The organism is Mycobacterium sp. IDUB_37 (assembly GCF_055419245.1).
In genome coordinates this window covers 801,630-854,864 of the sequence record NZ_JBVAXG010000002.1, presented here as the reverse complement: position 1 = coordinate 854,864, position 53,235 = coordinate 801,630, and the positions used below count along the sequence as shown (strand labels likewise).

The following is a 53,235-nucleotide window of genomic DNA, read 5'->3' as shown; positions in this document are numbered from 1 at the left end:
TCGTGACCTTCGGGGTTGGATCCGCCGTCGGCCGGGCCCTCGCCCGCGGTGCCGTCGGCGCCGCCGTCGTGACCTTCGGGGTTGGATCCGCCGTCGGCCGGGCCCTCGCCCGCGGTGCCGTCGGCGCCGCCGTCGTGACCTTCAGGGTTCGATCCGCCGTCGGCAGGTCCCTCCCCGCCGTTACCTGCAGTGGTGATGTCCTCGTCGTCGAGTGCCATGGTGATCCCTCTCTTGTTGGTTCAGCCAAGACTGCCGTTCTAGGTTGTTTCCCCCGCATCGTGATGCCAAACGACCAATAACTGAGGGATAATTATGAGTATTCACTGCCAGTCCAGGCTGTGTCGCTGGTTGACGCCTTTTTGGTCGATTCGCGAGTCGCACAACAAGGCAGCACCGGCAATTCACCGAAGGCCGACAAGGGTTATCTTCAGCGTGAGGGTAAATGCCTGTGTTGCATAAGTTTTCGCTGACGCTAGGCTTCCTTCGTGGCCGATCATCCGTCGTCATATCTGGTGCTGGCATCCCAGCGCAGCGGCAGCACCTTGCTGGTCGAGTCGCTGCGCGCGACCGGCGTGGCCGGTGAGCCGCAGGAGTTCTTCCAATACCTGCCTAGCACCAGTCAGTCGCCTCAGCCAAGAGAATGGTTCGCCGGAGTCGAGGACGAGTCAATTCTGAGTCTGCTGGATCCGCTGGATGTGGGGAAGCCGGATCTCGCAACTCCGGAGATCTGGCGCGACTACATCCGCACAGTTGGACGGACCCCCAACGGCGTGTGGGGCGGCAAGCTGATGTGGAACCAGACACCACTGCTCTTGGACCGGGTCTCCGGCCTCGAGGAACGGTCCGGCGAGGGGTTGCTGGCCGGCATTCGCGACGTCGTCGGCGAAGATCCGTTGCTGATTCATATTCACCGGCCCGACGTGGTGTCCCAGGCGGTGTCGTTCTGGCGGGCCGTGCAGACCCGGGTATGGCGGGGAAGGCCGGATCCGGTCCGTGATGCGCGCGCCACCTATCACGCCGGTGCCATCGCGCATGTCGTTCGGATGCTGCAGGCCCAAGAGGTGGGCTGGAAGAACTGGTTCGCCGAAGAAGACGTGAAGCCGGTTGAGATTTCCTATCCGGTGTTGTGGCGCAACCTCACTGAGGTGGTGGGCGACATCCTCGAGCGGTTGGGGCTCGACCCGCGTCTGGCGCCCGAACCGGTGCTGCAGCGTCAAGCCGACAAGCGTTCCGACGACTGGGTGGACCGCTATCGAGCGGATGCCGAAAGTGAAGGACTACCAACATGATACGTGTCGGCGATGCAGACCGAAGCGATGAGGAGGAGCGGCACAAATGACCGCAGTGGAAGAAGCTCGGCACGTCGACGAATTGCGACTGCTGGAAGCCGAGGCGGTACACATTATCCGCGAAGTCGTCGCCGAACTGGAACGCCCCGTCCTGCTGTTCTCCGCGGGCAAAGACTCGATCGTGCTACTTCGTTTGGCAGAGAAGGCATTTCGCCCGATTCCGCTGCCGTTTCCGGTGATGCACGTCGACACCGGCCACAACTTCCCCGAGGTGATCGAATTCCGGGACCGCCGAGTCACCGGTGAGGGGCACAAGCTCATCGTCGCGTCGGTGCAGGAATCGATCGACAAGGGCCGCGTGCCCGACCCCGGCCCCAGCGCTTCGCGTAACCGGGCCCAAACCCGCACCCTGCTCGACGGACTGGAGGAAGGCGGCTTCGACGCGGCCTTCGGCGGCGCCCGACGCGACGAAGAACGCGCCCGCGCCAAGGAACGGATCCTGAGCTTCCGCGACGAGTTCGGCCAGTGGGATCCCCGTGCGCAGCGCCCAGAACCGTGGACGCTCTACAACGGCCGGATCAAAAAGGGTGAGCAGGTTCGGGTGTTCCCGCTCAGCAACTGGACCGAGCTCGACATCTGGCGCTACATCGAACTGGAAGACCTTGAGATACCGTCGATTTACTACGCCCACGAACGCGAAGTATTCGAACGTGACGGCATCCTGCTGGCCGTGTCGGAATACGCCACCCCGCACAACGGCGAGACGGCCAAGACCGAATGGGTGCGTTACCGCACTGTCGGCGACCTGACCATCACCGGGGCGGTCCGCTCCGAGGCCACCGACATCAGTGGCGTCATCACCGAAATCTCGGCGGCGACGGTGTCCGAACGCGGTGAGACCCGCGCCGACGACCGCACCTCGGCCGCTGCCATGGAAGACCGCAAGCGAGAAGGATACTTCTGATGACTGTCTCCGACCAGGCCGAGAAGGTCGAAAAGATCCTGCACCCCAAGGGTGTAACGCGTCAGTTGCTGCGCATCACCACCGCCGGTTCGGTCGACGACGGCAAGAGCACGCTGATCGGTCGCATCATGCACGACACCGACAGCCTGCCGCTGGACCACTTGGAAGCCGTGACCGACGACGAGGGCGTCGCCGACCTGGCAGCGCTTTCCGACGGCCTGCGCGCCGAGCGCGAGCAGGGCATCACCATCGACGTCGCGTACCGGTTCTTCTCCACCGAAACGCGCAGCTACATCCTGGCCGACACGCCCGGTCACGAGCGCTACACCCGCAACATGTTCACCGGCGCGTCCAACGCGCACGCGGCCATCCTCCTGGTGGACGCCAGTGCGGGCGTGCTGCGGCAGACGCGGCGGCACGCGCGGATCGCAAAACTGTTGGGCATCAAGCACTTTGTGGCTGCGGTGAACAAGATCGACCTCATCGACTTCGACCAGGGCAAGTTCAGCGAAGTGGAGGATCAGCTGGGCCAGGTGGCGGCACGCCTCGGCGACGTCGACATCGCGGTGATTCCGATCGCGGCCAAGCACGGCGACAACGTCGTGCATCGGTCCGACCGGACCCCGTGGTACGAGGGCAAGACCCTGCTCGAGTATCTGGAAACCATCGAATTGGCCGCACCCCACGCCGAAGCATCGCGGCTGCGCCTGCCGGTGCAGTGGGTCTCGCGTCCGACCGACGACCAGCGCCGCCGTTACACCGGGCGCCTTGCAGCGGGCACGCTCAGCGTCGGCGACTCGGTGATCTCGCTGCCCGCCGGCACCCGCTCGACAGTGACCGCGCTGGACACGCTCGACGACGATCGCACGACAGGCGTTGCGCCGCTTTCGGTCTCGATCGAGCTGGAGGACGACATCGACGTGGGCCGCGGCGATGTCTTCGTCAGCGGCGCCGAGGACGCCGTTCACCCGGTACTGGCCCGGGAACTCGACGCCACGGTGTGCTGGTTCAGTGACACCCCGTTGCGGGCCGGCGACCGACTGGCGCTCAAGCAGACCACCAAGACGGTGCGGGCCACCGTTCAGGAATTGCACTCGCGCCTGGACCCCGAGACTCTCGACGAACTGGACCAGCCAGTTGAGTTGACGCTCAACGATATTGGCACTGTGACGCTGCGAACCAGCTCCGTCGTCGTCGCCGATCCCTATGTTGAGAACCGGGACAGCGGCGCGTTCATCCTGATCGATGAGACCACCAACGACACCATCGGCGCGGGCACCGTCATCGAGGCCCGCGAGGTCAAGCCGGGCACCCACGCGCGCACCGACATTCGGTGGCACCCGTCCGCGCTGGACCGGGGTCACCGCTGGCAGGCGACCGGCCAGCCGGGCGCGACCATCTGGTTCACCGGCCTGCCCGCATCCGGCAAGTCGACGGTCGCGGTCGCCGTGGAGCGCGCACTGGTCGAGTCCGGACGGGTTGCCTACCTGCTCGACGGCGACAACCTGCGCCACGGCCTGTCCGACGACCTGGGCTTCTCGCCCGGCGACCGCACCGAAAACATCAGGCGGGTAGGGCATTTGACGCGCCTGCTGGCTGACGCCGGCGTGGTGGCGCTGGCGTCGTTGGTGTCGCCGCTGAAGTCGGACCGGGAAACCGCCCGCGAACTCAACGATGCCGCAAAGCTGCCGTTCATCGAGGTGCACATCGCCACCTCGTTGGCTGAGTGCGAAAAGCGGGACCCCAAGGGCCTTTACGCACGGGCACGCAAGGGCGAACTCAAGGGTCTGACCGGTGTCGACGCACCGTACGAGGCGCCGGAGAGCCCCGATCTCGTGCTCGACACCGCGGGCGCCGACATCGACGAACTCGCCGCCCAGGTCATCGCGCTGCTCGACGAGCGCAGCCCGCGTCCGGGGAACTAGATTCAGCGTTCCGGGGGGCCTGCGTGGCCGGCGATGCCGGAAATAGGGGTGCCGAAATCGACGAGCACCTCGGGCGTGCCACCGGTCAACGGGGTGCGCCAGATTCGTCCGCCGAGATCGGACACGTAGGCCACGCCGGCGTCGTCGTCGATTGCGAGTCCGATCGCTTCGCCGAAGCCCGCCGCGAGGATCTCCGGCCGACCGCCGACCGCGCCGGCGGCGGGGATCGGTGCACGGTTGAGGGTATTGCCGTTCGGCGGGGCGCCGCGGTCGGTCCAGTACAGCCGGTCACCCACTATCTCCAGGTCGATCGGCTCCGGAAGTCCGTCCCACAGCACTTCGATGTCGGCGCGGTCCGCGGCGCTCGGCGCCGACGGCAGCTCCAGACGGGCACGGAAGATACGGCCTCGGCCGCCCTTGGCGGGGCCCTTCTGCGTCCAGTAGAGGTGACCCCGCTCGTCGTCAACCGCAACGCCGACGCATTCGTCGAGGATCGGTTCGGATCCCGCCTTATTGATCACCAGGTCGGTTAGGCCGCTGCCGTCAGCGTCGATGCGGCTGATCTTGTAGCCTTCGCGGTCGCCCCAGTACAGGCGGCCGGCACGGTCGGCGGCGAGTTGCTTGCCGGTGGTGATGTCCCCGGGCGCGGTGAGGTCGACCGAACCGGTTCCGTCCAGACCGACGGCGTGCACTCCGCCATTGCGAACGGAATAGTCGAGGCTGGCCTCGCCGCTGCGGTTCGGATCCCTGGTGGCCGGACCCATGGTGGTCCAGTAGATCCGGTCGCCACGCAGCACGATCCCGTCGGGGAAGCTGCGCGGGGTGCCGGTGAAGACATCGGTGACCGATCGATCGGCCAGGTCGATGCGATAGATCACCGCGGTGAGGATTCCCAACGCGTAGATGGATTCGAACATCACGCCTCCCGCGTATTCCATAGGGGCCGCTGGGACCCGCGGGGCACCAGCGGGTAGGTGTAGTGCCCGGGGTCTGCGACATCTGAACTTGTTCGGTAATGCCCTGGTAGCGGCCGAGCCTGCCATCTTCACAATCGGTCGTCGGCGCGATCATGACCAGACGTCTGAACCAATGACCACACCGCTTCTAACGCACGTCGAATCCCCCAATGATTCGCCACAACATATATCTCACCGCGGGAGCTAGATTCACCACGAGCCAATAACTTGGGTCAGCAACCCCGACTGGGCACCATGGCTGCGTGAGCGAAAAGGATGAGCCACGCGGTTGGTATGGCCGGCTGGGCTCGGTTTCGGTCGACTGGTGGGCGACACTACTGGCCGGCGTGGTCGCCGCCCTGGCGGTCGCCGACATCCTTCCCAAGATTCCGTGGTGACGTCATGAGCACAGTCCGCGTCGAACCCGACCAGTTGGTCGACGATGAGCCGGCGTTCACCAGTAACCGCCCCCTGGACTACGTCCCCGGCGTACTGCTGCTGATCGCGGTGGGCGTGCTGGGCAAGTACGCGCAGATCTGGTGGAACGCGCTGGCCAAGAAGCAACACTGGACCGTGCCCGACATCGAATATGTGTTGTGGGCCATCGTGATCGGGTTGCTGATCACGAACACCATCGGCTTGCACCGGGTGTTTCGTCCCGGAGTGCAGACCTACGAATTCTGGCTCAAGATCGGCATCGTGTTGATGGGCTCCCGCTTTGTCCTCGGTGATATCGCAAAACTGGGCGGGGCCAGCCTGATTCAGATTCTGGTCGATATGGCGGTTGCGGGAGCGATCATTCTGGCCGCCGCCCACGCATTCGGGCTGTCCGGAAAGTTGGGTTCCCTGCTGGCCATCGGCACCTCGGTCTGCGGAGTTTCGGCCATCGTGGCGGCCAAAGGGGCAATCCGGGCACGCAACTCCGACGTCAGCTACGCCATCGCGGCCATCTTGGCCCTCGGCGCCGTGGCGCTGTTCGCACTACCACCACTTGGCCATGCAATCGGCCTCAGCGACAACGAATTCGGTTTGTGGGCAGGCCTTTCGGTGGACAACACCGCCGAGACCACCGCAACCGGCTACCTGTACTCCGATCACGCGGGCAAGATCGCCGTGCTGGTCAAGTCGACCCGCAACGCATTGATCGGATTCGTGGTGCTCGGGTTCGCGGTGTTCTGGGCCGCGCGCGGGCAGGCCGACGACATCGCCCCCGGCGCACGAGCCAAGGTCGCGTTCATCTGGGACAAATTCCCCAAGTTCGTGCTGGGTTTCCTCGCGGTGTCCGGGGTCGCGACCCTGGGCTGGCTCACCAAAGGACAGACCGCCAACCTCGCCAACGTGTCAAAATGGGCGTTCCTGCTGACCTTCGCCGGGGTCGGGCTCAACACCGATTTCCGTCAGATCGCGCGCACGGGTTGGCGCCCGCTGGTGGTTGCGGTCATTGGTCTAGTCGTGGTCGCGTCGGTCTCTCTGGGCCTGGTCCTGTTCACGTCCCGGGTATTGCATTGGGGCTTGGGCAGCTGACTCCTGCCGTCATCGGCTAAAGGACGTGGCTCGCGATCAGCTGTCCGATGGTCCGAATGTCAACCTGCCCTTTGAAATCCAGATGGACCCGGCCGAGGCCGGAGAACCAGAGTTGGAGTTCGGCATCGAGATCGAACCGCCCGGCGGTTTCGATGCTCCAGGCTTGAATCTTGCTGTACGGCAGCGACGAGTAGTCGCGCTTTTTCCCGGTCATGCCTTGGACATTCACCGTGATCAAGCGCTTGTTGGTAAATACGACCGAGTCGCGCATGCCTTTGAAGCTGAGGTAGACGCTTTCGCCCTCAACCAGAATCGGCGCCAGCTCAGCGGCGATTATTCGCGGGTCACTCGGCCCCAGTCTCGATAAGAGACCACCACTTTGAAAGTCGATCATTGCAGCAGCGTATCGACGATCAGGCCAATCGCGGTCACATTGATGCCCGCGAAGAGTCCGGCAGGTTTCACACGGTGAACACACCGTAACCAGATTTGTTTGTATTGCCTCCGGCCCAGCAAACGCGGTAGTAATTAGACAAACGTCAGCAAACGAAAGGCAAGCACATGTTCTCAGCTCGCTGGACAGCCAGACTGGCCGCTCCCGTCATGATTGGCGCCGCCGTGATGACCGGCACCGGCATCGCACTCGCCGACAGCACCGACGACGCATTCCTCGGTCAGATGCACAAGCTCGGGTTCACCTGGCCGGCCGGGGACGACTCCGACATCGTCTCAATGGGTCACCAGATCTGCGCCGACCGCAGCGCCGGCAAGACACCCGACCAGATCGCGACCGACATCCACACCACGTTGGGCGCCAAGGGCATCACCTTCGCCGACGTCACCTCCATGGTCAGTGCCGCGGAATCGACCTACTGCCCCGGATAAACGGCATTCGTTCGCGGGTCCGGGCCATCGGCGGCCACCAGCGCCGATCGATAAAGAAGACTGCAGCTATTATCTGGCGGACGATTCCGGTTCGTGCCATGCTCTGGGGCGAGTCGATAGCTCGATGATGACCTCCCGGGGGAACAGGCATGTCTTTTGTGATCGCCGCGCCAGACCTGATGGCGGCGGCCGCCACGAATCTGGCGGCCATCAATTCATCGCTCAGCGAGGCCCAGGTGGCCGCGGCGGCCCGGACTTCGGCACTGGCGCCCGCCGCAGCTGACGAGGTTTCCGCGGGTATTGCGCAACTGTTCGCCGCACACGCCCACGAGTACCAGGGCGTGGCCGGTCAGGCGGCCGCATTCCACGAGCAGTTCGTCAAGCAATTGGGTGTCGGTGCGACAAAGTATGCCGGCGCCGAAGCCGCAAACGCTGCCGCGATGGGAACGGCTGAACCGATCAGTGATATTGCCAGCACCGTTTTGGGCGTGGTATTCCTCCCGTTCACCTTATTCCAGCAGTTGCTGACACTGGCGATCAACACCTTCATAATCAAGCCCTTGTACCAAATCTTCATCGCCCCGATTATGGACGCGATCCTGAAGGCGATAATCGCGTCTCTTTTCACCACTTACCGGCCGAAGACCACCACCACCACCACGACCACGCCCCCTCCGTCGCCATAGGCCTACGAAGCGGCGGTTGCGCGGCTCTTCGACTTTGAAGCCGGCCCGGTGGTGGCGTAAATCTGCGCCAGGAACTGCTCGACGGCCACTGCGGCATGCGCCGCACGCGGCGACCCGAGGATGTCGAAACCATGCTGTGCGCAAGGCAACTCGGCGTAGACGACGGGCTGGCGACTGACCTCGCGCAATCGTTTTGTGAAGCTGCGCGCCTGCTCGACGGGGACCAACGAGTCATTGACGCCGTGCAGCACGAAGAACGGCGGCGCGTCCTCGGAGACATGGCTGATCGACGAGGCAAGCCGCAGCGGCTCGGCGATCTCCCCCCGGCTCAGCTTGAACACCCGCTTTGCCACCAACGGCACCATCAGCGGATGCATCGAGTCGTCGTCGCGGGTGAAGTCGTAGACACCGTAGAACGGCACGGCCGCCTGCACGCGGGTGTCCAGTTCTTCGAACCCGGGCTGGAACAGCGGGTCGTTGGGGGTGAGTGCGGCAAGTGATGACAGGTGTCCGCCTGCCGATCCGCCGGTGATCGCGATCCAGTCCGGGTCGCCGCCGTATTCGGCGATGTGCTCCTTGGCCCACGCGATCGCGCGCTTGACGTCGACGATGTGGTCGGGCCAGGTCGCGCGAGGGCTCAGCCGATAATTGACCGAAACACAGACCCAGCCCAGCTCGGCCAGGTGGCTCATCAACGGATGTCCTTGCCCCCGTTTGCTTCCCACCATCCAGGCGCCGCCGTGCACCTGCAACAGCACCGGCGCCTTACCCCCCCGATCGAGGTCCGGCCGCCGCCAGATGTCGAGGGAGTTGCGCGACCCGAACTCCCCATAGCTGATGTCGGAGTCGTGCGCATAGTCCCGCCAGATCCGCAGCATGCGTGCGGCGCCCGGTTTCTTCGCCGTGGCACCCTCTGGCGGCGGGCGCATCCACAAATCGCCCGACTCGGTTCGACGCTCGGTGCCCAGCCCGGCGTCCAGGGCCGCCTCCAGCGGTTCGTTCGCCGACTCGCCGACCCTGCGCAGACCGATCAGACCCACCCAGGACACCGCCGAAACCAACCAGCTGAACAAGCGCACCCGTCGGGACAGCCGAGGCGACACAGCAGCCAGTGCCACCGACTGAGCCGCGATCGACTGCACCGGAAATTCCGACGCGAACAGGCCGTAGCCGAACGCGTAACCGGCGCCGTAACCGCGCTTGCTCAACGGCCGGTAGCCGTTGGCGGTGAACACCAACCCCGCTAGAGACACGAATATGGCCGCAATTCGCTGCACAGCTGTCCTCCACTTCGGACGGTCACTACTTAACGAATCTAACTGTCCGGTTCAGGGCCCTTCGAAACCACCCGATCGAAACCACCCGATCAGCCGGTCTCCCCCGCCTCCCCCGCGCCGCCGGCATCGCGGGTCTCCTCGGGCTGGTCGACCACGTCATATGCGGGGTCGACCATCCACATGGGCCGGTTACCGCTCTGCCGAGCCTTGCCGGTGACTCGCAACACCTGCCCGGGCTGAATGTCGGAGCTGCCAGGTCCGGGACGGAACCTGATGCGGACGTCTCCACTGTCGTCGCCGATCACGATCCACCGGATGGTGCCCCGGCGTTTGGCGATGTCCTCGACTTCGCTCACCCGGCCCTCGATGGTCGCGCGCTGACCCGGAATCAGGGCCGCCACCTGAATCACCGTCGCCGAGCGGGCGGGGTGCTCGTAGGTCTCGACGTTCTGGTCCTCCGACTGCGAAACCCAAGCCTCCAGCTTGTCGATTTCGCGCCCGATCCGCTGCTCGAAACGGTCCGGGTAGGCATCTTTGATGCGAGATTGCACGTCGTAGGGCACGATCGTGGCCGCGGCATCCGGGATCAGGCTCACCGCCCGCGCGACCTTGTCCGCGGTGCGGTCGTGCAACAGTCGCCCGAGTAGCGGCGCATAAGTTCGACGCGGCAACAGCACCGTCACGTTGGTGTCCGGATGCTCCTCGCGCGCCGTCGCAACCAAAATCTGTGCGGCGCGGGTGATCCGCCGATCCGGACAGTCCACCACCCGCAGGCGGGTATCCAGATCGAATTGCTCCCAACGCTTTCGCAACTGCGCGGCATGAATCGCGTCCACCATGAAGTGCACCGCGATCAGCTCGTCGGCGCGCAGTCCCTTCCCGTACCGCAATGCCTCGATCACCGCGAGATCCACCGAGTTCACGAAGATGAAGACCCGGTGCCGCGCGTACTTCACCAACTCCGGCCGGTCGGTGCGGAACATCTCGAGAATGGCTGCCTCGGCACGGTATTCGCGGTTGAGCCGGATCAGCATGAAAACCAGCACCGGGAAGACGACGACCACCAGCCAAGCACCCTCGGTGAATTTCGCCACCGCGAAAATGCCGACGACGACGGTCGACAGGACGCCCGCGGACAGGTTGATCGCCAGCCGGTGCCGCCAGCCCGGTTCCCGGTGCGTCAGATGATGTTTGGTCATTCCGTACCCGGCCATCGAGAACCCGGTGAACACACCGATCGCATAGAACGGAACCAGCGCGTTGACCGAGCCTCCCGTCGTCACCAGAAGCACCACCGAGAGCGCGGCGAGCGCGATGATGCCGTTGGAGAAGACCAGGCGGTGACCACGTTTCATCAGTTGTCGCGGCAGGAAGCGGTCCTCGGCGACGAAACTGGCCAATGCCGGGAAGCCGTTGAAGCTGGTGTTGGCGCCGGTGAAAAGGATTGCCGCGGTTGATGCCTGAACCATGATGAAGAAGACGTTGCCGACGGCACCGTTGCCGAATACCGCGCGCCCGATCTGCGAAAGCACCGAGGGATATTCGCTCAGGTACGGCGTCGCGTGGGTGGCGTACGCCAGGTAGGCGACTCCGGCCAGCAGGAACCCGAGAATGGCGGCCATCGCGGTGAGTACGCGACGAGCGTTGCGGCCCTGCGGTTTTTGAAACACATCGACGGTGTTGGAGATCGCCTCCACACCCGTCAGCGACGAGCCGCCGTTGGCGAACGCGCGCAACAGCACCAGGACTGTCGCACCCATCACCAACCCGTTGTCCTGATGCACCAGCACGGTGCCGGCCAGGTGCTGCGAATCATAGGTGGGTAAGCCCCAAAAGATATGGCGCACAACCCCTACCACGATCGTCAGGGCGACCATCACGATGAACGCGTACGTTGCGGCGGCGAAAGGCTTTCCCGCTTCCCGCAATCCGCGCAGGTTCAGGTAGCAGATGAAAACGACCACACCGACGGTGATCTCCAGGCTGAACGGCCCCAGCACCGGCAGCGCGGACACCACGGCCACCGTCCCGGCGGCGGCCTGCACAGCCACCGTCACGACATAGTCGATGAGCAGCGCTGCGGCGGCGACCTGAGCGACTCGCGGCCCGAAGTTGTCCCGCGCGACGATGTAGGAACCCCCGGCCCGGGTGTAGGCCATCACCACCTGCCGGTAGGAAGCCGCCACCAACACCAGGATGAACAGGATGACCCCGGTGATCGGCAGCAGCAACGCAAACGCCGCCAGCCCCGCGTGGGGCAGCAACTCGATCAAAATCTGCTCGGGGCCGTACGCGGTCGAGGAGATGGCATCCGGCGACAACGCGCCCAGGGCGACCGGGTTCGACAATCGCTCGCCGGCCAGTTCCTCGGTGATCAGCGGCTTGCCCAGAAACACCCGCTTGAAGACGTCACCCATCGTCAGCGGGATGCGCAGCTTGCCGCCCGAATTGTCAGCCGAACTTGCCATGAGCACACCCTGCCCGTTGCTGTCGAGCAGACGCAAAATCGCACGAAAACCCTGAGATTTATGCGATTTTGCGTCTGCTCGCGGTGGAACTGCTCGACATAACTTAGCCCAGGCGCGCGGCGGCGGCGTCGATGCGCTCGTCGGTGGCGGTCAACGCAACCCGCACGTGCTGCCCGCCGCGGGGGCCGTAGAAATCGCCGGGCGCCACCAGGATTCCGCGTTCGGCCAGCCACGCGACGGTCTCGTGGCATCCCTGCCCGCGGCTGGCCCAGAGATACAGGCCGGCCTCCGAGTGCTCGACGGCGAAGCCCGCCGATTGCAGCGCGGGCAGCAGGACGGCGCGCCGCTGCGCATACCGCTCCCGTTGCAGCTTCTCGTGGTCGTCGTCGTCCAGGGCGGCCACCATGGCCGCCTGCACCGGCGTCGGCACGATCATCCCGGCATGTTTGCGCACCGCCAGCAGCTCGGCGACCACGTCGGCGTCGCCGGCCACGAAACCGGCACGGTAGCCGGCCAGCGACGACGTCTTCGACAGCGAGTGCACGGCGATCAACCCGGTGTGGTCACCGTCGCAGACCGAGGGGTGCAGCACCGACAGCGGCTCAGCCTCCCAGGCCAGCCCCAGGTAGCACTCGTCGGACGCGATGAGCACGCCCCGATCCCGCGCCCACTCGACGACCTTGCGCAGGTGGTCGACGCCGAGTACCCGTCCGGTCGGGTTGCTCGGTGAGTTGAGGTAGACCAGCGCCGGGGACTGCGGGCCCAGCTGGGTCAACGAGTCCGCGCGCACCACCTGCGTCCGCGCCAGCCGCGCCCCGACCTCGTAGGTCGGGTAAGCCAGTTCAGGGACGGCGACAACATCGGTGCCGCCCAGCCCCAGCAGCGTCGGCAACCAGGCGATCAGTTCCTTGGTGCCGATCACCGGCAGCACCGCCGACTCGCGCAGGCCGGTGACGCCGTAACGGCGGGAAAGCGCGGCCACCGCGGACTCCCGCAGTTGCGGGGTTCCGGCGGTGGCGGGATAGCCGGGAACCCAGCTGGCCGCTACGAGCGCCTGCTGGATCAGCGGCGCGACCGGATCAACCGGAGTGCCGACAGACAGGTCGACGATGCCACCCGGATGGGCCGCGGCGCTGGCCTTTGCCTCGGCCAGGGTGTCCCATGGAAACTCCGGGAGCGTGGCCGAAACCGCGCCACCCTTCCTGGGCCGATTAGGCACTGCCGCTCAGTCGTCCTCGCCCTGCGGCGGGAGGTCCTTGACCGCCTGCGGGTCGTTTTCGGTCAGGCCGACCTTCGCGGCACCGCCCGGCGACCCCAACTCGTCGAAGAAGTCGGCGTTGATCTGGGTGTACTGGCCCCACTGCTCCGGCACGTCATCTTCGTAGTAGATGGCTTCCACGGGGCAGACCGGCTCACAGGCGCCGCAGTCCACGCACTCGTCGGGGTGGATGTAGAGCATCCTGGCACCCTCGTAGATGCAGTCGACCGGGCATTCCTCGATGCAAGCCTTGTCTTTGATGTCGGTGCAAGGCTGGGAAATCACGTACGTCACGGACGTCTCCTCAACGTGTCCTCCATGAACGGCTCGGTATGGAAATTCAACGAGATGTGGGCTTTCAATAGAACTGGGCTGTCGGTCGCGCCGCCCGGGGGCTTCCGGGCCGCTTACCGTTTGGTGCGATTGGTTACTGATACTAGACGTTGCATATACACCTGGACCAAATGGCACGCCTGTCACGAAGGAAGATGTGTCCAGTCACTATGCACCCTGTTGCATAGCACCGGGGCTGGCTTCTATGGTGCCCACATGGCGCTCCCCCACGCGATCCTGGTTGCGCTGTGCGAACAGGCCGGGTCGGGTTATGAGTTGGCCCGCCGCTTCGATCGCTCCATCGGCTATTTCTGGAGCGCCACCCACCAGCAGATCTATCGCGCACTTCGAGCGATGGAGAACGACGGCTGGGTCACCGCCGCCACAGTGGCCCAGCACGGCCGACCGGATAAGAAGGTCTACACGGTGTCCGAAACCGGACGTGCCGAATTGGCGAACTGGATTGCCGAACCGCTGTCGCCGACCAGACCCGGCCGGGGTAGCGCGCTGAGCGACAACGCCACTCGCGATCTAGCGGTCAAGCTACGGGCCGTGGCCCACGGCGATATGTCCGCGCTGCGGAGCCAGATCACCGCACTACGGGCCGAGCGGGTCGAATCCTTGGACACCTACCGGCAATTGGAGAAGCGGGGGTTCCCCGACCCAGCAGCGCTGCGCGGCGCCGCATTACACCAACATCTCGTGTTGCGCGGCGGCATCCTCGCCGAACAGAGCGCCATCGAATGGCTCGACGAAGTGGCCAGAGCATTGCAGGAGAAACCGTGACGCCGTACCCGAATCTGTTGTCCCCGTTGGACCTTGGTTTCACCACCCTACGCAACCGGGTGGTCATGGGCTCGATGCACACCGGGCTGGAAGACCGCGCCGGACACATCGATCGCCTGGCCGAGTACTTCGCCGAACGGGCCCGTGGCGGCGTCGGTCTCATCATCACCGGTGGGTACGCCCCCAACCGGACCGGGTGGCTGCTGCCCTTCGCGTCGGAGTTGACGTCCTCGGCGCAGGCCCGCCGGCACCGCCGCATCACCGCTGCGGTCCACTCCGCGGGCGGCAAAATCGTCTTGCAAATTTTGCACGCCGGACGCTATGCGTACCATCCGCTCTCGGTCAGCGCATCGTCAATCAAGGCGCCCATCAATCCATTTCGTCCCCGCGCCCTCACCGGGCGCGGTGTCGAATCGACGATCGCAGATTTCGCGCGGTGCGCCCGGTTGGCGCTGGAGGCCGGCTACGACGGCGTCGAAATCATGGGCAGCGAAGGCTATCTGGTCAATCAGTTCCTGGCGCCGCGGACCAACAAGCGCACCGATTCGTGGGGAGGCACACCGGCCAACCGCCGTCGGTTCCCGGTACAGATCGTGCGCCGTACCCGTGCCGCAGTCGGATCCGACTTCATCATCAGCTACCGGATGTCGCTGGCCGACTATGTCGAGGGCGGCCAGACGTGGGACGAAATCCTGGCGCTGGCAACCGAAGTGGAGGCCGCGGGGGCGACTATCATCAATTCCGGGTTCGGCTGGCACGAGGCGCGGGTCCCGACCATCGTCACCTCGGTACCCAACAGCGCGTTCGTCGACATCAGCAGCGCGCTGGCAGAGCACGTCAGCATCCCGGTGGTGGCGTCCAACCGGATCAACATGCCGCAGGCCGCCGAGCAGACCCTGACCGACACCCACGTACGGCTGATATCGATGGCCCGGCCGTTGTTGGCGGATCCGGAGTGGGTGCTCAAGGCAGAGGACGACCGCGACCAGGAGATCAACACCTGTATCGCCTGCAATCAGGCCTGCCTGGATCACGCCTTCGCCAGGAAGACGGTGTCGTGTCTGCTCAATCCGAGGGCCGCGCACGAGACGAAGTTGGTGTTGTCACCGACGCGCAGGACGCGCATGGTGGCCGTAGTGGGGGCCGGCCCGGCCGGGCTTGCCGCCGCGGTTAACGCCGCCCAACGAGGGCACCGAGTGACCCTGTTCGAGGCCAACGACTTCATCGGCGGTCAATTCGACCTTGCCCGCCGCATCCCCGGCAAAGAGGAATTCAGCGAGACCATCCGGTATTTCTCGACCATGTTGGCCAAGCTCGAGGTCGAAGTGCGACTCGGTCGCCGGGCCACGGCAAACGACCTGGCCGGGTTTGACGCCGTCGTCCTGGCCAGTGGCGTGACGCCGCGGCTGCCGGCCATCCCGGGCATCGACCACCCAAAGGTCGTCACCTATGCCGAGGCGATCACCGGCGCCAAACCGGTCGGCAAGACGGTCGCCGTCGTCGGGGCCGGGGGCATCGGTTTCGACGTCAGCGAACTGCTGGTGACCGAGGAGTCACCCACCCTGAACGTCAAGGAGTGGCAGGCCGAGTGGGGGATCGTCGATCCGTCCGAATTCCATGAGAACCGCGGCGCCCTGACCAATCCCCTCCCCACGCCGCCCGCCCGCGAGGTCTACCTGCTACAGCGCAGCAAGGGGCCGCAAGGCAAGCGGCTGGGCAAAACCAGCGGATGGGTGCACCGGGCGTCCCTCAAGGCGAAGGGCGTCCACCAACTGTCCGGGGTCAATTACGAACGAATCAGCGATGACGGCCTGCACATCAGCTTCGGCCCGGACCGGCAGCGGCCACAAGTGCTCGCCGTCGACAACGTAGTGGTGTGCGCCGGCCAGGAATCGGCTCGCGAACTGGCGGACGACCTACGCAGAATCGGCGTCGACCCACACATCATCGGCGGCGCCGCGTTTGCTGCCGAACTAGATGCCAAAGGTGCGATCAGGCAGGGCACCGAAGTTGCCGCGCGCCTGTGACTGAGCTTTGCGGATGCTGTGACCGGGCTCTGCATCGTCCGATTTCGCCCACCGCGAAACCGTGCATATTGTGCCCCTGAACTGGCAATAGTTACGTTCACGAAGGATCTCGCGATACAACATTTGATAGAAGCACGCCCGCGGAGCCTGGTAGCCTAGAGCACAGACGGCAACCGCTGGGCAGATGTCGTCGCTGTCGTATTTCGGCGGTGCAATAAGTTGGGGAAGGTGTCCAAAAATGAGGTTGTCACTTACTAAGGCGGCTGTTGTTGCTGGGGGGCTGGCAGTGTCGCTGGGTCTTGGCACCGGTGTCGCGAATGCAGACCCGCTCGACGCGGCTGTCAACACGACCTGCAATTACGGCCAGGTCATGAATGCACTGAATGCAACGGATCCGGGTGCTGCCGCTCAGCTCACCGCATCCCCGGTCGCGACTGGCTGGCTGAACTCGTTCCTCGCATCGCCTCCGGCGAAGCGTCGTTCGATGGCCGCACAGTTGCAGGCCATGCCGGGCGCATCGGCATACGTCGGGCTCGTCGAGTCCGTCGCGGTGTCCTGCAACAACTACTGAGTTCTTACTCCGCGAGCGCAACGTCGCTGCGAGATCCTCGAGATCGAGCAGGCGTTGCGCTTGCGGTGTTTCGTAGCCACTCCGTAGCCGGCGCACCCGACCCAGAGCGTCCGGTCCGACCCGGCTCCGGAACCGTGACGGGTCGCCGGGGCGCCGACGCCAGAGCAGCAGCACTCGCGCCGCGCTATCAGTTGCCAGAGTCGCCGGACCTTCAGGGTTCGCCAGCCTGATAGTTGACTGTTCTGCATCGACGCTGATCAGCACGCCATCCCCGGTTGCTACCGGATTGCCGGCCAGGTGAGCGCCCGGGACCCGGGCCATCGTCTATCGCTGGATTGTCAATCGGGTGCCGCATCGGGTGGGCGTACCCCGTCGGCAGCCGGGCCGACTACCCGCCCGGGGGGACTAAGCAGCCAGCGGCGCGTACGTCGTGGTGCGCTGACGCGCCGGACGGCCGATACCTTCTGCAATCGCGACCAGTTCGTCGACCGACTTGGCCGACCCGTGCTCTGAACCCGCCATCCGCGAGATGGTCTCCTCCATCAGCGTGCCGCCCAGGTCGTTGGCGCCACCGTTGAGCATCACCTGGGTGCGCTCGATACCGAGCTTCACCCAGCTCGTCTGGATGTGCGAGATGCGGCCGTGCAGCATGATCCGAGCCAAGGCGTGTACCGCCCGGTTGTCCCGATGCGTCGGGCCGGGGCGCGCGGCACCCGCCAAATAGAGCGGGGAACTCTGGTGCACGAACGGCAGCGGCACGAACTCCGTGAAACCGCCGGTGCGATCCTGAATCTCGCGCAGCACGTTGAGGTGCCCGACCCAGTGCTTGGGGCTGTCGACGTGGCCGTACATCATCGTCGACGACGACCGTAGTCCCACCTCATGGGCGGTCGTCACGATCTCGACCCAGAGCGATGTCGGCAACTTGCCCTTGGTGAGCACCCAGCGCACTTCGTCGTCCAGAATCTCGGCGGCCGTGCCGGGGATGGTGTCCAAACCCGCCTCACGCAGTCCGGTCAGCCACTCGCGAATGCTCAGCCCGCTCTTGGTCACGCCATTGGCGATCTCCATCGGGGAAAACGCGTGCACGTGCATCGACGGCACCCGGGCCTTGACCGCGCGGACCAGGTCGGCATATCCGGTCACCGGCAATTCCGGGTCGATGCCACCCTGCATGCAGATCTCGGTGGCACCGGCGACATGCGCCTCCCACGCCCGGTCGGCAACCTCGTCCGCCGACAGGGAGTACGCGTCGGCATCCCCCTTGCGCTGAGCGAACGCGCAGAACCGGCAACCGGTGTAGCAAATATTGGTGAAGTTGATGTTGCGGTTCACCACGAAGGTGACTTCTTCGCCGACTACCTCACGACGTAACGAATCAGCCAGTGCGGCAATCGCTTCCAGTGCCGGACCGTCGGCGGTCGCCAAAGCCAGGTACTCGTCGTCAGAGCATGCGCCCGGATTCCGTTCCGCCGAACGCAGCGCCGCAAGCACATCGCTGTCTAGGCGCTCTGGCGCTCTGGCGCCTTGCGCCGCCAGTTCGTCCACATGAGCCCGGATGGACTCCCAGTCGCCGAACGCGCTGTCGAGGTCGCTGCGGGCCTCGGTGTTGCGGCCGTCGGTGTCGATCGCGGCGTTGAGATCCACACGACCGGATGAGGCCACATCATCGGGCTCCTGCCATGGCCTACCCACCGGGTTGACGTCTCGGGCCCAACCGGTCGCCGGATCGGCAAGCGCCGCAACGTGGCCTTGCACCCGGGGATCGATCCATGCCGCGCCGGCCTGGACATACTTCGGCTGCGCGGTCAAGCGCTGAACCAGGTCGAAGCCGGCTTCCGCGGTGACCGCCGCCAGGTCGTCCAAAGCGGGCCACGGCCGTTCGGGGTTCACGTGATCCGGCGTCAGTGGCGAGACGCCGCCCCAGTCGTCGACGCCTGCCCGGACCAGCGCCAGGCACTCGTCGCGGGAGACCAGATTGGGCGGCGCCTGGATACGCATGCCGGGGCCGAGCACCAGGCGCGTCACAGCCACCGTCGCCAGGTAGTCCTCGATGCCTGCGTCGGGCACGGCGGCCATCGCGGTGTGTTCCTTGGCCCGGAAGTTCTGCACGATCACTTCTTGAATGTGGCCGAACTCTTTGTGCGACTTGCGAATTGCATGCAAGGTGTCGGCTCGTTCGGTCAGCGTCTCGCCGATGCCGACCAGCAGGCCGGTGGTGAACGGAATGGACAGCCGGCCGGCGTCGGTCAGGGCGCGCAGGCGGACCGCCGGATCCTTATCCGGGCTGCCGTAATGCGCAAGGCCCTTGGTTTCGAACAGCCGACGCGACGTCGTTTCGAGCATCATGCCCATCGATGGCGCCACCGGCTTGAGCCGCGACATCTCCGACCAGGTCATGACGCCGGGGTTCAGATGGGGCAGCAAGCCGGTTTCCTCGAGCACCCGGATAGCCATGGCCCGCACGTAGGACAGGGTGGAGTCGTAGCCTCGCTCGTCGAGCCACTGGCGCGCCTCGTCCCACCGGTCTTCGGGTCGGTCACCAAGGGTGAATAGTGCTTCCTTGCAACCGAGTTCGGCCCCGCGCCGCGCGACGTCGAGAATCTCGTCGGGTTCCATGTACATCCCGATCCCCTGGGCGCGCAGCCGGCCGGGGACGGTGACGAAGGTGCAGTAGTGGCAGTTGTCCCGGCACAAATGCGTGACCGGGATGAAAACCTTGCGCGAGTAACTGATCGGCAGCTGACCGGTAGCGCCGCGACGCCCGGCGGATTCCAGTCCCGCGTCACGCACGCGGGCCGCGCTCGCACACAGATCGACAAGGTCGTCGCCGCGTGCGGTCATCGCGATGGCCGACTCGTCGACGTTCAGCGCGACGCCGTCTCTGGCCCGGCGCAGCACTCGACGGATCGCCGACGCGCTCGCTCCCGGCGAGGTCCTGGGCGGAACGACGAGGCTGGGTAGCTCGGTGGGCTCCTGGCCCGAAGGCTCCGGTGTCAGTGGCACGTTGGTGTAACTTCCCCAAGACTCGATTTCATCCGCGCGTCCAAAAGCGGAACCCTGACAGCGGCGGCATAAGCGCAAGATTAGCGCCGGACCGGGGCCGCCATGCGGTCGAGTGCCCGCGTCGGCGCCGGACCGTCGGCAAGTGTGAGATTTATGTGAACAATTTCACTGGGCATCTTTGCCGGGTCCGCGGGGCCGTGATAGGGTCCCGCTGGGGTTGTAGCAAACAATTTTGATTGGCCGCTCTCACACGGCGGTGAGAGTCACATGCAGCAGGAACCATCGAAGGATTTGGGGGCAAAATGGCCTTTGTACTGGCGGCACCACAAGCTCTGACTGACGCTGCGGCGAATGTGGCTGACATCGGATCGTCGCTGAACGCGGCCACCACCAGCGCCGCCGAGCAAACAAGCTCACTGCCGGCCGCTGCCGCGGATGAGGTCTCGGCGGCGGTCGCCGAGTTGTTCTCCTCACACGGCCAGGAATTCCAGCACCTCAGCGCCGCGGCGGCCAACTTCCACGACAAATTCACTCAGACCCTGGCGGCAGGTGCCGACACCTACAAAACCGCCGAGGCGGGCATCGCGCGGACACTGGCAAGTTCTGGTGCAATCCCCCAACCTGCGGCGGCTGCACCGGCAGCACCGTACTACGGCTACCCGGGGTACTACGGCGGCTACTACGGTTACACCGGTTTCCCATTCCTGGACTTCATTTTCAGCACTTTTTACCTGTTTATCGCGTGCCTATCCAACCCGTACTACGCGCCAATTTATATCCTCGATTACTTCAGCTACCTGCCGTATATTTTCGGCGGCGGTTACTACTACTAAAGGTAATCAATAACCTGATCGCCTGATCTGCCGCAGCGCTCGTCCGACCCGAGCCTGCCGGCAAGACGCTGGCAAAACGACGGCGCTGCCAGCGATTTCGCGCATACGCCCAGTTTCTCCCCACCGATCACGTTACGATCTGCCAAAGTCAGCGAATCGAACGGCCGGTGACCACACGCGGGGGTGGAGCCAGGGAGAGTGCGGGATGTCGTTTTTGCACGCAGCGCCGGAGGCGCTGAGAACAGCGGCGTCCGACATTGCCGGTATCGGCACGGAGATCAGCTCTGCCAATGCGGCCGCGTCACTCCCCACCACCGGCGTGGTCGCGGCGGCGGCCGACCAGGTTTCGGCCGAGGTTGCGGCGTTGTTCTCGTCGCACGCGCAGGGATATCAGCTGATCAGCAGCCAGATGGCGGCGTTCCACGACAAATTCGTACAGGCCCTGGGCGCTGGTGCGAACTCGTACGCCACCGCAGAGCAGGGTGCGGCACGGTCCCTGGCGAACGCGGCCGGCGCGCCCGCACAGCAATTGCTCGGCAGCCAGTCCCTCATCGGGCCCGCGGCCGAACAGATTGCCGGTTCCGCAGCAAAAGCCGCGGGACAGGCGCAGAGCGCGTTCCAGGGGGCCGGCGCCAGTGCCCTGCGCGCGCTGGGACTCACACCGACCGGCGGAATCAACGGGTTGGCCACTGCGCGTGGGTTGCTGGGGAGCGCAGAGGCCGCACCCGCGGCGGTGATACCTGTGTCCTGGGCCGACGCCATCCAAGGCACCTACCTGACATTTGAGCCGTATGTTGCTTACGGTTTCGAACTCGCATCATATGCGGTGGGCTTTGTACCCTACGTGGGCATTCTGGCGCCGCAGGTCATCTTCATCTATGACCTTTTCGAGCCGATGGTGCAGGCGACGGTGTTCAACCTCACGGACTGGCTGGCCGGAACCGTCACCTTCTCGGAGGGCCTGAACAATATTGCGGGGGCCACTACGGCATCGATCAACCAGTTCATCCAGACCGAGTACTACTGGTTCCGGAGCTTCTTACCGCCGCTGCCGCCACTGCCCTGACCGACGCCCTAACGCAGCGTGGCGATCGCAAGCGCGACGAAAGTCGGGCGCAGCGGGTCGCCACCATCAGGCTCAGCCCCGCATCGAGCGGCGCAGCAGCACCCACACCGGCGGCGCGACACCCAGCACGATCAGCACCAAAGCCGAGTACGCCATGAACCCCTGACCGCCCAGGATGATGTCATCACCGGGACCGCCCAAACTCATCGCAGCCACCGTGAGCAGCCACGTCCACAACGGCAGTGCGGCTACCCTCGGCGAAGTCGTCCAGCGGCCGGCGGCCCACACCAGAGCGGCATTGACCACACCACTGATCAACGCACTGATCGGAAACGGAATCGAGCCGATATATGACGGCAGCAACAACGCCCCCGCAAGCGCGGACAGCACGCCGTCGACGGCTAGCAGTGCGAGTACAACAAAGCGGACAGCAGGATCTGTAGCGCTGGTCTCTTCACCCGAGACCGCGCGTGACGCGATGTCTGTCAGGTTGGGATGCTGTCGAACTGCGAAACGAACGAACCGAGTACCCACTGCAGGCTGTCCAGCCGGTCCTGCCAGTGCTGCATATTCGGGTCCTGATCCGGGTCCATGCCGAGTCCTTCCGGTTCCTACCGAAAACTGCCTAATTGGCAGCCTACGTGTCTGATCCCGTAATGCCCAGACCGGCAAGCAGATCCGTCTCCCAGCCGCGTTCATCACGATCGCCCGCGGTGCCCGCGACAAGGACGTAGTGCTCCTCGGCCGAGATCGGCAGTGCCATGTCGTTGGACAGGGCACACGCCCGTTGCGTCGGGCCGACGACTACTTGCGTGGCGTGCGCGGCAAGCGCCGCCACCTTTGCGGCACGCGCGTCCGCGTCGGCCTCGACGACGGCGGTGATGTCCTCGTCCGGGTATACGAAGGGGATGTCGTCCGGGGGCAGCGTCCACCCGGGTCGCAGGTCATCGGGGCCCAGCGAGGCCAGGTCCGAGGCAATGGCGTTGCGCGCCAGGACCGTCCAGTAGAACTTCGGCACCGTCCACGGGTCGCCTGGGTAATCGCCGGTCGCGGCCTGGGTGACGGCGGCCGTGGTGACGGCGTGCGCGCGGATGTGGTCGGGGTGGCCGTAGCCGCCGTTGGGGTCGTAAGTCACCACGACGTGCGGGCGCAACTCATGGATCAATGCCACCAGCGCGCCCACCGCCTCCCGCTCGTCGGCGTCGACGAATCTGCGCCCACCACCGCGCACTTCGGTGCCGGCCATACCGGAATCGCGCCAGCGTCCTGCGCCACCCAGAAAAATGGGCGCGCCGATCCCCAACGCGTGCAGCGCCTTGCTGAGCTCGCCGATGCGGTAGCCGCCCAGTTGATCCGCGCGATCGACGGCGAGTTCGGCCCAGCGATCGCCGATCACCTCACCCTCTTCGCCGAGCGTGCAGGTGACGACGTGGACCTGCGCGCCCCGCGCGCGGTAGTGGGCGATGGTGGCGCCGTTGGCCAGACTCTCGTCGTCGGGGTGCGCGTGCACGAACAGCAACCGTGGGGTCTCGAGCATGGACGCACTGTACCGGCCGGGTGGAAGTCACCGGCAACGCCGATCTTTCGTCTCTAAAAGGAACGCCAGCGGCTACTATCGTGAAATGGCGATCGCTATAAAGCCCGAGCCGAGTGCCGGCCGGAGTCGCCGACGCGGCGAAGTCCTTGAACGCGCACTCTACGCCGCGACATTGGCCGAGTTGACCTCGGTCGGGTACGGCGGGCTGACCATGGAGGGAATCGCCGCACGCGCACACACCGGCAAAGCCGCGCTGTACCGACGCTGGACCTGCAAGCACGACCTGGTGCAGGCCGCCCTCATGCACACTGTGCCGCCACTGCCCGAACCGCGTGCCGGCCGATCTGCCCGGGAGAACCTGCTGGCGGTGTTCACTGCGCATCGCGACGTGCTGGCCGGCAAGACCGATTTCCCCGGCCTCGAGATCATCAGCCAGCTGATACACGAGCCAGAGCTGCGGACCATCTTTGCCGAAGCGGTGGTCTCCCCGCGTTTGAAGATCATCGAGTCGATTCTGAAAACCGCTGCGCTGGAAGGCGATATCGACGCCGCGAGGGTCAACCCGCTGACCGCCCGGATCGGACCGGCACTGATCAATCAGCATTTCATGCTCACCGCGACGCCGCCGACCCGCCGCGAATTGGCACAGATCGTAGACACGGTCATCCCGCCTGCAACGTAGCTTCCCCGGCGCGCGATCAGCCGAGACTACTGGCCGATCTTGACCCACTGGCTGGCGTCACCGACGATGCCGATCGGAACGGCGCCGGTCAGGCTGACATTCTGCACACTCGGGCCGGCGGCCACGATCGTGGTGTCCTGCAGGATCGGCAGCACCGTCGACATGTTCCACAGCCGCGGTTCCACCGCGGTGATCACGTCACTGATGTTCTTGGTGCCGTTCAGCGCGGCATCGATGTTCGATTGAATGCTGCGGTCACAGATTCCGGTGAGGTTCGACGGTGACTTCACCAGCGCACCGGGCTCCGGTGCTCGGCTAGGAGTCGTGGGCGCAGAAGTGGTGTCCGGTGCCGCCTGCGAAGTGGTGCCTGATGGACTGGCCGGTCCAGCAGTGGTGGTGGTCGTCGCATGTGGGCCCGGCACTTCCGTTGCCTGTAGTGCCGGACAACCGAAACGCGACTCCAACGACGTCGCCAAGTTGCCGCCGGCCTGATGCCAACCGACGATGGCATCCACCCGGTGGTCGTTCAACGCATCGCTGTACAACGTCACCGGATCCAGTGCCAGCACGCTCGCTGCGATCCCGACGTTGCGCAACTGGTCGGCCGCCGTGTTGGCGACGGCCACCGCGGTCGAATCATTCGCGGCCACCGCGATAGTCAGCGAAAGTTGCTTGCCGTCTTTGCTGACTCGGCCGCGGATCACCTCGGGCGGGCCGGTGTTCACCGGGGTCGTCGTCGACGGGGCTCCGGGCGGCGTCGAGGAAACCTGTGTGCTGCTTTCAATTTGGAATCCCGAGGCCTCCAGCAGGCCCAGTGCGGCCGTGCGACCCAACGCCGGCGGCGCGGTCGGCACGTAGCCCGGGTCGCTGGGTGACCGGATCTGCGCCTGGTCCAGGGTGACCGTGTTGTCGCTGCCGGCACCCACCGCGGCGAGCAGGTCGACGTCGACCAACCCCAAGATCGCCTTACGCACCTGGGCATCAGCCAGCTTCGACTCGTTGGCCCGCAGTGTCAGTTGCATGACGCGCGGCGTCACGATCCGCGCGGTCCGCACGTCAGGGATCGCCGACAACTGGGCGAAGACGGCAGATCCGCCGTGTACCTGGGCCACCTGGGTATCGCCGTTGCGCACCGAATCAGCCAGCGCGGCCGCCGCGCCGGCCCGGCGGAATTGAATCAGGGCGGGCTTGGCGGGTGGACCCCAATACCTGTCGTTGCGGGCGATCAGGATCTCGTCGCGCTGCGGGTCGATGTTCTCTACCCGGAACTGTCCACCGGTGACCGGCAGCGCCCTGGCCAGTCCTGCCGCGAAGCCACCCGGCACGTCTTTGACGATGTGCGCCGGCAACAGGTTGTTGAACAACTCCCGCCAGGACGGGTACGGCTGTGTGAAGGTGACGACGGCATGCTTGCCGCCTTCGAGGGATTGGACGGACGTGATCAAGTCATAGCCGGCCGGATCCACCACACCCGGTTGGCTGACCATCTGCCGCCACAGATACCAGAAGTCGTCGGCGGCGATCGGGGCGTTGTCGGTCCACTGCGCCTCCGGCCGGATCTTGTAGGTCACCGTGAACGGGTTCTCGCTGGTCACGTCGGCCGAGACCAGCAGCGTCGGATCCATCTCCCAGCGCGACCCCGTCGACGAATTGGGATCCGGCACCGGCCGGAACGCGCTCGGCAGCACCAGGGAACTGATCGCGGCGTTCACCGGCGACAAGTCGGACAGCAGATGGGGATTGAACCCGGGACCGATCGAATCGATGCCCATGATGATCTGAGTGGGATGCTGCGGCGGCGGGGCTGTGCTGTGCGGTGTGTCGGTGCTCTGCGGTGCTGGCGGCGGGCTCACCGTACAGCCCGACAACACCAGGCCGATCAGGGCGACCAGCACACCGATCGCCATCAGGACATGGCGGGCTCGATGCAGCACGCCCACCAGGCTATCGAGGCGCCTACTGGCCAGCCTCGCGAGCGTAGCGGGGCTGCGCAGAATCCGGACGGATCTCGCCGGGTGGTCACGCTCGTGCGCGGAAGATGGCGCCAAGCTAACCCCGGGCCTTGGCGCGGGACCGGCTACGAGCCCGCAAGGTGGCGTCGAGTTCAACTTTGCGGACCCGCACCACCTCCGGCGTCACCTCCACACATTCGTCGGCCGCGCAGAACTCCATGGCCCGCTCCAAATCGAGCTCGAGCGGCTTGGCGAGCGTCTCCATGACGTCGGCGGTCGAGGACCGCATATTCGTCAGCTTCTTCTCGCGGGTGACGTTGACGTCGAGGTCTTCGGCGCGTGGATTGATCCCGACGACCATGCCTTCGTAGGTGTCCTGGGTCGGCTCGACGAAGAACTGGCCGCGGTCGGCCAGCTGGATCAGCGCGAATGGAGTGATAGCCCCGGCCCGGTCCGATACCAGCGACCCGGTGTGTCGGGCCCGGATCTCCCCGGCCCACGGCCGGTAGCCGTCGAACACAGCGTTGGCGATGCCGGTGCCGCGGGTGAGGGTGAGGAAGTCGGTACGGAAGCCGATCAGGCCTCGGCTTGGCACGATGAAGTCCATCCGGACCCAACCGGCGGCATGATTGGTCATCTCTTCCATGCGGCCCTTGCGGGCAGCCATCAACTGAGTGATCGCGCCGACAAACTCCTCGGGACAGTCGATGGTCATCGCCTCGAACGGCTCATGCAGCTTGCCGTCGATGGTCTTGGTGACCACCTGCGGCTTGCCGACCGTGAGCTCGAAGCCTTCCCGGCGCATCTGCTCGACCAGGATCGCCAGTGCGAGTTCGCCACGGCCCTGTACCTCCCAGGCGTCCGGCCGGTCGATGTCCACGACGCGGATCGAGACGTTGCCCACCAACTCGGTGTCCAGTCGGCTGCGGACCATCCGGGCGGTCAACTTGTGTCCGGACACCTTGCCCGCGAGCGGCGAGGTGTTGGTGCCGATCGTCACCGAGATGGCCGGCTCGTCGACGTGGATACGCGGCAGCGCATGGGCGTGGTCGGGATCGGCGAGCGTGTCGCCGATCATGATCTCGGGCAGCCCGGCCACCGCCACGATGTCGCCGGCTTCGGCCTCATCGGTGGCAGTGCGCTCGACGCCCTCGGTTGCGAGCAACTCGGTGATCTTGGCGTTGGTGATGACGGGTACCCCGTCCACCTCGCGCATCCAGGCCACCTGATGGCCCTTCCGGAGCTTTCCCTTATAGATGCGAACCAGGGCGAGCCGCCCTAGGAACGCCGATGCATCGAGGTTGGTCACCAACGCCTGCAGCGGCGCCTCCGGGTCGCCGACCGGCGGCGGGATGTGTTCCATCAGCACGTCGAAAAGCGGGTCGAGGTTGTCGCCGTCCGGGTTCTGTCCGTCGGCCGGCTGGGTGGTGCTGGCGACGCCAGCGCGTCCGGACGCGTACAGCGTCGGCAGGTCCAGCGCGTGCTCGGCGGCGGCAGCCGCTTCCTCGTCGAGATCGGACGCGACGTCGAGCAACAGGTCGTGGCTGGCGTGCACGACCTCATCGATGCGCGCGTCGGGCCGGTCTGTCTTATTGACCACCAAGATCACCGGCAGATGCGCCTGCAGCGCCTTGCGCAGCACGAACCGCGTCTGGGGCAGCGGGCCTTCGGAGGCGTCGACCAGCAGCAGGACGCCGTCCACCATCGACAGTCCGCGCTCCACCTCACCGCCGAAGTCGGCGTGACCAGGGGTGTCAATCACGTTGATAACCGTGACGGTTCCATCTGGGTTGTGGCGGTGCACGGCGGTGTTCTTGGCCAGGATGGTGATGCCCTTTTCCTTCTCCAGGTCACCGCTGTCCATGATGCGTTCTTGGGTGTCGTCGCCGCGGTGGGTCAGGGCGCCTGACTGCCGGAGCATTGCATCGACCAGGGTTGTTTTGCCGTGGTCGACGTGAGCGACGATGGCGACATTACGGAAAGGCACGTCGGTGATTGTGGCAGCGGGGAGCTGTTAATAGCGAACTGAGCAGTTCAACGAGCTCCGCACTGGATGCTTTCGTGGCTGGGTTTCAGAGGCCCGCGCTCTGATAAGCCTGGTTTCCGCCGCGGCGTTTGGCCGCATACATCGCGCTGTCGGCCAGGGCGATGAGCTCTTCGATGCACTGGCTATGGTCAGTGCTGCTCAGCAGTCGCAGTTCGGCGCTCGCCGTCCCGATGCTGGCCGTGATGCCCGCCGGATTGCCGGCGATGGCCTCGCAGAATCGTGACGCGAGCGGCGTCACCTGGTCGACGGTGCAGGTCAGCGCGATCAGAAACTCCTCACCGCCCGCACGGCAGATGATCGCGTCGGCAGGGCTGTGTTCGCGCAGTAGTCGGGCCACCACCTGCAAAAGCCGGTCGCCGGCTGAATGACCATGGGTGTCGTTGACCCGCTTGAAATCGTCGAGATCCATCATGAACACCGCGAGATGGGTGTGCGCCGCCGCTGGGCTGGCAAGTCGGGTGGTGATCGCCTCGGAGAAGGCCAGCCGGTTCAGCAAGCCGGTGAGCGAATCCTGCTCAGCGCGCTCAACGTAGGTCTGCATCGCTTGCGACATGCCCCAGATCATCAACGGAACGGAGAAGTTGGGGAACCAGATCAACCAAAAGGTGGCGGCGGCGCTCGCCAGATCGCTCTCTTCGGCCGTCCGGAACACCGCGTTCGTCGTCGTCGCGACTGCCACCAGACTGTTGAGCAGCAACAGTCGCCGGCTGTGGAAGAGCGCGATATAGCCGCCGGTGACTGCGAGAGCCGTGCACGCCAGCGCCGCGAAGGACGCGCTGGGCTGGAACAAACTCCAGCCGGCGGTCGACAACATCCCGGTCACGGCGGCGAAGCGTGACTGCAGGCGAGTTGGCCAATGAGTCAGCCAGAAGGCGGCGGAAGCGACGCTGAATACGACCGCCACCACGCAGATGATCGCGTTGGCTCCGCTGACCCGCGGTTGGGTCACCCACAAGGTGAGCGGCACCAAAGCTGCGGAGAGAGAGATGGTAGCCAGAATCCGCTGGGCCGATCGGATCAGGCCGCGCTGTCGCAGAAACGTTGTCACCCAGTCGAATTGGTCGGTCTTGATCCACCAGGAACTCAGGTGCGACATTGCTTAGCCGACCTTCGCAGCATGCAGTTGGTAAGACTCGGTCGCTCCGGGTCGAGAAGACTCACCCGGATCCTCGCTCTTGACAACCGGTTCACAACGCAAAAGACCGTAGGCCAAGCGCTGCGCGGTGACAACAACGGGTACCGGCGTGTACTGTCGGCGACTTCAGCGGAGCGCTGCAGCCAGATGCGGGAGCCAGTCGCGATCCGCTGGCACCCAGTCGATTTCGTGCAATCCGGCCGCTGTCACCCAGCGCAAGGCGTCGTGGTCGCGCGCATCCGGCTCGCCACGGATCAGCCGCACCCGATAGGCCCGCAATATCGTCGTCTCATTCAGTGCAACGTCGTCGCCCAGGCGCTCCCCAACCTCGAAATCGGCCACCTCGAGTCCGAGTTCCTCGCTCAGTTCGCGGGCCAGTGCCGCTTGATCGCTCTCTCCGGCCACGACTTTCCCGCCGGGCAGTTCCCACATGCCCGCCAGGTGCGGGGGCCGCTTTCGTTGCGCCACCAATACCGTTACGCCGGAGATGATCGCTCCGGCGACGACGATCTGATTCGGCATGGGCAGTGAGGGTATACCGTCGAATCATGGCTGTTCTAACCGATGAGCAAGTAGACGCCGCGCTGCCGGAACTCGACGGCTGGGAGCGGGCCGACGGCACCATTCGCCGGTCCGTCAAGTTTCCCGCATTTCTCGACGGGATCGACGCCGTGCGCCGAGTAGGCGAACACGCAGAATCCAAGGATCACCACCCGGACATCGATATCCGTTGGCGGACAGTTACTTTCGTGCTGGTGACGCATTCCGAGAACGGCATCACCCAAAACGACATCGAGATGGCCCGCGATATCAACGGGATCGTCGGCATCTGACGCGACGTCGAGCACGCAGTCATCGAATTTCGTTCGGGGAACTGCCAACTCGCCTGCATCGCCCCGCCTCTGCCGAGCGTCACGCCAGCGTGGCGCTCAGCGTCGGCAGCAACGCTAGCGTGACGCTCGGTCGTGGGGCCGCCGGGTCAAGGCGACCCAAGCCAGCGTCGCCAGAGCTGCCACCACGTAGATCAGCCCGGCCCAGGCCAGGTACCAAGGCCTGCTGATCACCCAGATCGTCGGTTGCGCGAAGCTCAGCAACCACGGCACTCCGATGAGCGTGAGCAGCAGCCAACCCCAGCCGAGGATTTTCGCGCCGAGGCGCTCCCGCAGCGGCCCGTGAATCAGCCAGATCATCAGCGGGACCAGCCACACCCAGTGGTGCGTCCATGAGATCGGCGAGAGCAACAGCCCGAATATTTCGACGACCAGCAACCTGCCGAGAGCGTCGGAAGCCTGCAACGCTCGCCACGCCAGAACGGCAACAACCGCGGTGACGAGGATCGCCGCCAGAACGAGCGGGCCGTAACCGGCGTCGTAACCGAGAATTCGCGAGATCGCGCCGCGCCAGGATTGATTGAACGAGGTGGCGATCGGTCCGACCCGCCGCGCGTCGCCCAATAGGTCGGTGAAGTAGTAGCGAGCCTGATCGCCGACGGCGAGCAGTGATACACCGACGGTGAGCAGGAACACCGCGAACGAGAACAGCGCCGCCGCCCACCGCCGGGCCCCCAGCAAGTAGACGCCGGCAACAGCGGGCGTCAGCTTCACTCCGGCGGCCAGACCGACCAGCAGGCCCGACAGCCACCACCGGCTGGTGTGGACCGCCCACAACACCGCGAGCACCAGGAACACGTTGATCTGGCCGTAGTCGAAGTTGCTGCGCAACGGCTCGATCCAGATGACGACGGCTGTCCAGCCCATCGCGGCGCGTCGCGCTGACGCAGCGCCGATCAAGAGCTGACTGACCCGGACCACGCCGTACAGCGCCGCCACGATGGCAACCTGCCACAGGAACGCGACCAACCCGAACGGCAGCACGTGCAGCGGGTAGAACACCACCGCGGCAAACGGCGGATAGGTGAACGGCAGCGGGAAGTCTGGCGTCTGGTCGGCGTAGACGTAGCTGTACAGGGTGCCCGGGTGGTCCAGCGCCGCGGCGCCGCCCACGTAGACGTGCAAGTCGACGAAGTTCGCGCCGTGCGGCGCCAGGTAGGTCCAGCCGAATCGCGCGACGATGCTGAGGATCAGCAGCCACGGCGCCAAGCCTGATATTCGAGCTGCCAAAGAGGTGCTTGATCGCCGGGTCTCACCTGCCGCCGCGGCGGCCGAAGTCGTGTCTATCTGCCCGACTTTAGCGAGGGTCGCAAGCGCGGCCGTAGCCGCGCGCCGCGGACCCGAGCCCTCCGACATTAGCGAGGGTCGCAAGCGCGGCCGTAGCCGCGCGCCGCGGACCCGAGCCCTCCGACATTAGCGAGGGTCGCCGCGGACCCGAGCCAACGACCCGAGCGATCGACGCGCGACACGCCCGTTGATCACGGTTGATAACGGCTGGGACACAAATCCCAGGTCGCCGGTCACCGCTGTCACTCGTATCAATAACGATCCCATAAATGCCACACGTGTCACTTGAGTCACTTCTGCACCACGATAGCTTCGTTCACAGGTCCTCCCGGGCCTGCCATCGACAACCAGGGAGAGTCATGCCAACCATCTGGACTTACGTACGAGCGGCCGCAGTTTTGGCCGGCTCGTCCGCAGCACTGCTGACCGGCGGTATCGCACACGCCGATCCGGCGCCAGCGCCGGCGCAGCCGAACATTCCGCAGCAGCTCATCGCGTCAGCGGCCAACGCTCCGCAGATCCTGCAGAACCTCGCGACCGCCCTCGGCGCCGTCCCGCCGGCGGCGCAGCCCACGCAGCCTGCGCAGCAGGGCCTTTTGCCAGCGCCGCAGGCCACGCTGCCGACGCAGCAGGGTGTGCTGCCGACGCCGCAGGGTGTGCTGCACGCACCGGACCCGGCACCCGCAGCTCCGGGTGGGTTGAACCTGCCGTCGGTGATCCCGGGCGCAACCGCCCCCGCCGGCGCTCCCGGACCCGCAGCCGCTCCCGGACCGGCGACCGCCCCCGGGACGGTCCCCTCGATCCCCGGCGTGAACGCGCCGATCCCGGGGCTCACCACGCCTATCGCTCCGGCTGCGGCCGCGGCCGCGCCGGCTCCTGCGGCAACTGTTCCGTCCATTCCTGGGGTGACCACGCCGATTCCGGCACTTGCGGCACCAGCACCGGCACCGGCCGCGACGCCGGCCGGGATTCCGAACATTCCGGGAGTGAACACCCCAATCCTGCAGGCTCCGACAGCTCCTGCTCCGGCGGCCTCGCCCGCGTCGTCGCTCCCAGGATTGGCTTCGGCTATTCCAGGACTCGCGCAGGCTGCGTTGCCGGGTCTGGCCTCGGCTATCCCGGGATTGACGGGCGCACCAGCGGCCGCGGGCACCTCGGCGACGCCTCCGGGACCGCAGTCGCTGCTCGCCGCGATTCCGTGATCCGTCTGCTAGCTGGCTGACCTACCACTAAGAAACCGGGAGAAAAACACCGTGGCAAGCACTTGGAGTCTGTCCAAAGGTTTGGCCGCAGCCGTCGTGACATCGGCTGCCGCGTTCGCTCTTTGCCCGAGCGCGGCAGCCGACCCGGCGACGCCGCCGCCCAACCCCACCCAACAGCTACCTGGGCTGCCCGCGTTAACCCAGTTGAGTCCGATCATCCAGCAGGCGGCCAGCGACCCGGCGTCGGCAACCCAGCTGCTCATGGCCGCGGCGCAAGCCTTCACTCAGAACCCGTCGGCACCCGCCGAAGCCAAGAACGTCGCCTCCTCGGTCAACCAGTTCGTGGCCGACCCGGCGATTCCCGCGCCGCACCTGACCGCGCAGATACCAGCAGTGTCGCCGGTCAACCCGCCCGAGACGGCACCGCATGTCCCGCCGCCGGGCGTTGAGCCGGGAATGCTGCCGCACCTTCCGACCGGGGTCGACCCCAACCACGCGGCCGGGCCGGCGCCCGCAGCTTCCCCAGCTGCGGTGGCCCCGCCCGCTGAAGTGCCCGTGCGTGTCCCCGCTGCTCCGGCAGCCGCGCCGGCACCTGCTCCGGCACCCGCAGCAGCACCCGCCCCCGCACCTGCCGCCGCACCTGCTCCGGCACCCGCAGCGGCGCCCGCACCCGCGCCGGCGGCCGCGCCTGCCGCCGTTCCTGCACCGAGCCCCGTTCCGGCTCCGGCGCCCGCACCCGCGCCCGCGGTGGCGCCTGCTACCGCGACGGGCCCCAACGCCGCGCCCCCGGGTTTTGGCCCTGACACCCCGCCCACTCAGGACTTCATGTACCCGTCGATCGGCACCAACTGCCTCGGGGACGGCACGAGCGCGCTCGCCACAGCGCTTTCGGTGGCGGGTCCCGCCGCAATCCCGACGCCGGGCCCCAAGCCCGGCCAGACCGCCTACGTGTTCACCGCCGTCGGCACCCCGGGGCCTGCAGCTGTGCAGCGACTGCCGTTGAACGTCACGTGGATCAACCTCACCACCGGCAAATCCGGCAGCGCCACCCTCACCCCACGCACCGACATCAACGGTGACGGCCCCACCACGCTGACCGCGATCGTCGACACCGGGTCGGGCAGCATCATGTCGACGATCTTCGGGCAGGTCACCACCAAAGAGCATCAGTGCCAGTTCATGCCCACCATCGGCTCGACGGTGGTTCCGTAACCACCGTCGCGGGCGCCGCGCGAGCCTAGGTTAGTAGGCCATGAACAGGATTGCGTCCCGGTCGTAGTCCAGACCGGGATGAACGCTTGCGAGGTGGGCCTGAGTCAGGTCGACCAACTCATCCTCGTCCTTGCCGACAATGGCTTCTCCGCATGGACACGTGATGTGTGTCTTCACGTTGCTGCCTTTCCTTGAGCTTTCGCTGCTGCCTTCATCTGCTTCTTGTGGGAGCGCACCCGTCCCAGTGACTCTGCATCGACGATATCGGCGACGGAAAGGTGCGTGCCCGACTTGCCGTACTCCCCTGCCGCCGCCCGCCAGCCGTCCGGCGTCACGCCGTACTGCTTGCCGAGCAGGGCGAGGAAGATCTTGGCCTTCTGCTCGCCGAATCCGGGCAGGGCTCTGAGCCGCTTCAACAGCTCTTTCCCGTCGGGCTCCGCTGCGGTCCACAATCCGGCGGCATCTCCGTCGTAGCGGTCCACGATGATCTGCGCGAGCGTCTGGATGCGCTTGGCCATGGATCCCGGAAAACGGTGAATGGCAGGCCTTTCCGCGCAGAGCGCGGCGAACTTGTCGGGGTCGTAGTCGGCGATCTCGGCTGCATCCAGACCACCCATGCGATCAGAAATCTTCTGCGGACCCGCAAATGCGGTTTCGAAGGTCACCTGCTGATCCAGCAGCATCCCGATCAACAGGGCCAGCGGATTTTCAGAGAGCAGCTGATTGGCCTCGGGTTCGGTAGCGAGGTAGAGCGGCTTCATGGTCGAACTCTAGCTCCGAGATCTGATCGCGCAGCAGGTACTTCGAGATATAAGCGACTGCGAGGCTCCGCGGCGTGTCGTGTCTGTCGATTATGTGTCGCGGAGTAGGCCGTGGGCGGCTGACCCGGACGGCCGATGGCTAGCCGCTCTTGCGGCGGAACTCGCGACGGTTGCCCGCCGCGCCATGCGCCGCCCGCGACTGCTTGCCGCCGCCGTCCTTGTGGTCGGATCCGCCAGCCGACTTGGCCAGCTTGCGGTCCAGAGCTTCGCGGAACTTGCGCTTGTTGTCGTCCTCCGCGTCTGCGGGTGACTCAGGAGACGTCGCGTCTTCCGGGGCGTTCGATTCAGCCATGGGGAGAGACTAGCCTGCTCACCGCTTGCCGGGGGGCATCCCGTACACGTGCGAGATCGGTAGCGTCAGCAGCACCCGCCGATCGGTCACCATGGCCTCGCGGTACTCGTCCCAGTCCGGGTGGTCGCCGGCGATGTTGCGATACAAGGCAATCAGGCCCTCGACGGTGTCGTCGTCGGGCGCGGCAGCCGGCGGCGTCAGTTCCGCATTGCCCTCCGCGACGGCATACGACCAGCCGTCGTCGGCGTCGACCAGCAAGGACGCCCGGGGATCGCGGCGCAGGTTGCGCGTCTTGGCGCGCGGTTCGGTGATGGATACCTGCAGGATCAGGGTCCGCGCGTCGAAGTAGTACGACACATTCGACAGCTGCGGGCGCCCATCGCGTTTGATGGTCGCCAGCACCCCGATCGAGTTGCAGCTGATCACGGCCAACAGTTTGTCGTCGAACACTTGGCGTGCCATGTCGAAAGCCTACGTCCCCGCGCCATGCGGGAGACCTCCCGGAATCCCGTCATTTCGGGCGGCCTGGTGAAATCGGATCATGACCAAGTACGCGGCCTTCCTCCGTGGCGTCAACGTCGGAGGCGTCAACCTCAAAATGGCCGAGGTTGCCGAGGCATTGACCGACGCGGGTTTCAAGAATGTTCGCACCGTCCTGGCCACCGGCAATGTGCTGCTGGAGTCGTCCGCACAGGTCGCGTCGGTGCGTAAGAAGGCGGAAGCCGCGTTGCGGGAGAAGTTCGGCTACGACGCCTGGGTGCTCGCTTACAAGGTCGAGACGGTGCACGCGATCGACGAGGCGTACCCGTTCGAGCGCGAAGTCGACGGGTATCAGTCCTACGTCACCTTCGTCACCGATCCCGAGGTGCTGGACGAGTTGGCGGACCTGGCCGCGGGCCCCAAGGAAAAGATCGGCCGCGGCGAAGGCGTCATCTATTGGCAGGTGCCCAAGGGAAGCACCCTGGACAGCACGATTGGACAAACGATGGGCAAAAAGCGGTACAAGTCGTCGACGACGACACGCAACCTGCGCACGCTGGGCAAGGTGCTCAAGTGAGCGAACGCGCAGCCCACAAGGTCACGCTCACCGGTGTCTCCGAGACGGCCTTGCTGACGCTCAACGCCAGAGCCACCGAGGCCCGCCGTCCCGACGCGATCATCGAGGATCCGCAGGCGGTCGCCCTGGTCGATTCCATCGACTTCGATTTCGCGAAGTTCGGCCGCACCGGCCAGGACATTGCGCTGCGCGCGCGTGCCTTCGATATCGCCGCGCAGTCCTACTTGGATGCGCATCCGTCGGCCACCGTGGTTGCGCTGGCAGAGGGCCTTCAGACCAGCTTCTGGCGCTTGGACGCTGCGCTTCCAGACAGCCAATTCCATTGGCTGACAGTTGATTTACCGCCGATCATCGATATCAGGACCCGGCTGTTGCCCGCGTCGCCGAAGATCTCGGTGCGCGCCCAGTCGGCGTTGGACTACAGCTGGATGGACTCCGTCGACCCGTCCGACGGAGTCTTCGTCACTGCCGAGGGCCTGCTGATGTACCTGGAGCCGGAGCAATCATTAGGGCTGATCGCCGAGTGCGCCAAACGGTTTCCCGGTGGCCAGATGCTATTTGATGCGCCGCCGCGCTGGTTCAGCGTGTTCACCAAGCTGGGCCTCCGCACCTCGCTGCGCTACAAGGTGCCGGCGATGCCATTCAGCCTTTCGGTAGCCGGGGCTGCCAATCTGGCCGATTCGGTTCCCGGGGTAAGCGCCGTCCGCGATGTGCACCTGCCGCCGGGCCGTGGACGACTGCTCAATGCCGCAATGTCGACGATCTATCGCGCTGGGCTCTTCGACTCGGTACGACCGGTTCTGACGCTGTTGGAGTTCACTCGTCCGGAACGTTCGTGAGATAACGCATCGCGTCGGACTTGGTCAGGCCCAAAGCACGTGCCACTTCGACATATTCCTTGGCCGCCGCGGCCATCGCGGCGTCGGTGGGATCGAAGCGTGAGATGAAAGTGCCGAAGCGTCCGCGTGTTTCGACGATGGCTGCGGATTCGAGCTCGCGGTAGGCGCGAGCCACGGTGTTGGCGGCCACGCCCAGCTGGCCGGCGAGTTCGCGCACTGTCGGCAGCCGAGTGCCCGGTGGCAGTGAACCTGCCCGGACTCCGTCGATGACCCCGGTTCTGAGCTGGTCGAACAGGGGCTTGCCCGCCTTCACGTCGACCTTCAACAAATCGCGCAGCTCCACATATTCAGTATTGCCCACCCGCGGCTATCTTTGTGGGATGCGAGTGGCGGTGCTTAGCGGCGCAGGTATCTCCGCCGAGAGCGGGGTACCGACGTTTCGCGACGACAAAAACGGCTTGTGGGCGCGCTTTGATCCGTACGAGCTGTCCAGCGTGCAGGGCTGGGAAAGCAATCCCGAACGGGTTTGGGGCTGGTACCTCTGGCGTCATTACCTGGTGTCCGACGTCCAACCCAACGACGGACACCGCGCGATCGCGAAGTGGCAATCCGACCCAGACGTCACCGCGGTCACGGTGATCACCCAGAACGTCGACGATCTACATGAGCGCGGGGGCAGCGATCCGGTGCATCATCTGCACGGCAGCCTCTTCAAATTCCGTTGCGCTCGTTGCAATACGCCCTACACCGACCCGCTGCCGGTGATGACCGAAGCGGCTATCGAGGTGGAACCGCCGGTCTGCCGCTGCGGCGGTTTGATCAGACCGGACATCGTGTGGTTCGGCGAAGCGCTACCCCAGGGGCCGTGGCTGAGCGCCGTCGAGGCGACCGAGAACGCCGACCTTGTCGTGGTGGTCGGGACCTCGGCCATCGTCTATCCGGCGGCGGGGCTGCCCGAGTTGGCGCTGGCCCGCGGGACCGTCGTCATCGAAGTGAATCCAGAACCCACACCGCTGTCAGAGCACGCGACAGTCTGCATACGCGAGTCGGCGAGCAAGGCGCTGCCCGGGTTGTTGGAGCGGTTGCCGGCGCTTTTGAAGTAAGTCCGGTGCGCCGATCGTGCGCTGAGATCACCTGATCTGGGTCGAACGACGCATCTGCCGCACGTTCGGCGCAGCCACTGCAGACTCGCGGCAGCGTCCCGCGACTTGCCCACAGTTTCGCGTTTGTACACAGCTGAGATTCTCAGCGCGAATTCGAACTGCGTGAATTCGACCGTTCGGCGATCCTCGCCGAGTGTCCAGCAGGGAAATGTCGTCTCCTTTCATCGGCAGTGAGGCAATAGCCGACGGGAAACTGCGGCCGCACGAATTGCGGTCTCGGTTCCGGTCCGTGCTGCCCGACGTATACATCCCGCGTGAAGCGATCCTTTCGCTACGCAGGCGCACCGAAGCAGCATGGCTGTGGTCGCATCGTCTGGGCGCGATTGCGGGGCTGACGGCTGCTGCATTGCACGGCTCGAAGTGGGTCGATGATGACTCGCCAGTGGAGTTGATCTGGTCGAACCGGCGACCACCGAACGGTGTCCGCACACATGACTTCCGACTCGACCCGAATGAGCACACGAAGGTTGCCGGCCTGCCGGTTACAACACCGCAGCGCACAGCATATGACCTCGGTCGCCGCAGTCCGCTGGGCCAGGCGGTTGCACACCTGGATGCGCTCATCCGCGCGACCCGGATGTCCGTCGATGAAGTCTGCGCAACGGCCGAGCGGCATCGCGGCGCGCGTGGTTTGAGGCAGTTGGAAACGGCCTTGGAACTTGTCGACGTGGGTGCGGAATCGCCAAGAGAGACGTGGCTGCGTCTGCTGCTGATCCGCGCGGGAATGCCACGACCCACCACCCAGATCCGCGTGCAGACCGACGCCGGCCGGGTGTACTACCTCGACATGGGTTGGGAGGACCTGATGGTCGCGGTCGAGTACGACGGGGAACACCACCGACTCGACCGCTGGCAGTACAACAAAGACAACCACCGCAGGGAAGATTTGGACCGACTCGGCTGGATCGTCATTCGAGTGACGGCAGCAGACCGTCCGGAACGCGTTATCGCCCGTGTACGCGACGCGCGGGAGTTTCGGGCGTCGACGCTGCATTAGCGGCGCTCAGCGTGCGGTGAGTGCGCCGAAAGTGTGCCCACACGGCGATCCAGGCGATTTTCACGATCTGGGCGCACGCTCGGGCCCGCCAAAGCAGGCTCAGCGGCGGCGGGCCCGGCCCACCACCAGCTCGGACACCGGCAGCGGCGTCCACGCCGGCATCGTCCACTCATGCCGCGCCACTTCCACGTCAAACCCCGCGTCGACGATCGCCCGCTCGGTGTCGCGATGCGTGTGGCAGTTACCCATGATGTGGGGCCAGATCGTGGCGTCGGCAATTCGCTGCAATCTGCCGCGGGTGCCGGCACTGGCTATGTGCTCGAGGAAGCGCAGCTCACCGCCCGGCCGCAACACCTCATGCAACCGTCGCAGCACGCTGCCCTGGTCGTGCACCGAGCACAGCACCAACGAGCAGACCACCGCGTCGAAGGGCTCGCTGTCGCTGATCTCCTCAGCCACTTCGCTGGTCACGACGATTGGAATCGCCGCCTTTGCAGCCGCAGCCCGCGCATTCTGAATGAGCCGCGGCTCGGGCTCGACCGCTACCACCTCGGTGACAGTGTCCGGGTAGTAGGCGAAGTTCGTCCCGCTCCCCGCGCCGACTTCGAGGACCCGCCCCGACAGGCCCGACAGGTTCTCCCGACGCAAGACCCGGACCGATTCGGCCTCGTGAGCCGCGAACAACGGCCAGAACCACGCGAAGAACGGGTTGTCGATCTTGGCGGACGTCATTCGCGCGTTTCCTCCACTGGACGATGTTCCAGAACCCAATCCACCAGCCGCTCGGATGTCACATTGGGCCCGACGGACCCAGCGACCATATGGCCGCACAGTACCGACAGGAAGACCCGGTCGGCGAACGCCTCGACGTCACCGAACGGCAGATGGGGCTTGGCGATCAGCAGCGCCGCGATGCCGTGCACGGCGGTCCACAGTTCCAGAGCGAGGGTGGTGGGGTCATCGGTTCGGTAGATGCCCTCCTCCACCAGCGTTTGGACTGACGCACGCATGTGCTTGAACGTCGAGCCGGCCAGCACGGTGTCGACATCGCTTCCCGGGCGCCACTCCGCCATGGTGGCGAGCCGGTACAGCTCAGGGGTCTGCAAGGCGAACCGCACATACGCCATTCCCTGGGCACGCAGCACATCCACGGAGGTCAGCTGGCCACTGGCGGCCTGCTCCATCCCCTCGTCCAGCCGCGCAAAATAGCGAGCGCACACGGCGTCCAGCAGGGCGTTCTTGTCTTGAAAATGCAGATATATGGACGGCGACGTGACCCCGACGCGTTGTGCCACCGATCGGATGGATACGGCCCTGGCCTGCCCGGTCTCCAGCAACAGTTCAGTGGCCGCATCCAGGATTTCGTGCCGCAGCCGGTCGCCTGACCCGCGCGGGGCTCGCTGACGGCGCAGGCCGCCCACCGAGACGTCAACCATGGCGCGTCACCGAAGCGTGGATCTCCCGTCCATTGCGCTGGGTGGGAATCTTGGCGGTGTCGGCGTCGTCCACGTCGGATTCCACAGCAATCGGCTCGGTAAAGGCGCCGCCCTCGCTTATGCCGAACCGCTCGTGCAGCCACACCAGCGGCTTGGGTGCCCACCAATTCCACCGGCCCATCACGTGCATGAAGGCAGGGACCAGCACCATGCGCACCAAGGTGGCATCGGCGATGACGGCAAGCGTCAGGCCCAGCCCGAACATCCGCATAAACGACACATGCGCGGCGATCAGCGCGGCGAACGACATCGACATCACCAACGCGGCCGCGGTGATCACCCGGCCGGTGCGCGCAACCCCGAGCGCCACACTCTCGTCGTTGGCGGCATGCGCTTCGCGCGGGCTCGGGTGCGCCGGACGCGCGGCGCCCGAAGCGAGCCAGTACTCGCGGATTCTGGAAACCAGAAACACTTCATAGTCCATCGAAAGCCCGAATGCGATACAGAACAGCAGCACCGGCATATTCGCCACCAGCGTCCCGCTCGGCGTCGTGCCCAGCGCACCGAAATGGCCGTCCTGGAAAATCCAGACCAGTGCGCCGAACGCGGCGGTCAGCGACAGCACGTTCAGCACCAGCGCCTTCAGCGGCAGCACCACACTGCCGGTCAGCAGGAACAGCAGGACGAACGTCACCGCTGCCATCAAACCGAGCACCAACGGCAGCCGATCGGTCACCGCGTCAACGCTGTCGCGGTTGACCTGCGCGACCCCGGCGAGCTCAACCGAGCGGCCACCGGGGCCCGCCACCTGATGGAGCCGATTGAGCTGCGTGTCCGAGGCGGGTGAGAACAGCGGCGCCGTGCTGCTCACGGTCAGAAACGCACTACCGTCCGTCATTCCGGTTGCGCCAACAGGGGGGCCCGACGGCTTTCCACCGACAAATGTCCCGGTCGGAGCGGACACCGCTGAGACGTCGGGTACCAGCGACAGGTCCTCCGCGTACTTGCTGAGGTCGCCTGGAGTCAGGCCGCGGGCGTCGGGAATGACGATCGGCACCGCTGTTGCGGAGTCGCGGGCGAAGTTGTCGCGCAACTGATTGCCGACCTGATGGGCGGACGCCGAATTCGGCAGCACCCGGTCATCCGGGAAGCCCCACTTGACCGACATGAATGGCAGGCCGAGTAGCAGCAGCAGGGCGACGACCGCCGACCCGATCGGCAGCCAGTGGCGCATGACGAACTTGCTCGACCGATACCAGAACAGCTGCTCGACGGCCTTGTGTGACGGCTCGGGGCGGCCGAGCAGCCGACGCACCAGCCGTCGCACATCGAACTTGTCGATCCGGGAACCCATCAGCACGATGGCGGCCGGGGTGACGATGATCGACGCGGTCGCGACGAAGGCGACCGTCGCGACGCCGGCGTAGGCAAAGGACTTGAGGAAGTACATCGGGAACAGCACGGTCGCCGCCATGGACAGCGCCACCGTGACCGCGGAGAAGATCACCGTGCGGCCCGAGGTGGCCATCGTCCGGATCAGCGCCTCGTCCCTGTCACACCCCTCGGCCAATTCGTCGCGGTACCGGCTGATGATCAGCAGTGTGTAGTCGATGGCCAGCGCCAGGCCCAGCGCGGTGCTCAGGTTGAGCGCGAAGATCGACACCTCGGTGGTGAACGTGACCAACCGCAGCACCGACATGGAGCCGACGACGGCCAGCGCGCCGAGCGCCATCGGCAACGCCGCCGCCAGCAGTCCGCCGAACACCCAGACCAGCACCATGAAGCTGAAAGGGATCGCGATCATCTCCATGACCAACAGGTCGGCCTGGTTCTGCTTGTTGATCTGGGCGTACTCCATGGCGGAGCCGCCCGCCCGGACCGCGACGCCGTCGTGGTCATGGATGAATCGGTCGGCCAGGGTTTGGGCGTTCTTCTGCGCGTCGTTTTCGCCGCCCTTGAGGTTGACGACGATCAACCCGTCTTTGCCGTCCTTGCTGATCAGATCGGCGGCTGCCTCCGGTGGCGCCGTCCACGCCGAGGTGACGTTGTAGACGAGCGGTGAGCGGCCCAATTGTTCGACGAGATCGGTGCCCACCCTGCGGGCCTGTTCGCTCTTGGCGCCTGCCGGTGCGGTCACCAGAATCAGCATCTGCTGGCCGCTCTGGCCGAATTTGTCGGTCAGCACCGTGATGGCGTGAGCGGATTCCGAACTAGGGTCTTGGAAGCCGCCCGGTGACAGGCTCTTCGCGACCGGGATCCCGAAGATCGCCGCCGCGATGAAGACGAGGACCGCGATTCCGATGATCCGTCGTGGAGCCGCGATAGCCAGTCGAGCTATCCCCTGCAGCATGCCGTGTCCCTCCGCCGCTGGCCCGCAGCTGCCCCCACAACCCGTGCCGTTACCCGCGGTAACTTAGCAACGCTAAGTTACAAGTGTCAAATAGCACCCTCGCTGTATACGAGGCCCCTGCCCGAGATGGTTCATCCGGACAAAAATTGGGTAACCTCGCGCCTCCCACCAGCACCGGCCCGGGACCTACCGATCGGTAATAATTGCCACCATTTTCCGAATCGTGACTCACCGATTCCTTAATAGCGGCCCATAAGCTCAATGTCATGTGGATCGACGACACCAGTGCCGATGTCATCAAGGCTGACTTCGAAGCTCTCTACCACGGCGACATGCTCGTCGAGGGTGAGTGCTCCGAGCAGTTCGACGAATGGCAAGCATTTCCTACAGCGAGCTGAGGTAAATCATGGGCGTACTAGCAAGACTGCTGATGGCCGATTCCACCGTCTCCCGATGGTTTCGCAAGTAACCACTTAGTTGTGGATGCGAAGCTAGCCCCCCGCACTGCGGGGGGCTTCTTCGTTTTTAAGGCATGACTAGCGCGGCGCCATCCGAATCGCGCCGTCCAGACGGATGACCTCGCCGTTGAGCATCGGGTTCTCGACGATGTGCACGGCCAGCGCGCCGTACTCGTCAGGGTTGCCCAGCCGAGACGGATGCGGCACCTGCTTGCCCAGCGACTCGCGGGCGGGCTCCGGCAGACCGGCCAACAACGGGGTGTCGAACAAACCAGGAGCGATGGTGACTACCCGGATCAGCTTGCTGGCCAGGTCACGCGCGACCGGCAGGGTCAGGCCGACGACGCCGCCCTTGGACGCCGAGTAGGCGGCCTGGCCGATCTGGCCGTCGAAGGCCGCCACTGAGGCGGTGTTGACGATGACGCCGCGCTCCTCGCCGATGGGCTCGGTCTGGGCGATTCTTTCCGCGGCAAGCCGAATCACGTTGAAGGTACCTACCAGGTTGATGTCCACGATCTTGCGGAACGCAGCCAGCGGGAAGACGCCGTCCTTGCTCAACACCCGAATGGCGTTCCCGGTGCCGGCGCAGTTGACCGCGATCCGCAGCGGACCCAGCGATTCCGCGACATCCAGCGCAGCGCCCACCGCAGCTTCGTCGGTGACATCAGCCTGGGCGAAGCGTGCGCGATCGCCGAGTTCGGCCACCGCTTCCTCGCCGCGCAGATCCAGCACGACCACCTGGGCACCGGCATCGAGAAGGCGCTTGGTGGTGGCCAGGCCAAGCCCTGAGGCTCCCCCGGTGACGACAGCTACGGCGTCCCTGATCTCCACGCGAATGTCCCTCCGGTTGCCCAACCTACTGGTTGGTTGGGACTATACCCAGCCCTGCAGAATTGCTTCGACGTCCCCCACCGGTTCCGCCTGACGGGGTGTTAACGGCGCGGTCCGCGAGAACCGCGGCGCGGGCATCGGCTGCAGATTGCCATCGATCTCGTAGAAGGTGTTCCGCTCGGCGATATGCGGTTCGGTGTGCGCTTCGCCGAACGCCAGGACCGGGGTTACGCAGGCATCGGAATCGGCGAACACCTTGGCCCAGTGGTCTCGGTCGCGACTGCCGAATGCCTCGGTGAACGCCGCTCGCAGTTCCGGCCACCGGCTGACGTCGTTTTGCGACGGTATGTCAGCCCCGTCGAGACCGAGGCCGGTGATCATGGCCGCGTAGAACTGCGGCTCGATCGCGCCGACCGCGACGTAGCGGCCGTCGGCGCACTCGTAGGTGTCGTAGTAGGGCGCACCGCCGTCGAGCATGTTGGTGCCGCGCACGTCAGTCCAGATTCCCGAGGCGCGCATCTGCCACATCATCTGCACCAGCACGCTGGACCCGTCGACCATCGCGGCGTCGACAACTTGGCCCTTGCCGGAGCTCTGCCGCTCCCACAGCGCGGACAAGATGCCGAGCAGGAGGAACATCGAACCGCCGCCGAAGTCGCCGACCAGGTTCAGCGGCGGCACCGGCCGCTCACCCTCCCGGCCGATCGAATGCAGGATCCCGTTGAGGGAGATGTAGTTGATGTCGTGACCGGCCTGCTGGCTGCGCGGGCCTGCCTGGCCCCAGCCGGTCATCCGCGCATAAACCAGCCGCTCGTTGACCTTGGCGCAGTCTTCGGGTCCCAGACCGAGCCGCTCGGTGACGCCGGGACGGTAACCCTCGATGAGCACGTCGGCCTTGGCGACGAGCTTGAGCACCGACTCGCGACCTTCATCGGATTTGAGGTCGGCGGACACAATGCGCCGGTTGCGGCTCATGGCGTCTTTGACCACGCCTCCCGGAGCGCCCGACGGGCGATCGACGCGCACCACGTCCGCGCCAAGGTCCCCCAGAATCATTGCGGCGTGCGGGCCCGGCCCGATGCCCGCCAGTTCGACAACACGTAATCCACTCAGCGGCCCCGCCATGGGTGCACCGACCTTTCGTCTGCTTTGACGTCCTCGACCCACGCTGGGATCAATGGCTCGGGCCCGCAGCGCCCGGCTACGCCGCGCTTGCGACCCTCGCCGAGTCGAACAACCGGTTGATTGCATCTTCGCAGCCGCCCCCGGCGGCCGGTCAACCCGGTCTCGCTTCGTGGCGATCGCAAGCGCGGCCGAATGGCCGGGCGTAGCGGGTCGCCACTATCACTTAGTGTGAATCTCATGTCCGAATCCGGAATTGCCACTTTCACACCTGTCGACGGCCTCGACGTCGGCCTGAACGACGGCGTGCTGTCGGTGACGATCAACCGCCCCGACAGCCTCAACTCGTTGATCATCCCGGTGATCACCGGCATTGCCGACGTGATGGAACGCGCAGCCACCGACCCAGCGGTGCGGGTGGTGCGACTCGGCGGCGCAGGCCGCGGCTTCAGTTCCGGGGCGGGCATCAGCGCCGACGACCAGTCCGACGGCGCGGTTTCATCGCCGGACGACATCATCATCGAGATCAACCGGCTGATTCGGGCGATCACGGCACTGCCCCGCCCGGTCGTTGCCGTCGTCCAGGGACCGGCGGCCGGCGTCGGCGTCTCCATCGCGCTGGCATGCGACGTCGTATTGGCCTCGGAGAAGGCCTTCTTCATGCTCGCTTTCACCAAGATCGGGTTGATGCTCGACGGCGGCGCGTCGGCCTTGGTGGCTGCCGCGATCGGCCGGATCCGGGCGATGCGGATGGCCTTGCTCCCGGAGCGGTTGACCGCCACCGAGGCACTGAACTGGGGTCTGGTGAGTGCGGTCTATCCCGCCGACGACTTCGACGCCGAGGTGGACAAGGTGATCACCAGGTTGCTGACCGGCCCTGCGGTGGCCTTCGCCAAGACCAAGGGTGCGATCAACGCTGCCACCCTGACCGAATTGGACGCGACGCTCCAGCGTGAGTTCGACGGGCAGTCCGGCCTGTTACGGGCCCCCGATTCCAAGGAAGGCATCAGGGCCTTCCAGGAACGGCGCGCCCCCAATTTCACCGATTCCTGACTAGATTCGCCGGTATCGGCAATCCCTTCTCTGATCGGCTCCGAATGCCTGACAGACCAGAACAGAGGGACTTGTGCCGGACGAACAGATTCAGTGCCTGGTAACCGGGGCAACCGGCTATGTCGGTGCGCGACTGGTGCCACAACTTTTGGACAAGGGTTACCGGGTTCGCGCGCTGGCCCGCACCCCGAAAAAGCTGGCCGACGTGCCGTGGCGCGCGGACGTCGAGGTGGCCAAGGGTGATCTCAGCGACGTTGATTCGCTGGTCAGCGCCTTTGACGGCGTCGACGTCGTCTACTACCTGGTCCATTCCATGGGTGGTGGGTCGAAAGACTTCGGGGCTGAGGAAACGCGCGCGGCACGCAACGTCGTGACCGCCGCTCGGCAAACCGGGGTGCAACGGATCGTGTACCTGAGCGGACTACACCCGGAAAACACCAAACTCTCCAAACACTTGGAGTCGCGCAAGGCGGTAGGCGACGCCCTCATCGAATCCGGCATCGAGACAGTGGTGCTGCAAGCCGGCGTGGTGGTCGGGTCGGGCTCGGCGTCGTTCGAGATGATTCGGCACCTGACCGACCGGTTGCCGGTGATGACTACTCCGAAGTGGGTGCACAACGAGATTCAGCCGATCGCGGCACGCGACGTGTTGTACTACCTTGCCGAGGCAGCAACGGCAGCGGTGCCCGCGTCTCGGACCTGGGATATCGGCGGCCCCGACGTCCTGGAATACGGCGACATGATGCAGGTCTACGCCGAGGTCGCACAACTGCGCAGGCGCTACCTGATCGTGTTGCCATTTCTTACGCCAACCATCGCGAGCCTCTGGATCGGTGGGGTGACCCCCATTCCGCCCGGCCTGGCACGGCCGCTGATCGAGTCGCTGGAATGCGATGCGGTGATGCGCAACCACGACATCGACTCCATCATCAAACAACCATCTGAAGGACTGACGAGCTACCGGGAGTCGGTAGAGGTAGCGCTCGACCGCGCCAGCCGCGGTCTGCCCGACGCGACGTGGAAGTCGTTGGACTCCGAACCCGGCGAGCCCCTACCCAGCGATCCGAACTGGGCCGGCGTGATCGCCTACACCGACGAGCAAAGCATCACGACTGCCGCGTCGCCCGATGACCTACTGAAAGCAGCGGAGGCGGCCGCCAAGGAAGGTCGGTGGTACGAATTTCCCGCTGCCCTGCCGCGACGCCGCTCGAAACCTCGTTGGCGCATCGTAGACAGCGCACCCGGCGCCAAACTGCGGTTCGAGTCGCAGGTCCGTGCACCCGTGCGCGCGTGGCTCGAGGTGACAGCGACACCGCAGGATGCCGGAGGCTGCCAGTACACCCAGCGCATGACGGTGTATCCCTGCGGGATACCGGGGCGACTGTATTGGTTCCTGCTGCGACCCATGCACAGCGCTTCGCTCCGCGCACTGGCCCGCGACGTTCTGACGAATTCGTCGATCACACACCGAACATCGGCGGAAGCACCAACAACATAGTCAGGCCCCACACGAAGTGGGTCAGCATTGACGCCAGGATCCCGCCGGTGGCGCGACGTTCCAGCGCGCTCACGGTGCCCAGGATGATCCCCGCGAAACCCAGCATCAGGTTGCCGGCCGCCATAGTCGCCGCGACGTACAAGACGGTGGAAATCGCCACCGGGTGATGGCGGCCCAACGCGGTGTAGAGGGCACCGCGGAAGAACACCTCTTCAGCGACACCGTTTATCACTGTGATCACCACGATCAACAGAAACGAACCTTGCGTCGAGTACTGCAGCACGCGAGTGATCAGGGTGGCAACCGGCGTTATTTCCCGGACCACCAATCCGCCCACGATGAAGATGACGCTGAGCAGCAGGCCAATGCTGATTCCGGTGATGACCGGACGTTGATTGCGACCGCGCCAGCAGATGCCACCCAGATGTAGGGGCCCGGAAAGCAACGATCCACCGGCCCAGACGCCGGCCAGCGCCAGCGTCAACCAGTAGAAGTTGGGGTCGCCGGGAGTCTGACGCAGGGACAGCCCTAGATCCACCGCCCCGACGATCAGGGTGATAGCCACCACGATGCGTCGATACAGCACGACGCGTGGCGGCTCGTGGTGCGGCACCGCGACATTAGTGAGTGCGCGTAGAAACTCCTCGCGCACAGTGGAGTGGTGAGGAGTCGCTAACTGACTCATGAAGTCAAACTTTCGGGGTCAGCGTGAGCAGGATGTCCAAACTCGTTCGCAACGCGCCAGCGAGAGGACCTGGGACGATGTTAACCAGCCTCAGCGTTGGCCGCACGATGGGCGGGGTAACGGTCCGCGCGAGCCGCCGAATGCGCAACGCATCGCCGCCAGCCCAGGCCGGATCGGTGTCGGCCAGGTGATGAGGATCGGCCAGCTCGTTGACCGGCCGCGGCGGGTGGTTGGTGTGGCCCGACAACGCCAGCGCGACGGCCTCGTCGACACCAAGCAAACCGCCGGGTGGATCCGCCACTCGATCCTGTAAACCATTGCCGGAGGCCCGCATCGGGTGATCAAGCGATTCCACCAGATCCCCGGCCAGGCCGTTGGGCAGGGGCAGGATGTAGCCGGAGATGTGTGACGCCAGGGCGGTATCGATGCCCACGACGGGCAGCGCGGCCTGCCATCGGCCGGCGGCAGCGGTATAGGCCTTCAGCAAACCGCGGTAAGACGTGGTCTCGGGACCGGCGATGTCATAGGCACCGGCGGGCACCCGATCGGAGTCAGCAGCGGCAACAAGGTAGTGCAGCACGTCGCGGATGGAGATCGGGTCGAGCGGGTTGTTCATCCAGCCCGGCATCGGCATCACCGGGAAACGGTCCCCTACATAGCGCAACATCTCAAAAGAGGTGGACCCGGCGCCGATGATGATCGCCGCGCCCAACCACACCAACTCCGGACCGTTCTCCACCGTCAAGGCATGGGCCACCTCTGCCCGGCTGGTGAGGTGCTCAGAGAGCCCCTCACCCTCGGGCACGAAACCACCCAGATACACGATGCGCCGCACGCCGGCATCGCGTGCCGCGGCGGCCAGGTTCGCGGCCGCAGCGTTGTCGCTGTCCCGGAAGTCGGCTTGGCCGATGGCGTGGATGAGGTAGTAAACGACATCGATAGGACCCGCTGCTTCTGTTGCGGATGCGAATGCCGCGTTGGCTTCGGTCGCATCGGCGGCATCGAGTTTGACCGGCAAAACATCCTCGTACCAACCAAACTTCTTGAGGCGGGTGGGATTTCGTGTCGCGGCCAGCACCTCGTGGCCGTCGGCAAGCAGCGCCGTGATCAGGCGTGAACCCACATAGCCCGTGGCGCCCGTCACCAAAATCCGCATGTTTCAACCTATCGTCGATGGCTCGAGTCCGAGACCGCACGCTCTCCGCGGCCGAACCCCTCATCCGCGTGTACCCCGCAGATAGCGCAAGCAAATCGGCCCAGCTCATGGCGGTGATCACACCGTCGCGGCGCAACGGTTTGAACCCAGTCGGGCGCAACACCGTGACTTAGGTATGGCTAACATTTCTGGGGGAGTATCGGCACGCTCGGATCTTTCGACGGGGACCGATCAAGCATTACGTCCGTCCGTGGCGGGAGTTGCCGTCAAATTTCCGCGATACCGCAACAGCCAGGAGGACACCGTTGCGGCGCTCACCGACTTTGCCGGGCCGGAGTTCAGACGGTTCGCGCTCAGCAGCGGTGTCGACTTCCGCCACACCGCTCTGCCGCTAGAGCGGTACGCCACGCTGAGCGGTTTCACCGAGGCCAATGACACCTTCGTCGAGGTCGCACTTGACCTGGCCGAACAGGCGCTACTCGAGGCGCTGGACCGCGCCGACGTCGCACCGGCAGAGATCGACATCATCTTCTCGACGACGGTCACAGGGCTCGCGGTGCCGACGATCGAGGCCCGGCTGGCGAAACGTGTGGGACTTCGACCCGACGTCAAGCGCGTCCCGTTGTTCGGTTTGGGATGTGTCGCGGGCGCGGCGGGAGTAGCCCGGATGCACGACTACCTGTGCGCTTTTCCCGACCAAATCGGAGTGCTGCTGGCGGTCGAGTTATGTTCCCTGACCATTCAGCGCGAAGATAACTCTGTGGCGAACCTGGTGGCTTCCAGCCTGTTCGGCGACGGCGCGGCCGCCGTCGTCACCAAGGGGGCTCGCCGGGCAGCCGCCGATGGCATCGGAGGCGTCGGTGGCGTCAGCGGCGCCGGGCCCAAGGTCCTGGACACCCGCAGCCACATCTACCCCGACACCGAGGAAGTGATGGGCTGGAAGATCGGCAGCGACGGATTCCGCATCGTCTTGTCGGTCGACGTTGCGTCAGTCACCGAAAAATACCTCGGCGACGACGTCCGGGGATTTCTCAACGACCACGGCCTGACTCCCGAGGACGTGACCACCTGGGTGTGCCACCCGGGCGGACCGCGGGTCATCGAGGCGGTGGAGAAGGGACTGGGCCTACCGGTCGACGCGCTCGATCACACCCGGAATTCGTTGCGCGACAACGGAAATTTGTCTTCGGTTTCAGTTCTGGATGTGCTTCGGGCCAATATCGCCGACCCACCGCCGGCCGGCTCGATCGGGTTGATGATCGCGATGGGCCCGGCTTTCTGCTCAGAGCTAGTTCTTCTGCAATGGTAGAAGACATGTATTACCTGTTGCTCGTGGCGGTCGTGCTGGAACGCCTCGCGGAGCTGGTGGTGTCGCAGCGCAACGCCAAATGGTCTTTCGCTCAGGGTGCCAAGGAATTTGGCCAGCGCCACTACCTGGTCATGGTGGTCCTGCACACCGCACTACTAGTCGGCTGTTTCCTCGAACCGTGGGCGCTGCACCGACCATTTCTACCCTGGCTCGGCTGGCCGATGGTGGTGATCGTGGCGCTCTGCCAGGGCCTGCGCTGGTGGTGTATCACCTCGCTCGGCAAGCGGTGGAATACCCGCGTGATCGTGCTGCCGCACGAACCGTTGGTCAAGGTGGGTCCCTACCGCTTCCTGCACCACCCGAATTATGTTGCGGTGGTGGTTGAAGGCATCGCGCTGCCGCTGGTGCATACCGCATGGCTGACCGCGATTTGTTTCACGGTGGCGAATGCGCTGCTGCTTCAGGTCCGGATCCGGGTCGAGAACTCGGTGCTGGGTTACGCATGACGGGTCAGGGCACATTCGACGCCGACCTGCTCGTGGTCGGCGGTGGACCCGGAGGTCTGGCTACGGCGTTACACGCACGCAGACAAGGACTTTCGGTGATCGTGGCCGAGCCACGGGAAGGTCCGATCGACAAAGCCTGCGGCGAAGGACTGATGCCCGGCGGTCTGACCGAGCTGACCGCACTCGGCGTCGACCCCGTCGGCATGCCGTTTCGCGGAATCGCCTATGCCAACGAGCATCGACGCGCTGAGGCGCTGTTTCGCACCGGCCTGGGCCGTGGCGTGCGACGCACCACCCTGCACGCGGCACTGGCGGCGCGGGCGAAAGAGCAAGACACCGAATGGATTCGGACCAAGGTCACTACCGTCGAGCAGGACGCGCACGGCGTCACGGCCGCGGGCGTGCGCGCCCGGTGGCTGGTTGGCGCCGACGGCCTGCATTCCGCGGTACGGCGCGCGGTCGGAATCGCGGCGACCACCGGTACGCCTCGCCGGCACGGACTGCGCTGGCACTACAAGGTGCCGGCCTGGTCGGAGTTCGTGGAAGTGCACTGGTCGCGTTGGGGCGAGGCCTATGTGACACCGGTGGAACCGGATCTCGTCGGCGTGGCGATCCTGTCCCGGCAGCGGCCCGAACTCGAGTGGTTCCCTTGGCTGGCCAAGCAGTTGCGCGATGCGGATCACGGGCACCCGCGTGGTTGCGGTCCGTTGCGACAAGTGGTTTCGCGCCGCGTCGCCAGCCGGGTGCTGCTGGTCGGCGATGCCGCCGGCTACGAAGATGCGTTGACCGGTGAAGGCATCAGCCTCGCCGTCAAGCAGGCCGCCGCAGTGGTCGACGCCATCGTCGCCGACAACCCGCAGTCCTACGAGCGCACCTGGCACCGGGTGACCCGTGATTACCGGCTACTCACCCGCGGTTTGGTGCTGGCCAGCACGCCCCGCACGGTGCGGCGTGCCCTCGTGCCGGCCTGCACGATGTTGCCACCGTTGTTCCGTTGGGGCGTCAACAAATTGGCGTCTTAAGTCGCAACCCGCCGCTAGCGCGCCTTCCAGACCGGTTCCCGCTTCTCGGCAAACGCCAGCGGCCCTTCGCGCGCGTCCTCGGACCGGATCAGCGTCTTCATCTCGCGCATGGTGCGGTCCCAGCCCGCTTCGTCCGCGGTGATGACGCCGTCGTCGACGCCGTAGGCGATGCGCTTGCTGGCCTGCACCGACAGCGGCGCGTTGCTGGTCACCCGTGCCGCCAATGCCAGCGCGGCGTCGAGCACCGTGCCTTCTTTGACAACCTGGTTGATCAGGCCCCACTCGTGGGCGTCGGATGCCGTCAGCGGTTCGCCGGTCAACAGCAGTTCCATCGCAACCTTGCGCGGCAGTTGATCCATGATCCGGAAGACTCCGCCGGCCGCCGCGATCAGGCCGCGCTTGACCTCGGGCAGTCCGAACTTTGCGCTTTCATACGCCACCACCAGGTCGCTGGCCAGCGCCAATTCGGTGCCGCCGCCCAGCGCGGTGCCGTTGACCGCGGCGATGGTGGGCTTGTCGATGAAGTGGTGCACGTAGCCGGCGAAACCCCACTCGGGATGAGTGGGGTGATACAGGTTCTCCCGCCGCGCGATCGCCTTGAGGTCGGCACCGGCGCAGAACGATTTGTCGCCCGCACCGGTGATCACCACCGCCCGCACATCGGGATCGTGCTGCGCCGCTTCCAGCGCATCGCCGACGCCAATGCTGACCGCACCGTTGACCGCGTTGCGCGCTTCGGGCCGGTTGATCGTGATGATCAGCACATCACCGCGTCGTTCGGTCAGCGCTCCCGGCGCGGCGCCATCACCGGCTTCTGTCACAGCAGTTCCAGAATGGTCGCG

54 protein-coding genes and 2 pseudogenes (1 of these 56 cut by a window edge) are annotated in these 53,235 nt (G+C 65.5%); 26 read left to right on the top strand and 30 right to left on the bottom strand.

Features of this window, described 5'->3' with window-relative positions:
• Nucleotides 1-218 (bottom strand): BatC protein (locus ACZY1I_RS10655; RefSeq protein ID WP_463754300.1); only part of this gene is annotated, 218 nt, incomplete at its 3' end.
• Nucleotides 219-485: 267 nt separating this feature from the next.
• Here ACZY1I_RS10655 and stf0 point away from each other — a divergent pair.
• The 3 genes from stf0 to cysC are packed head-to-tail and all read left to right on the top strand — an operon-like array spanning nt 486 to nt 4,178.
• Nucleotides 486-1,289 (top strand): trehalose 2-sulfotransferase, encoded by an 804-nt coding sequence (gene stf0 / locus ACZY1I_RS10650; RefSeq protein ID WP_463754299.1) that lies wholly within the window; start codon nt 486-488, stop codon nt 1,287-1,289.
• Nucleotides 1,290-1,335: 46 nt separating this feature from the next.
• Nucleotides 1,336-2,253, top strand: coding sequence for a sulfate adenylyltransferase subunit CysD (gene cysD / locus ACZY1I_RS10645; protein ID WP_463754298.1), 918 nt, complete (start codon nt 1,336-1,338; stop codon nt 2,251-2,253).
• Nucleotides 2,253-4,178, top strand: a complete 1,926-nt coding sequence (cysC, locus tag ACZY1I_RS10640; protein ID WP_463754297.1) for an adenylyl-sulfate kinase — start codon at nt 2,253-2,255, stop codon at nt 4,176-4,178. Before cysD ends, cysC begins: the two co-directional genes overlap by 1 nt.
• A 2-nt stretch (nt 4,179-4,180) precedes the next feature.
• On the opposite strand, the gene ACZY1I_RS10635 is transcribed toward cysC, so the two are convergent.
• Complete coding sequence (locus tag ACZY1I_RS10635) at nt 4,181-5,095, bottom strand: hypothetical protein (protein ID WP_463754296.1); 915 nt, start codon at nt 5,093-5,095, stop codon at nt 4,181-4,183.
• Between the two features lie 302 nt (nt 5,096-5,397).
• Here ACZY1I_RS10635 and ACZY1I_RS10630 point away from each other — a divergent pair, with 302 nt between their 5' ends.
• On the top strand, nt 5,398-5,532 hold the full coding sequence (locus ACZY1I_RS10630; protein WP_463754295.1) for a hypothetical protein: 135 nt from the start codon (nt 5,398-5,400) through the stop codon (nt 5,530-5,532).
• A gap of 4 nt (nt 5,533-5,536) precedes the next feature.
• Complete coding sequence (locus tag ACZY1I_RS10625) at nt 5,537-6,658, top strand: YeiH family protein (protein ID WP_463754293.1); 1,122 nt, start codon at nt 5,537-5,539, stop codon at nt 6,656-6,658.
• 16 nt (nt 6,659-6,674) lie between these two features.
• On the opposite strand, the gene ACZY1I_RS10620 is transcribed toward ACZY1I_RS10625, so the two are convergent.
• Complete coding sequence (locus ACZY1I_RS10620; protein WP_463754292.1) at nt 6,675-7,052, bottom strand: PH domain-containing protein; 378 nt, start codon at nt 7,050-7,052, stop codon at nt 6,675-6,677.
• A 167-nt stretch (nt 7,053-7,219) separates the two neighbouring features.
• On the opposite strand from ACZY1I_RS10620, the gene ACZY1I_RS10615 reads away from it, so the two are divergent.
• Together ACZY1I_RS10615 and ACZY1I_RS10610 are read left to right on the top strand one after the other, a co-directional pair.
• Nucleotides 7,220-7,543, top strand: a complete 324-nt coding sequence (locus ACZY1I_RS10615) for a DUF732 domain-containing protein (RefSeq protein WP_463754291.1) — start codon at nt 7,220-7,222, stop codon at nt 7,541-7,543.
• Nucleotides 7,544-7,692: 149 nt separating this feature from the next.
• Nucleotides 7,693-8,229 carry a PE family protein gene (locus tag ACZY1I_RS10610; RefSeq protein ID WP_463754289.1) on the top strand — a complete coding sequence of 179 codons (537 nt, stop codon included), beginning with the start codon at nt 7,693-7,695 and terminating at the stop codon, nt 8,227-8,229.
• A 2-nt stretch (nt 8,230-8,231) separates the two neighbouring features.
• On the opposite strand, the gene ACZY1I_RS10605 is transcribed toward ACZY1I_RS10610, so the two are convergent.
• The 4 genes from ACZY1I_RS10605 to fdxA form a co-directional block, all read right to left on the bottom strand.
• Nucleotides 8,232-9,506, bottom strand: coding sequence for an alpha/beta hydrolase fold domain-containing protein (locus ACZY1I_RS10605; protein WP_463754288.1), 1,275 nt, complete (start codon nt 9,504-9,506; stop codon nt 8,232-8,234).
• Nucleotides 9,507-9,595: 89 nt separating this feature from the next.
• Complete coding sequence (locus ACZY1I_RS10600; protein WP_463754287.1) at nt 9,596-11,974, bottom strand: APC family permease; 2,379 nt, start codon at nt 11,972-11,974, stop codon at nt 9,596-9,598.
• A 103-nt stretch (nt 11,975-12,077) separates the two neighbouring features.
• On the bottom strand, nt 12,078-13,193 hold the full coding sequence (gene dapC / locus ACZY1I_RS10595; protein ID WP_463754286.1) for a succinyldiaminopimelate transaminase: 1,116 nt from the start codon (nt 13,191-13,193) through the stop codon (nt 12,078-12,080).
• A gap of 6 nt (nt 13,194-13,199) precedes the next feature.
• Nucleotides 13,200-13,526 (bottom strand): ferredoxin, encoded by a 327-nt coding sequence (gene fdxA, locus ACZY1I_RS10590; RefSeq protein ID WP_463754285.1) that lies wholly within the window; start codon nt 13,524-13,526, stop codon nt 13,200-13,202.
• A 255-nt stretch (nt 13,527-13,781) separates the two neighbouring features.
• Between fdxA and ACZY1I_RS10585 the strand changes: the two genes are divergently transcribed.
• From ACZY1I_RS10585 to ACZY1I_RS10575, 3 genes are all read left to right on the top strand, one after another.
• Complete coding sequence (locus tag ACZY1I_RS10585) at nt 13,782-14,351, top strand: PadR family transcriptional regulator (RefSeq protein WP_463754284.1); 570 nt, start codon at nt 13,782-13,784, stop codon at nt 14,349-14,351.
• Nucleotides 14,309-16,378, top strand: a complete 2,070-nt coding sequence (locus ACZY1I_RS10580; protein WP_463754283.1) for an FAD-dependent oxidoreductase — start codon at nt 14,309-14,311, stop codon at nt 16,376-16,378. Before ACZY1I_RS10585 ends, ACZY1I_RS10580 begins: the two co-directional genes overlap by 43 nt.
• A 238-nt stretch (nt 16,379-16,616) precedes the next feature.
• Nucleotides 16,617-16,949 carry a hemophore-related protein gene (locus ACZY1I_RS10575; RefSeq protein ID WP_463754282.1) on the top strand — a complete coding sequence of 111 codons (333 nt, stop codon included), beginning with the start codon at nt 16,617-16,619 and terminating at the stop codon, nt 16,947-16,949.
• Nucleotides 16,950-17,021: 72 nt separating this feature from the next.
• On the opposite strand, the pseudogene ACZY1I_RS10570 reads toward ACZY1I_RS10575, so the two are convergent.
• Together ACZY1I_RS10570 and ACZY1I_RS10565 are read right to left on the bottom strand one after the other, a co-directional pair.
• Nucleotides 17,022-17,174, bottom strand: a pseudogene (locus ACZY1I_RS10570) (maleylpyruvate isomerase N-terminal domain-containing protein); the annotation flags it as partial.
• Between the two features lie 180 nt (nt 17,175-17,354).
• Nucleotides 17,355-19,955: a bifunctional FO biosynthesis protein CofGH gene (locus ACZY1I_RS10565; protein WP_463754281.1), complete on the bottom strand. Its 2,601-nt coding sequence runs from the start codon at nt 19,953-19,955 to the stop codon at nt 17,355-17,357.
• Nucleotides 19,956-20,257: 302 nt separating this feature from the next.
• Here ACZY1I_RS10565 and ACZY1I_RS10560 point away from each other — a divergent pair, with 302 nt between their 5' ends.
• Together ACZY1I_RS10560 and ACZY1I_RS10555 are read left to right on the top strand one after the other, a co-directional pair.
• Entirely contained in the window at nt 20,258-20,788 is a 531-nt protein-coding gene (locus tag ACZY1I_RS10560; RefSeq protein ID WP_463754280.1) for a PE family protein, read from the top strand.
• 205 nt (nt 20,789-20,993) lie between these two features.
• The gene (locus ACZY1I_RS10555) at nt 20,994-21,854 is read left to right on the top strand and encodes a PE family protein (RefSeq protein WP_463754279.1); all 861 of its coding nucleotides are present in this window, start codon (nt 20,994-20,996) and stop codon (nt 21,852-21,854) included.
• Nucleotides 21,855-21,926: 72 nt separating this feature from the next.
• Here the strand turns inward: ACZY1I_RS10555 and ACZY1I_RS10550 are convergent, their stop codons facing one another.
• Entirely contained in the window at nt 21,927-22,388 is a 462-nt protein-coding gene (locus ACZY1I_RS10550; protein ID WP_463754278.1) for a hypothetical protein, read from the bottom strand.
• A gap of 103 nt (nt 22,389-22,491) precedes the next feature.
• Entirely contained in the window at nt 22,492-23,391 is a 900-nt protein-coding gene (gene mshB, locus ACZY1I_RS10545) for an N-acetyl-1-D-myo-inositol-2-amino-2-deoxy-alpha-D-glucopyranoside deacetylase (RefSeq protein WP_463754277.1), read from the bottom strand.
• Between the two features lie 91 nt (nt 23,392-23,482).
• Between mshB and ACZY1I_RS10540 the strand changes: the two genes are divergently transcribed.
• Complete coding sequence (locus ACZY1I_RS10540) at nt 23,483-24,073, top strand: TetR/AcrR family transcriptional regulator (protein WP_463754378.1); 591 nt, start codon at nt 23,483-23,485, stop codon at nt 24,071-24,073.
• A gap of 26 nt (nt 24,074-24,099) precedes the next feature.
• Here ACZY1I_RS10540 and ACZY1I_RS10535 read toward each other — a convergent pair whose 3' ends face one another.
• From ACZY1I_RS10535 to ACZY1I_RS10520, 4 genes are all read right to left on the bottom strand, one after another.
• Nucleotides 24,100-25,980, bottom strand: coding sequence for an ABC transporter family substrate-binding protein (locus ACZY1I_RS10535; RefSeq protein WP_463754377.1), 1,881 nt, complete (start codon nt 25,978-25,980; stop codon nt 24,100-24,102).
• Between the two features lie 142 nt (nt 25,981-26,122).
• Nucleotides 26,123-28,012 (bottom strand): translational GTPase TypA, encoded by a 1,890-nt coding sequence (typA, locus tag ACZY1I_RS10530; RefSeq protein ID WP_463754276.1) that lies wholly within the window; start codon nt 28,010-28,012, stop codon nt 26,123-26,125.
• A gap of 85 nt (nt 28,013-28,097) precedes the next feature.
• Nucleotides 28,098-29,168, bottom strand: a complete 1,071-nt coding sequence (locus ACZY1I_RS10525; RefSeq protein ID WP_463754275.1) for a GGDEF domain-containing protein — start codon at nt 29,166-29,168, stop codon at nt 28,098-28,100.
• Between the two features lie 165 nt (nt 29,169-29,333).
• Entirely contained in the window at nt 29,334-29,729 is a 396-nt protein-coding gene (locus ACZY1I_RS10520; protein WP_463754274.1) for a (deoxy)nucleoside triphosphate pyrophosphohydrolase, read from the bottom strand.
• Nucleotides 29,730-29,755: 26 nt separating this feature from the next.
• Between ACZY1I_RS10520 and ACZY1I_RS10515 the strand changes: the two genes are divergently transcribed.
• Complete coding sequence (locus ACZY1I_RS10515; protein ID WP_463754273.1) at nt 29,756-30,040, top strand: 4a-hydroxytetrahydrobiopterin dehydratase; 285 nt, start codon at nt 29,756-29,758, stop codon at nt 30,038-30,040.
• Between the two features lie 114 nt (nt 30,041-30,154).
• Here the strand turns inward: ACZY1I_RS10515 and ACZY1I_RS10510 are convergent, their stop codons facing one another.
• Nucleotides 30,155-31,453, bottom strand: coding sequence for a mannosyltransferase (locus ACZY1I_RS10510; protein ID WP_463754272.1), 1,299 nt, complete (start codon nt 31,451-31,453; stop codon nt 30,155-30,157).
• Between the two features lie 290 nt (nt 31,454-31,743).
• Between ACZY1I_RS10510 and ACZY1I_RS10505 the strand changes: the two are divergent.
• Both ACZY1I_RS10505 and ACZY1I_RS10500 read left to right on the top strand, forming a co-directional pair.
• A pseudogene (locus ACZY1I_RS10505) lies at nt 31,744-32,460 on the top strand (hypothetical protein); the annotation flags it as partial.
• A 138-nt stretch (nt 32,461-32,598) separates the two neighbouring features.
• Nucleotides 32,599-33,798: an Rv1157c family protein gene (locus tag ACZY1I_RS10500; RefSeq protein ID WP_463754376.1), complete on the top strand. Its 1,200-nt coding sequence runs from the start codon at nt 32,599-32,601 to the stop codon at nt 33,796-33,798.
• A 30-nt stretch (nt 33,799-33,828) separates the two neighbouring features.
• On the opposite strand, the gene ACZY1I_RS10495 is transcribed toward ACZY1I_RS10500, so the two are convergent.
• The 4 genes from ACZY1I_RS10495 to ACZY1I_RS10480 form a co-directional block, all read right to left on the bottom strand.
• Nucleotides 33,829-33,975 carry a DUF1059 domain-containing protein gene (locus ACZY1I_RS10495; protein ID WP_463754271.1) on the bottom strand — a complete coding sequence of 49 codons (147 nt, stop codon included), beginning with the start codon at nt 33,973-33,975 and terminating at the stop codon, nt 33,829-33,831.
• Nucleotides 33,972-34,559: an HhH-GPD-type base excision DNA repair protein gene (locus ACZY1I_RS10490; RefSeq protein ID WP_463754270.1), complete on the bottom strand. Its 588-nt coding sequence runs from the start codon at nt 34,557-34,559 to the stop codon at nt 33,972-33,974. Before ACZY1I_RS10490 ends, ACZY1I_RS10495 begins: the two co-directional genes overlap by 4 nt.
• Nucleotides 34,560-34,698: 139 nt before the next feature.
• Nucleotides 34,699-34,911, bottom strand: a complete 213-nt coding sequence (locus ACZY1I_RS10485; RefSeq protein ID WP_463754269.1) for a DUF5302 domain-containing protein — start codon at nt 34,909-34,911, stop codon at nt 34,699-34,701.
• A gap of 18 nt (nt 34,912-34,929) precedes the next feature.
• A complete protein-coding gene (locus ACZY1I_RS10480) occupies nt 34,930-35,373 on the bottom strand; it encodes a PPOX class F420-dependent oxidoreductase (RefSeq protein ID WP_463754268.1) in 444 nt (147 codons plus the stop codon).
• A 79-nt stretch (nt 35,374-35,452) separates the two neighbouring features.
• Here ACZY1I_RS10480 and ACZY1I_RS10475 point away from each other — a divergent pair, with 79 nt between their 5' ends.
• Both ACZY1I_RS10475 and ACZY1I_RS10470 read left to right on the top strand, forming a co-directional pair.
• Nucleotides 35,453-35,968 (top strand): DUF1697 domain-containing protein, encoded by a 516-nt coding sequence (locus ACZY1I_RS10475; RefSeq protein WP_463754267.1) that lies wholly within the window; start codon nt 35,453-35,455, stop codon nt 35,966-35,968.
• Nucleotides 35,965-36,807: a class I SAM-dependent methyltransferase gene (locus tag ACZY1I_RS10470; RefSeq protein WP_463754266.1), complete on the top strand. Its 843-nt coding sequence runs from the start codon at nt 35,965-35,967 to the stop codon at nt 36,805-36,807. Before ACZY1I_RS10475 ends, ACZY1I_RS10470 begins: the two co-directional genes overlap by 4 nt.
• Here ACZY1I_RS10470 and ACZY1I_RS10465 read toward each other — a convergent pair.
• The gene (locus ACZY1I_RS10465; protein WP_463754375.1) at nt 36,785-37,150 is read right to left on the bottom strand and encodes a GntR family transcriptional regulator; all 366 of its coding nucleotides are present in this window, start codon (nt 37,148-37,150) and stop codon (nt 36,785-36,787) included. The genes ACZY1I_RS10470 and ACZY1I_RS10465 overlap by 23 nt on opposite strands.
• A 37-nt stretch (nt 37,151-37,187) precedes the next feature.
• On the opposite strand from ACZY1I_RS10465, the gene ACZY1I_RS10460 reads away from it, so the two are divergent.
• Both ACZY1I_RS10460 and ACZY1I_RS10455 read left to right on the top strand, forming a co-directional pair.
• Entirely contained in the window at nt 37,188-37,910 is a 723-nt protein-coding gene (locus ACZY1I_RS10460) for an NAD-dependent deacylase (RefSeq protein WP_463754265.1), read from the top strand.
• A 208-nt stretch (nt 37,911-38,118) separates the two neighbouring features.
• Nucleotides 38,119-38,967, top strand: a complete 849-nt coding sequence (locus tag ACZY1I_RS10455; RefSeq protein ID WP_463754374.1) for an endonuclease domain-containing protein — start codon at nt 38,119-38,121, stop codon at nt 38,965-38,967.
• Between the two features lie 99 nt (nt 38,968-39,066).
• Here the strand turns inward: ACZY1I_RS10455 and ACZY1I_RS10450 are convergent, their stop codons facing one another.
• The 3 genes from ACZY1I_RS10450 to ACZY1I_RS10440 are packed head-to-tail and all read right to left on the bottom strand — an operon-like array spanning nt 39,067 to nt 42,753.
• Nucleotides 39,067-39,699: a class I SAM-dependent methyltransferase gene (locus tag ACZY1I_RS10450; protein ID WP_463754264.1), complete on the bottom strand. Its 633-nt coding sequence runs from the start codon at nt 39,697-39,699 to the stop codon at nt 39,067-39,069.
• Complete coding sequence (locus tag ACZY1I_RS10445) at nt 39,696-40,403, bottom strand: TetR/AcrR family transcriptional regulator (RefSeq protein WP_463754263.1); 708 nt, start codon at nt 40,401-40,403, stop codon at nt 39,696-39,698. The genes ACZY1I_RS10450 and ACZY1I_RS10445 overlap by 4 nt, the downstream gene beginning before the upstream one ends.
• A complete protein-coding gene (locus ACZY1I_RS10440; RefSeq protein WP_463754262.1) occupies nt 40,396-42,753 on the bottom strand; it encodes an MMPL family transporter in 2,358 nt (785 codons plus the stop codon). Before ACZY1I_RS10440 ends, ACZY1I_RS10445 begins: the two co-directional genes overlap by 8 nt.
• A 266-nt stretch (nt 42,754-43,019) precedes the next feature.
• On the opposite strand from ACZY1I_RS10440, the gene ACZY1I_RS10435 reads away from it, so the two are divergent.
• The gene (locus ACZY1I_RS10435) at nt 43,020-43,151 is read left to right on the top strand and encodes a hypothetical protein (RefSeq protein WP_463754261.1); all 132 of its coding nucleotides are present in this window, start codon (nt 43,020-43,022) and stop codon (nt 43,149-43,151) included.
• Nucleotides 43,152-43,289: 138 nt separating this feature from the next.
• Here the strand turns inward: ACZY1I_RS10435 and ACZY1I_RS10430 are convergent, their stop codons facing one another.
• Nucleotides 43,290-44,042: a 3-hydroxyacyl-CoA dehydrogenase gene (locus ACZY1I_RS10430; protein ID WP_463754260.1), complete on the bottom strand. Its 753-nt coding sequence runs from the start codon at nt 44,040-44,042 to the stop codon at nt 43,290-43,292.
• A 42-nt stretch (nt 44,043-44,084) separates the two neighbouring features.
• A complete protein-coding gene (locus ACZY1I_RS10425; RefSeq protein WP_463754259.1) occupies nt 44,085-45,167 on the bottom strand; it encodes a CaiB/BaiF CoA transferase family protein in 1,083 nt (360 codons plus the stop codon).
• 237 nt (nt 45,168-45,404) lie between these two features.
• Here ACZY1I_RS10425 and ACZY1I_RS10420 point away from each other — a divergent pair, with 237 nt between their 5' ends.
• A complete protein-coding gene (locus tag ACZY1I_RS10420) occupies nt 45,405-46,217 on the top strand; it encodes an enoyl-CoA hydratase (protein ID WP_463754258.1) in 813 nt (270 codons plus the stop codon).
• A gap of 73 nt (nt 46,218-46,290) precedes the next feature.
• The gene (locus tag ACZY1I_RS10415; protein ID WP_463754256.1) at nt 46,291-47,715 is read left to right on the top strand and encodes a DUF2867 domain-containing protein; all 1,425 of its coding nucleotides are present in this window, start codon (nt 46,291-46,293) and stop codon (nt 47,713-47,715) included.
• On the opposite strand, the gene ACZY1I_RS10410 is transcribed toward ACZY1I_RS10415, so the two are convergent.
• Together ACZY1I_RS10410 and ACZY1I_RS10405 are read right to left on the bottom strand one after the other, a co-directional pair.
• Entirely contained in the window at nt 47,678-48,400 is a 723-nt protein-coding gene (locus ACZY1I_RS10410; protein WP_463754255.1) for a lysostaphin resistance A-like protein, read from the bottom strand. The two genes, ACZY1I_RS10415 and ACZY1I_RS10410, sit on opposite strands and share 38 nt — an antisense overlap.
• A 4-nt stretch (nt 48,401-48,404) precedes the next feature.
• Nucleotides 48,405-49,556, bottom strand: a complete 1,152-nt coding sequence (locus ACZY1I_RS10405; protein WP_463754254.1) for an NAD(P)H-binding protein — start codon at nt 49,554-49,556, stop codon at nt 48,405-48,407.
• Nucleotides 49,557-49,806: 250 nt separating this feature from the next.
• Here ACZY1I_RS10405 and ACZY1I_RS10400 point away from each other — a divergent pair, with 250 nt between their 5' ends.
• The 3 genes from ACZY1I_RS10400 to ACZY1I_RS10390 are packed head-to-tail and all read left to right on the top strand — an operon-like array spanning nt 49,807 to nt 52,393.
• Nucleotides 49,807-50,865 carry a type III polyketide synthase gene (locus tag ACZY1I_RS10400; protein ID WP_463754253.1) on the top strand — a complete coding sequence of 353 codons (1,059 nt, stop codon included), beginning with the start codon at nt 49,807-49,809 and terminating at the stop codon, nt 50,863-50,865.
• Nucleotides 50,866-50,870: 5 nt separating this feature from the next.
• Nucleotides 50,871-51,371 carry an isoprenylcysteine carboxyl methyltransferase family protein gene (locus ACZY1I_RS10395; protein WP_463754252.1) on the top strand — a complete coding sequence of 167 codons (501 nt, stop codon included), beginning with the start codon at nt 50,871-50,873 and terminating at the stop codon, nt 51,369-51,371.
• Nucleotides 51,368-52,393: an NAD(P)/FAD-dependent oxidoreductase gene (locus ACZY1I_RS10390; protein WP_463754251.1), complete on the top strand. Its 1,026-nt coding sequence runs from the start codon at nt 51,368-51,370 to the stop codon at nt 52,391-52,393. Before ACZY1I_RS10395 ends, ACZY1I_RS10390 begins: the two co-directional genes overlap by 4 nt.
• A gap of 14 nt (nt 52,394-52,407) precedes the next feature.
• On the opposite strand, the gene ACZY1I_RS10385 is transcribed toward ACZY1I_RS10390, so the two are convergent.
• On the bottom strand, nt 52,408-53,214 hold the full coding sequence (locus ACZY1I_RS10385) for a crotonase/enoyl-CoA hydratase family protein (protein ID WP_463754250.1): 807 nt from the start codon (nt 53,212-53,214) through the stop codon (nt 52,408-52,410).
• Nucleotides 53,211-53,235, bottom strand: the 3' end of a protein-coding gene (locus tag ACZY1I_RS10380; RefSeq protein WP_463754249.1) for a thiolase family protein. It continues 1,124 nt past the right edge of the window; only the last 25 of its 1,149 coding nucleotides appear in the window; the start codon falls outside the window, past its right edge; the stop codon is at nt 53,211-53,213. Before ACZY1I_RS10380 ends, ACZY1I_RS10385 begins: the two co-directional genes overlap by 4 nt.

What these genes read in the sequence shown, in the direction of transcription:
- ACZY1I_RS10490 (WP_463754270.1), bottom strand. Translation starts at nt 34,559, where the DNA reads ATGAAGCCGCTCTACCTCGCTACCGAACCCGAGGCCAATCAGCTGCTC.
- ACZY1I_RS10450 (WP_463754264.1), bottom strand. Translation starts at nt 39,699, where the DNA reads ATGACGTCCGCCAAGATCGACAACCCGTTCTTCGCGTGGTTCTGGCCG.
- ACZY1I_RS10600 (WP_463754287.1), bottom strand. Translation starts at nt 11,974, where the DNA reads ATGGCAAGTTCGGCTGACAATTCGGGCGGCAAGCTGCGCATCCCGCTG.
- ACZY1I_RS10525 (WP_463754275.1), bottom strand. Translation starts at nt 29,168, where the DNA reads ATGTCGCACCTGAGTTCCTGGTGGATCAAGACCGACCAATTCGACTGG.
- ACZY1I_RS10440 (WP_463754262.1), bottom strand. Translation starts at nt 42,753, where the DNA reads ATGCTGCAGGGGATAGCTCGACTGGCTATCGCGGCTCCACGACGGATC.
- ACZY1I_RS10560 (WP_463754280.1), top strand. Translation starts at nt 20,258, where the DNA reads ATGGCCTTTGTACTGGCGGCACCACAAGCTCTGACTGACGCTGCGGCG.
- ACZY1I_RS10390 (WP_463754251.1), top strand. Translation starts at nt 51,368, where the DNA reads ATGACGGGTCAGGGCACATTCGACGCCGACCTGCTCGTGGTCGGCGGT.
- ACZY1I_RS10445 (WP_463754263.1), bottom strand. Translation starts at nt 40,403, where the DNA reads ATGGTTGACGTCTCGGTGGGCGGCCTGCGCCGTCAGCGAGCCCCGCGC.
- ACZY1I_RS10515 (WP_463754273.1), top strand. Translation starts at nt 29,756, where the DNA reads ATGGCTGTTCTAACCGATGAGCAAGTAGACGCCGCGCTGCCGGAACTC.
- ACZY1I_RS10485 (WP_463754269.1), bottom strand. Translation starts at nt 34,911, where the DNA reads ATGGCTGAATCGAACGCCCCGGAAGACGCGACGTCTCCTGAGTCACCC.
- ACZY1I_RS10535 (WP_463754377.1), bottom strand. Translation starts at nt 25,980, where the DNA reads ATGGCGATCGGTGTGCTGGTCGCCCTGATCGGCCTGGTGTTGTCGGGC.
- ACZY1I_RS10420 (WP_463754258.1), top strand. Translation starts at nt 45,405, where the DNA reads ATGTCCGAATCCGGAATTGCCACTTTCACACCTGTCGACGGCCTCGAC.
- ACZY1I_RS10395 (WP_463754252.1), top strand. Translation starts at nt 50,871, where the DNA reads ATGTATTACCTGTTGCTCGTGGCGGTCGTGCTGGAACGCCTCGCGGAG.
- ACZY1I_RS10520 (WP_463754274.1), bottom strand. Translation starts at nt 29,729, where the DNA reads ATGCCGAATCAGATCGTCGTCGCCGGAGCGATCATCTCCGGCGTAACG.
- ACZY1I_RS10620 (WP_463754292.1), bottom strand. Translation starts at nt 7,052, where the DNA reads ATGATCGACTTTCAAAGTGGTGGTCTCTTATCGAGACTGGGGCCGAGT.
- ACZY1I_RS10475 (WP_463754267.1), top strand. Translation starts at nt 35,453, where the DNA reads ATGACCAAGTACGCGGCCTTCCTCCGTGGCGTCAACGTCGGAGGCGTC.
- ACZY1I_RS10510 (WP_463754272.1), bottom strand. Translation starts at nt 31,453, where the DNA reads ATGTCGGAGGGCTCGGGTCCGCGGCGCGCGGCTACGGCCGCGCTTGCG.
- cysC (WP_463754297.1), top strand. Translation starts at nt 2,253, where the DNA reads ATGACTGTCTCCGACCAGGCCGAGAAGGTCGAAAAGATCCTGCACCCC.
- cysD (WP_463754298.1), top strand. Translation starts at nt 1,336, where the DNA reads ATGACCGCAGTGGAAGAAGCTCGGCACGTCGACGAATTGCGACTGCTG.
- ACZY1I_RS10615 (WP_463754291.1), top strand. Translation starts at nt 7,220, where the DNA reads ATGTTCTCAGCTCGCTGGACAGCCAGACTGGCCGCTCCCGTCATGATT.
- ACZY1I_RS10425 (WP_463754259.1), bottom strand. Translation starts at nt 45,167, where the DNA reads ATGGCGGGGCCGCTGAGTGGATTACGTGTTGTCGAACTGGCGGGCATC.
- ACZY1I_RS10405 (WP_463754254.1), bottom strand. Translation starts at nt 49,556, where the DNA reads ATGCGGATTTTGGTGACGGGCGCCACGGGCTATGTGGGTTCACGCCTG.
- ACZY1I_RS10480 (WP_463754268.1), bottom strand. Translation starts at nt 35,373, where the DNA reads ATGGCACGCCAAGTGTTCGACGACAAACTGTTGGCCGTGATCAGCTGC.
- ACZY1I_RS10410 (WP_463754255.1), bottom strand. Translation starts at nt 48,400, where the DNA reads ATGAGTCAGTTAGCGACTCCTCACCACTCCACTGTGCGCGAGGAGTTT.
- ACZY1I_RS10575 (WP_463754282.1), top strand. Translation starts at nt 16,617, where the DNA reads ATGAGGTTGTCACTTACTAAGGCGGCTGTTGTTGCTGGGGGGCTGGCA.
- ACZY1I_RS10580 (WP_463754283.1), top strand. Translation starts at nt 14,309, where the DNA reads ATGGCTCGACGAAGTGGCCAGAGCATTGCAGGAGAAACCGTGACGCCG.
- ACZY1I_RS10555 (WP_463754279.1), top strand. Translation starts at nt 20,994, where the DNA reads ATGTCGTTTTTGCACGCAGCGCCGGAGGCGCTGAGAACAGCGGCGTCC.
- ACZY1I_RS10435 (WP_463754261.1), top strand. Translation starts at nt 43,020, where the DNA reads ATGTGGATCGACGACACCAGTGCCGATGTCATCAAGGCTGACTTCGAA.
- ACZY1I_RS10635 (WP_463754296.1), bottom strand. Translation starts at nt 5,095, where the DNA reads ATGTTCGAATCCATCTACGCGTTGGGAATCCTCACCGCGGTGATCTAT.
- ACZY1I_RS10455 (WP_463754374.1), top strand. Translation starts at nt 38,119, where the DNA reads ATGTCGTCTCCTTTCATCGGCAGTGAGGCAATAGCCGACGGGAAACTG.
- ACZY1I_RS10610 (WP_463754289.1), top strand. Translation starts at nt 7,693, where the DNA reads ATGTCTTTTGTGATCGCCGCGCCAGACCTGATGGCGGCGGCCGCCACG.
- ACZY1I_RS10460 (WP_463754265.1), top strand. Translation starts at nt 37,188, where the DNA reads ATGCGAGTGGCGGTGCTTAGCGGCGCAGGTATCTCCGCCGAGAGCGGG.
- mshB (WP_463754277.1), bottom strand. Translation starts at nt 23,391, where the DNA reads ATGCTCGAGACCCCACGGTTGCTGTTCGTGCACGCGCACCCCGACGAC.
- ACZY1I_RS10625 (WP_463754293.1), top strand. Translation starts at nt 5,537, where the DNA reads ATGAGCACAGTCCGCGTCGAACCCGACCAGTTGGTCGACGATGAGCCG.
- ACZY1I_RS10585 (WP_463754284.1), top strand. Translation starts at nt 13,782, where the DNA reads ATGGCGCTCCCCCACGCGATCCTGGTTGCGCTGTGCGAACAGGCCGGG.